This window comes from Chitinophaga sp. (assembly GCF_039596155.1).
Classification (GTDB): Bacteria; Bacteroidota; Bacteroidia; order Chitinophagales; family Chitinophagaceae; genus Chitinophaga.
Window position 1 is genome coordinate 1 of sequence record NZ_JBCNKF010000021.1, and the last position, 57,671, is coordinate 57,671.

A 57,671-nucleotide genomic window follows, 5' to 3' on the forward strand; every position below is an offset into this window, starting at 1 on the left:
TACGGATAAAGTTTTACCTCTTGCCATATTTAAATATAGGAAGAGTTAATAAAATATTGATTAACAATACATTTTTTTATACAAATAAAAGAGGGTGCCTCATTTATTTATGAGACACCCTCTTTTTTCTGAAAAGGTATTCATGCCTGTTGGCGAATTTCCGCTTTCATGTATGTTTTTACTGTGGTTTTATCTTATACGCACAGCGGCGTCCGCCTTTTACAATATGCTCTATTCTTTCAATAGAAGCTTTGTCTCCTAATACCGTTTGAAAAGTCTCCAGTTCTGATTTGCAAAAGCCCAGGCAAGCCTGTGCAGCGGCACAGATAGGGCAGTGATTCTCTACCAGTGTATAACCGTCGTCATCCCTGGAATAAGCCGCCATATAGCCCTCTTCATCCCTGATTCTGGCCAGTCCACTCACCCTGCCCTCCAGGTCTGTTACATTCGACAGTTCTTTCAGGTATTTTTCCTGTCCGTCTTTTCCATTCGCTTCAATGACTGCTAATAACGCCGCTTCGCCCAGGGTGTCCTGCATCTTCTTAATGAGGCGTACCGTCAGCTCCGCATGTGTATCCGGAAATCTTGCATGACCCGCCGGTGTGAGGGACCACACCTGCTGGGGACGCCCTTTGCCTTTTGACTCCGTATGGGTATCTACCAACCCTTCGTTCGAGAGTTTGATCAGCTGAAAACGGGCGCCTTCAGTACTTACATTCAGGTCTTTTGCCAGCGAAACCAGGGGTTGAGGACCTTTTGTCTTCAATAGCCATAACGCTCTCTCATTATCGGGCAAAGTCATTTTCATAATAAACAAAGTAATTATTAGGTATATCAAAGATAGCATAAATCCTCTATGAAACTATTTAACCAAATAAACATTTGGTTTATTAAGTTTATTGTATACCTTCGTATTGTTAAAAACGATCAGCATATGAGTACATACAAACTGGAACCGTTGCCATACGGTTATGACGCTTTAGCACCTGTTATTGACGCCCAGACAATGACCATTCACTATTCCAGACACCACCAGGCCTATGTCGATAATCTGAACAAGGGACTGGAGGGTAAACCTTACGCAGATCTTGGCCTGGAGCAATTGTTTGCAAAGATCAGTGAATTGCCACCGGTGATCCGTAATAACGGGGGCGGGCATTATAACCATACCTTCTTCTGGCCACAGTTCTCCGCACCGGCTGTATCAGAAAATAACACGATTGCTGAGCGGAAAGCGACAGGCGAACTGGCGACTGAAATCATCCATACTTTTGGATCATTCGAGGCATTTAAAACAAAATTTGCCGAAGCGGCAATGACCCGTTTCGGATCAGGCTGGGCATGGCTGGTATGGTCAAAAGATGAGCAGCAACTGAAGATCACTTCGACGGCGAACCAGGATAACCCATTGATGGAATTGCCTGAGATTGTAAAGGGAACGCCGATCCTGGGGTTAGATGTATGGGAGCATGCCTATTATCTGCATTATCAAAACAGGCGCGCAGCGTATGTAGACAATTTCTGGAATATTTTGAACTGGGATGTATTGAATGACCGCTTTGCAAAAGCAAAGTAAGCGCACATGGCCTGCACGAAATAAGTGGATGGTGAAAGTGAGTGGGCGTGTTGACAGGAGACCGTCACAAATCAACAATTTAAGGCTATTCTAAAACCAGCATAAAACCGCTGCAAGTCGCAGCTTTATACACAGAGGACCTATTGTAAAAGTTCATGCAACACACAGGTATATTCTTATACCTGTGTTTTTTATAACCCCGCATTATTGCCATCATTCAACGTGCCGGCATGGCAAGCTTTTACGAAGTAAAGGGCGGGCATGGAGCTGCCGTCATCTTTACAATTTCATCTCTTTTGCCCCTGGTTTATGTGACCTGCCTTGTTTTTATAGCGCTTCGTCCTTTAGATTCAATTTTTTACTACAATTATCGAGATGAATGATCGTCATCATAATCGCCGGTATGCTGAATGAATAACTTAGCTTCGCTCTTTATTTACAGCGTTCATGGAACACAGGCAGCTTAAATATTTTATCAAGGCACAGGAGCTACTTAGCTTTACTGAAGCGGCGCAGCAACTACATATCAGTCAGAGTACACTTTCCCAGCAGATCAAACAACTGGAAACGGAGCTTAACACACCGCTTTTTAATCGTATTGGCAGGCAGATTACGCTGACTGAAGCAGGAAAGTTGTTTACAGACTATGCAAAGCAGGCGGTAAAAAAAGCAGAAGACGGTCTGCAGATGATCAGGGACCTGAATAACCTGCATATTGGTACGGTAACGGTAGGAGTGGCTTATAGTCTGAAGAATTTTTTTACGAAAGCACTGATTCAGTTTGCCGCCCAGTTTCCACAGATCAACCTGAAAGTGGTGTACGACTCTTCATTAGGTTTATTTGACCGTCTGGAACAGTTTGAACTGGATTTCAGCCTCGCTTTTCATGAAGGAGTGGATGTGCCACATTTTAATTACCAGGAACTGTTTAGCAGTCCTATGGTAGTGGTGGCAAATAAAGGATCAAAAATAGCAAAGAAGAAGCTGCTTTCCCTGGAGGAGATCTGCCAGCTGCCCCTGGTCATCGCGACAAGGGGATACAGCAGCAGTCATATTATCAGCAAGACATTTACGAGATATGGATTGGAACCGAAATTCTCTATCGAGGTGAATGATATACCTACTGTACTTGACCTGGTGAAAACCGGCAAGTGGTATAGTATTGTTGTACAAACGAGTGTGATAGATAAGGAACTGGTAACGATCCCGATTGACGAGAAAACACTGGTGCGCAATACAAATATTATCTCACTGAAGGAGGCCTATGAAACCAAAGCGATCATAGCGTTCAAAAAGATCCTGCTTGCACTTAAACATGAGGGTGAGTGAGTACTTTCTCGTAGGCTTTTCTCGGCGCGCCGCGGAAGAAGACTTCTCCGCAGTAGACATACCCGCTTTTTTCGAAAGCGCCCATCATCCTTGCATTGTCGAAGTTGGTGTCCGCTTTTACACTGGTAATGCCGTGTTGCAAAGCAAAGTCATCGATGAAGTTCAGCATGACCTTTGAGAGTCCTTTGCCAATGTGTTTCTCAGAGATCGCCACCCGGTGGTATACTACAAAGTCTCCGTCTGTGAGCCATTTACCATCAATGTCTGCATAAGCTGGTTCGTCGTTGATCAGGATCGCTACATAACCCAGGATCTCATCACCTTCAGTCAGCACATAGCCGTGTCCATTTTCGATATCTGCTTTTACCACGGCCGGGTTGGGATAGCCATCCTGCCATTGTTTACTTCCATCTTCTTTTCTTCTTTGAATGGCCTGGGTGAGGATATCCCAGATGGCCGATTGTTCTTCCAGGCTAGCTTTTCTGAAAGTGTAATTCATACGATTTTATTTTCCAGATTAAAATGAGATTGATCAATAAGAGTGCGCACAACGAGCAAAGGTAAATAGTAGTACCGAATTGCTGTATCATGAATCCTCCTATAAAAGGCGCGGCAGCCTGCGCGATCAGGGGCATGCGTGCGAGCCTGCCGATGACAAGCGGGTAATGTTCAGGACCATAGATGGCCAGTGGTAAAGTACCTCTCAAAACAGAGCGCATGCCGTTTCCGACTCCAAAGGTAATTATACCGATGGTAGCAAGGCTGGGATGGAAGAAGAGCAGGCCGATCCCTAATAGCATGGCTATGGTAGAGATAAATGCCATCTCTACAGCACTTCTGTTGGCGACCAGGAGTTCCAGGGTTCTTGCGGCAGACTGGCTGGGACCAAGAAATGCTACGATCATTAAGATGGTAGACATATCAATCTTCCTGGCACTCAGAATATCTATCAGGTGCACTACGATGCCTGTAGTAATGATCGCACCGATGGTGAAATTGGCCAGAAGGAGGTAGAAGATTCTCGTGCGAAAGGAAATACTGCCTGTATTTGCCAGCTGCACAGTGGCAGCCACAGGAGGGAAGATATATCTGTGAATGGGATAAATGCTGATCATTAAAATTCCTGCCAGTGTAAAGCAGGTATGCCGCCAGCCTGATTGATGGAGCAGTAATGAAGTGAATGGCCATGATATGGATGGCGCCAGACTGGCAATGAGCGTGACCCATACAATCATTTTTTTAGCTTTCCTGCCGTATAGCTTTCCCAGGGAAGCAAAGAGGGCGTCGTAGAGCCCCATGCCCATGCCAACACCGATGACCCCCCAGCCCAGTACAAACAATGGGTAGGTAGTAGCCAGTCCTATGATGATCAGTCCTATGCCCATTACAATACCGGTGTAGTGAAGGATATAATTCCTTTCGGTATGCTGGATTACTTTTCCAATAGCAGGTAGCAGACACCCTGAGGTAAGAAGTCCTAAAGACAGGCAGCCGTATACCTGCTGGTAAGACCAGCCGGTTTCCTGCATAATGGAAGCTGATAATACTGATAGGAGGAAATAGGATCCACCCCAGAGCAGGATCTGTGAAAACCCTGTCAGCAACAGGACAGCATAGGGTGGTTTTGTATTTTCAATAAGCTGTTCCATAAATCTTTGCAAAGGTCTGAAGTTCTATGGATCGGCAAAATGTTATTTTTCTATGTAAAGCATCGATAAAACCGATGAATGAATGTTGTATCAATTTGATATACCATGCATAAAATAGAAAGTTCATTTAATAAAAGTGCGTGTACCGAAAAGATACACGCACTTTTATTTTATCTGCTGTGGGCACATCCGGCCATCAATCAAAAAGGTTACTTAGCGTTCAGCAGGTCCTTCACGCGACCGTTTTTAGGATCTAACTCCATCACTTTTTTGTAATTGATTTCCGCATTGGCTTTATCACCGATCTGCATATATGCATTACCCAAATATTCGTATGCAACAGCGGCAGCCGGGAACAGCTTTACATTCAGTTTGAACAATGCAATTCCGAATCCCGTTTGTTTGGCCTGCATGAAAATATCCCCATTCGCGTTTAAAAAATTTGCATCAAATTTCTTTCCATTTGATTCACACAGTTCACGTACATGTTGTTCTACATAAGGCATTCCATTGCTGGTTATCCACTTATACAAAGTCAGTTGGGTAGGTGGCGTAAATGGTGAATAGGTACCGTCTTTCATTACAGACAACACACGGGGTGCCAGGCGCTCTGCAGACTCTCCCATATTACAGAGGATCACGTAGCTATATCCATCTTCTGTGTATCCTATGGCCGACGTCCATGCAGGTAAGCTGCCTGTAAGCTCCATACTCAGGGGATAACTGTAATGGGAGGGAAGTTGTTGTTTGCGTTTGGCCTCTACAAATTTCAGCATATCGTCCAGGGTGGTATAGATCCCTTCATCCGGATGGCCGTTTTCAATATCGTCTACATTGGTTTTCGTTCCGTCAGGGTTAACGATCTGTCCATAAGCGCGGGTAGTCGCTGCCAGTTTCTCTGCCTTTGTGTAAGCAATATTCGTCATCCCCAGAGGTGTTGCAATTCTTGTACGTACGGCCTCTCCGAAAGACTGTCCCGTGATTTTTTCGATCACAGCTCCCAATACCACGTAGGCAGAATTGGAATAAGCCTCTCCCGTACCCGGATTAAATAATAAAGGTTGCCATGAGATAATCTGGAGCAGGTCATTCAGTTTGAAATCGGTCTTCCTGATCTTCGCATAGTCAGGACTATGTTCATAGTCACCCAAACCAGAGCGCATGGTCAGCAATTGCGCAACGGTAATTGCCTTTCCTGTTGAGGGTGGGAAAATGTTTACAAACTGGTCTACAGAAGACAATTCATCCAGTTTCCCTTCACTGATCAGCTGGCGGATAATTTCTTCGGTGAATTGTTTGGTAAGGTAGTTTGTATTGTAAAGGGTATTGGCAGTGAGTGGCCTTTTGGAGCTATTCTCGGAGAAGCCGTTTTGCTTACCATAAACGACCGCGCCATCTTTGAGAATCACGGCCTGTCCGGAGAACATGCCAGACTCTATTGCCTGCCGGAATAATTGCGTGAAGGGTTGCGCATAGGTTGGAATAGTCAGTATTATAGCCACCCCTAATAAATACATGGCCTTTTTCATAGGTTTTTTGGCCGTAAATGTACGTTATATTCAATATTCCAGTATTTCCTTTATGCAGGCGATGGCCTGTTCGCAGTCCTGGCGGGTGATGGCTGCTAATAATTCGACGTGCAGCTGCTGGGTGACGGTCATGATGGAGGTATCCCGCATGGTATCCAGCAGGTATCTTTTTACGTGTTTGGCCGTTGCCTTGTACAGGTCTTCCAGCACGGGGTTGCAGGTAGCATGGGCCATACAGCTGTGAAAAGCCAGGTCTTCGTCAATACTTTGTTCAATCTGGCCTGTTTTGCCAAAATGATCTCTACGCTGCAGCACTTCTGCCATGTTGCGGATATCAGCTTCCGTACGGTTCATGGCTGCTTTCTCCGCCATTTTGATCTCCAGCCAGGCGCGTACTTCGTCTATGTGTTTGGTATCCGCTTTACTTAAGCGCACATCGATAGGCTCGCGGGAGCTCACCAGTTCATTCACAAAAGATCCGACGCCATGGCGTACATCCAGAATGCCGATATTGGCCAGTAACTTAATGGCTTCCCTGATTGTCGACCGACCCACTCCAAAAGAAGTCATCATATCCGTTTCATTCGGCAGCTTTTCGCCTACCCGATAAGTCCCATTGACTATCAGGTCATTGATGCGATCCGCAACTTCTTCTGCAAGTGTTTTCCTATGTATTTTAGTCATAAGTGTTGTCGTGTCAACTATTGAATCGTTTCTATTTTTACCACGTGTCCCTTATCGAGTAGTATTCTTTTTTCCAGGCAGGAGGGAAGGGCCGATTCGTAGTGGCCTACGTATATTAATGTCGTACCGTTTGCGCAAAGTTTGTCGACAAACTTATTGAAGTATTGTGTCTGGTCATTGTCCAGTCCCTGACAAGGCTCATCCAGGATCAATAATTCCGGATTTTTGATAATCGCTCTTGCCAGCAGTGCCAGGCGTTGTTTGCCTAATGGCAGGGTGTTGAGCAGTTCATGCTGTACCTCTTTCAGGTTTAGGAAGGCTAGTATTTCCCGCACCTTCACCGTCTGGGAATAGGGGAGCTGTTTGAACAGGCCGATAGAATCATAAAACCCGGATGCAATACTGGAAAAGACTGTTGCGCTGGGATCAAAGTACCAGTGCAGTTCGGGACTGATCAAACCGATCTTTTCCTTGATATCCCAGATGCTCTCCCCACTACCACGTTGTTTACCAAAAAGATAAAGCCCATCTACGTATGACTGTGGATGATCCGCACAAACGAGGCTGAGTAAGGTAGACTTACCGGAACCATTGTGTCCCTGCAGCAGCCATTTCTCGCCGGCTTTTACTTCCCAGTTGATATTGCTCAGTACCTGTTTTTCACCATAATGAATATTCATGTCTACCATCTTCACAACCTGTTCTGCATGATACACGGGCTTCTCCGTAAGAAATGCAGGCAGCGGTTCCAGTTCGTGCAGGATTTCACTATTGTGGTTATTGTTAGGAGTGGCTACCAGTTTACCATCCATGATCTGCGCATACTGATGCACATTATTGGGAACGTTGGTGTCGTTGGTGATCAGAATATATTGAGACCCTAACCCGGAGAGTTCTTCCAGCAGGGTATTTAAGTTCTTTCTGGAGGCTACATCCAGGCCGGCATAAGGCTGGTCCAGGATCAGCAGTTGGGGTTTCAGCCAAAGCGCTTTGATTAATTGCAGCTTTTTATGTTCCCCGCTGGAGAGCTCTATGAGCTGTGAATCAAGTAGTTCTCTGTAGCCGAGTGCATCAATCAGTTTATCTGCATCGGCTATATCGAGTTGCTTTTCTTTGCCAAAGACTTTAAAATCGCCCAGAACGGTCAGGGTTTCTCGCGCCTGTTTACGATTGTAGCGCTGCTGGTAGTAGAAATTAGCATCGCCTTCTAAGTTCCTGAAATGGTACCAGTTAGATACATAGAGTACCTGTGGGGGAAGAGGGCTGTTCTTATCAAAGTTATATTCAATACTGCCGTCGATTCCTTTGGGTGTTTCTATCAGTTGGGCAAGGACTGTTTTTCCGCTCCCACTTATTCCGTTCAGCACCCAGTTTTGTCCACGAACTATATTCCAGCTTAAATTATCTAATACAATCTTGTCTTTAAACCTGACATTCAGATTTAAAACTTTAACAACGGACTCTGACATCTTATTCCAATTTCTGAATGAAGAGGTAGTATTGATAGCAATAACCTCCTTTGAAAGGCCTGCAGGCAGGTAAGGAGAGAGGCCGTATCATTTTTGATACAACCTCTCTTATCTTATATCTTAGGCAGTTTTGATTGCCTTCATTGCAGTCATTGCTTTACGCAGTTTTCTACCTACTACTTCAACCGGATGGTCGCGCAGGATAGCATTGATGTGTACCAGTTCAGCATTATCAACGGAACCGGATTTACCTTCATTGAAGTTTTTACCAACGAGGTCAGTATCAACAGTTTTCATGAAGTCAGCCAGCAATGGTTTACATGCCTGATCGAACAGGTAGCAGCCATATTCAGCGGTATCAGAGATGACACGGTTCATTTCGAACAGTTTCTTGCGCGCGATGGTATTTGCGATCAGTGGTGTTTCGTGCAGTGACTCATAGTATGCAGATTCAGCTTTGATACCTGCTTCCACCATTGTTTCGAAAGCCAGTTCCACACCAGCTCTGATGAATGCAACCATCAGGGTGTAGTTGTCAAAGTATTCCTGTTCGCCGATCTTAACGTCGCCGGCAGGGGTCTTTTCGAACGCAGTTTCTCCGGTTTCGGCTCTCCATTTCAGGAGGTTCGCATCACCGTTTGCCCAGTCTTTCATCATGGTGCTGCTGAATTCGCCGCTCATGATGTCATCCTGGTGTTTCTGGAACAGCGGACGCATGATGGTCTTCAGTTCTTCAGAGATTTTGAAAGCGGCTACTTTCGCAGGGTTGCTCAGGCGATCCATCATACCGCTTACGCCACCGTGTTTCAGGGCTTCGGTGATCACTTCAACGCCGTATTGTACGAGTTTGGAAGCGTAACCAGCGTCGATGCCTTTCTCGATCATTTTGTTAAAAGACAGGATAGAGCCGGTTTGCAGCAGACCACACAGGATGGTTTGCTCACCCATCAGGTCAGATTTTACTTCAGCTACGAAAGAAGAACGCAGTACACCAGCTCTGTGGCCACCTGTACCAACGCAATATGCTTTCGCCTGCTCCAGGCCTTTACCTTCAGGATCGTTCTCCGGGTGAACAGCGATCAGGGTAGGAACGCCAAACCCACGCAGGTATTCTGCTCTTACTTCAGAACCCGGGCATTTAGGCGCTACCATTATAACGGTGATGTCTTTGCGGATTTGCATACCTTCTTCTACAATGTTGAACCCGTGAGAGTACAGCAGGGTAGAATTCTTTTTCATCAAAGGCATTATCTTAGTTACCACAGCAGTATGTTGCTTATCAGGAGTGAGGTTCACTACCACATCAGCACCTGGAATCAGTTCTTCGAATGTGCCAACCTTAAAGTTGTTGTCAGTTGCATTTTTCCAGGAATCTCTTTTGTTGTCGATCGCTTCCTGACGCAGTGCGTAGGAAATGTCCAGACCACTATCTCTGAGGTTCAGACCCTGATTTAATCCCTGAGCACCTGCTCCAACGATAACTACTTTCTTACCTTTGAGGGCAGCTATGCCGTCAGCAAATTCTGCGACGTCCATGAACTCGCATACACCTAATTGGTTCAACTGCTCCCTGAGGGGTAAAGAATTAAAATAATTTGCCATTGCTTCTTAAAGTATTAATTAAAGTCTATATTTTACTTTCGATGTCGTGTCATCTGATGACAAAGTTATCAGGATTTTTATTATTGTCAATACCCATTTTATATTTCGGGAATTATTTCAAAGAGACCCTTGGTATTTTAGAATTTATTTAATTTAGTCGACTTTTGGCCCTGATTTTCGAATGCTTATGTATAGCCGAAATCTATGACGATCCCGATTCCAGTCATCCCATCAGGGGTAATCACTGCTCCTGGCCTCCCTGGCAGTCGATCAATCAACTACCCGTAATGGATGCAGTGGGCGACCGGCACCAGGCCTACAGATTCAGGATCATTTAACAATTCCTGCTATTGACTTATAAAGAATGGTATGGCACCGCTAACTGCCCTATACAGGGTGAAATCAATTCCAATGTGACCAATTTTCCAGTTCAGATACGTGTGGGGGCCTGCATTATCAGGGAAGCTATTGTGTCTTGGGGTAAGTCGCCCGGGAAGACAACAGTGATGGTGCCAGGGGAATGATTAAATATTGATGGATAAACTTTAACAAATTTTTGTCTACAAAAAGCGGTGTTTCATCTCGTGATTTTATCATTTAAGACAAGGGGTATAGGTTGAAAATTTCCTTCGGGCTATTTTTCCTCTATGAAATACACTTTTCATACTATACTGGTAGTTTTCATCGTCTGCCTGACCATATTTGTACCGTATCCCCCCAGGCATTTACTGACGCTAACGGCGAGGGAATTGTATTACTCTGTGATGCTGTACAATCTGATGGCAGCGGGAGGCTACTTTCTGAATTTCTACCTGTTTATACCTTTTTTTTATTACCGTCGAAGAATGCTTTATTTTCTTGCACTTATCCTGTATGCCCTCAGTGTGGTATACCTGCCGGTCGTACTTAGCCGCTTGTTTACAGGATTTGATTTTCTGGATCCCTTAAACTTGCCTTTACCACAATTAGTTTTGCTGGCAGCGGCGTTTATGTTATCATACATCGCCCGTAAACGCTATGAATGGAAACAATTGTCCGAAGAGAAAACAGCCTTCGAACTATCGGCACTGAAGCAACAGATGCAACCACATTTTTTCTTCAATACCCTGAATGGAATTTATGGATTGTCAATAAAGAAATCACCACAAACACCTGCCTACATTTTGAAACTGGCAAGCATGATGCGCTATGTATTGTACGACAGCAATGCGGACAAAGTTCCGCTCACTAAAGAGCTGGACCATATCAGGAACTACTGTGAGATGCAGCAGTTGCGGCTTGGGCACAATAACAAAGTGGAATTGCATATCACGGGAGAGGCAGATGGACAACAGATCGCACCATTTATTTTAATTCCTTTTATAGAAAATTGTTTCAAACATGGGATTTCTTCCAGCAGGGATACAATTGTGCTGATTGACATACATATCAATGCAGATACAGTCCAATTCAGCGCCGTCAATACAATTGTCATGACGTCTTCACATGATGGGGTTGGTATTAGTAATGTAAAACGCAGACTGGAATTGATATATCCAGGTCAATATGTGCTCACTATCCGTGAGCAGGCGCAGCAATTTATTGTTCAACTCAATGTAACTTTATGATTCCCTTACATGTTATTAGCATTGACGACGAGCCGATTGCTCATGAAATTCTCGCTCATTACAGCGACAAACTGAAAGGCATCAACCTGAAAGGGCAGTTTACAAATCCGGAGCAGGCATGGGAATATCTCATTACACATCCTGTTGATCTGATATTGCTGGATATTGAAATGGCAGATGTCAATGGGTTGTCTTTTTACCGGTCGTTGCCGCAGCTGCCGATGGTCATCTTTACCACTGCCCATCCGCAATATGCCGTAGAAGGCTTCAATGTCGCTGCTATCGACTACCTGCTCAAACCCTTTTCAGAAGAGCGTTTCGAACAGGCCATCCTGAAAGCAGCCATGCATAGGCAAGTCAAAGAGATGTCGCCCTCACTGACGATCAGGGTCGATTACCAGACGAAGACGGTACGGCTGTCAGATATCCTGTATATTGAAGGGTTGAACAATTATGTAAAGATATATACCATCACAGCAAAGTATCCCTTATTGTCGATGATGTCGCTCAAGGAAATGATGAGCAGACTGCCTGCCAATCAATTTATGCGCATTCACCGGTCATATATCGTGCCCCGTCACAAAGTGAGTTATGTCACCAGCAGATATGCAACTGTCGCTGGAAACAAGCTGCCGGTGGGAGATACCTACCGGAGTAATGTACTGACGATTCTCCAATAAAATTGTACGGTTTTCCCTGATTATTTTTTGGCAGATACAGGTGCGTATAGATTTGCCGGATGAAGTATTTATTGCCTGTTACGCTATTTGCTTTCATTCCTTTATTTGCCTGGTCTCAGCCTCCGGGACCTTCTATGCCAATGGAGCGCACACAGCGGGTGTTGCTTATTGAGAATACAATAACAGGGAATACCGATACGGTTAAACCGGGGAATTTTATCAGGTTATGGTTTTGGTCTGATAGAAAACTGAGGATGGAACAACCGATTACCCGTACTGATTTCAGAACTCATACTTACTATGTCGAATCCAACCTGATCAAGGCGACGGACAGCGCACTTATTTTTTTAAAGCGATCCCCTTTTATCCCGGTTCCGGCTATTCCCTTGCCCATTCCACTTCCTATTCGCCTGCCTAACAAAATACCCATGCATGAATTCGATACCATACAGCTAAGTCAGATCAAAGGTATCCGGAAGGTAGATATGGCGCTGGAAGGCGCGGCGATGGGCGCGACCATGGTTCCTGCAATGTCTGTCATGCCGGGTTACTTTACTACATGGCCCGGGATGATGTTTATGCAACCGGGTATGTCTGTTGTAAATACTTATCTGGGAGATATGATGTTTCCCCTGCACAAAGTGAACCGGGAACACGGGCCGGCTCATTTTAGGCTGAGTACTACAGAAATTGCAGCAGACACCCTGTTTTTTATCCGGAAGAGGAAGATGACCAGTGAAAATGATTATGAATGGGAAGTGGAAAGGCTGGAACGCTATGAAAAGATGTACGCCCACATGAAAAAAGAGTTGTCAGATCAGCTGCTCGACAGCTACCAGGGAAATTCCATTTTTAGTATACCTCTGGGCGTTACACTCATTCCGAACGTTTTCAGGAGTGGGGAGGACCAGAAAACGCATGTCAGCATCATAGAACGAAAGTTCTACTTTGGTTTCGCGACAGAGAATTACATTACCGACCGCCACCGTATGGGGACTGAGATGACCTTAAACAGAACGGAAAATTTTATGTCTATCACTGGTACCAACAGTATAGCCATCAATGCTTCGATGGGTATGATTCTTACGAACTTTACCTACTTAAAATGGGGCCTGAAAGGGTTGTATCCGGAGGGCTATAAGCGACGCCAGTGGGCGGCCATTCGTCAGCTGGACGAAGAGATCGCGAAGGAGGCGGACGAAATAGAGGCGGGCTTCCTGACATCAAAGCGGAATTTTTTCAGAGGGTTGCTGGCGGCAGAGCCAAAACCATATCTTTTACTGGGGGTAGGAGCGGTGAATACGACCCTGATCAGAATCAAGGGTAGCCAGGCAAGCGGCATGGGTTCTACCGACTACTCCCAGAAGAAGTTTGCGATAGAAGGAGGATTCGGCATGTTCACCCGTCAGGGCAAACGCCTTACTTATGACTTTTGTGCAAAATACGTCTGGACGCCAAGATATAGCCCGTATATCGGAGGACTGGAGCGTTATAGCGGCTTTCGTATACAGTTGAACATAGGTTATATGTCAGGTGTATCGTTTATGAGAATGAGACATATACTCAGGATGGCAAATAGAAACAGGGAGCCTAAGGAAGAAGATTTGCCGAAGTAAGTGGGATATTTGATAAATTTTTATAATTTACGGTCCCATATTTTTACTATCCTATGAGTATTGAAAAAATTGCATTTGACAAGGTGTATGAAGGCCCTGTTGACGCCCGGATCGACTGGGTAGCAGGCGGAAATTTTGACGGCTATATCTACAAAACCTCCCTGAGATTTACCGAAGAAAAGAGTGAAGTAGTCCTGACTACCAGGATCATAGATCAGTCCAGCTTTGATGGAATTGAGTTCGACGAAGACCTGATCGGCAAATTTGAATTCTCAGACAAGCGGGCTATTGTGTGTCAGTTTCCTAATTTCGACATGCGCGGCAGTTTGCTGGGCGAGAATAATGAGTTCATTGCCTTTTCCATCTGGCACAACAAGAACAGGGAAAAAACATATTCACGGGTCTACAAACTAAACGAGGACTAGCTTCATCACTCCGTAACAATAATTCTCTTAAAAGCTTTCAAAAGTGCCATTTTTTAAATGGCACAAATTTGCTTCGATTAAGCTGTATCAGATTAATCACGGGACATTATTGTGTTTAATGATGAAAGAATTACATCGGATTTTATTTGGCGAAGCGCCCGCTTCTTTTTTATTGGAAGTGCTCATCAGGACTGTCGTGATTGTCATCCTGCTTCAATTTATAGTCCGGCCGTTGGGCAAAAGAATGTCGGGGCAATTAACGATCACAGAACTGGCGATCGTCATCATGCTGGGTGCGATCATTGGTGCAATGGCTGAAATCCCTGATAAGGGATTAATGCAGGGAGCGCTCGCATTGTTGCTGATAGCCATTTTTCAACGTAGCATTACCTGGCTGGGCGTACATAACGAAAAGATAGAAAACCTGACGCAGGGGAAATTTTCCATTGTTGTAAAAGAAGGCGTGATTCAGTTACCTGCACTCAAAAAAGCGCTTATTACAAAGGAGCAGTTATTTACCATATTAAGGAGCCAGGAAATTTACCAGCTGGGGCAGGTAAAGCGAGTATACCTGGAAGCCTCCGGCGCATTCAGCATTTATAAAATGAAAACCCCGTCGCCCGGCCTGTCTACTTTACCCACAACGGACAATGAACTTCATGTTACCAGGGCTGAAGAGCCACTGAAAGCCTGTACTTCGTGCGGGAATTTACGTGCATCAGACCATGGCGCCTGTGATGTGTGTAAACAGGATGAATGGGCGCCCGCACAAATTAATATTTAGCTATGCAACCTCAGGATATACATTGGACAGATCTGCAAAGAATACTATTCGGAACATCTCCTGCGGGGTACTACCTGGAGATTATTTTAAGAGTTGCATTTGTGTACCTGCTGCTCGTATGCTGTATGCGGCTGATGGGCAAACGAATGGCTTCACATCTTACCCGGAATGAGTTGATTGCCCTGGCATCACTGGCCGCTGCGGTAGGCCTCCCCATATTAAGTTTTGATAAAGGCCTGATTCCGGCTATTGTAGTCGCTTTCATCGTCGTATCGGGACAACGGATCATCTCTGCTCTTTCCTGTCAGTTTCCCAGGTTTGAACGGGCTACACAGGGTAATATGGATTACCTGCTGAAAGATGGAGTGCTCAAACTTGACAAACTATCACGTACAAGGGTGTCGGAGGAACGGCTATTTTCTATGCTGAGAGAAAACGGCATTATTCACCTTGGAGAATTGAAGAGGATCTATTTCGAGGCGAATGGTACATTCAATTTAGTAAAGGAAACGGAAGTAAAGCTGGGCCTTTGTATATTACCAGTGACAGATGAGGCTTTCAGGAATGAATTAGATTTCAACAGGGGAAAATTGGTTTGTGGCCGGTGTGGGCATGAACATGTACCTGCGTATGTACAATGTACACAATGTAACAGTGTGGATTTTGTACATCCCGTCAATCCTTAATCTCAATTTGTATTATCTTACGGCGGAGATTGTTATATCCCATTAATTCATGCAGTATGGATGCCGCCGCTCAATATAACTCCCTTTTTAACTCCGAAAATGAAGGTTATTGCGTTTTTGAAGTCATTTTTAATCACACCGGACAACCAGAGGATCTGCTTTACCTGCAGGCCAGTCCTGCCTACGAACGGATGACGGGCTTTGGTAGTGTAGCAGGCCGGCGTATCACCGAAGTTGATCCGGGTATAAAAACTTCGCTCGTCTCTGTTTACGCAGGTGTGGTACTCACAGGTGTGCCTGTACGGGTTGAGCATTACATGCCGTCTGCCGATGGTTGGTTTCTTTCCTATGTAATGCCCAAACAGGGAGTACAAATTGCCGTCATCCTGAATAATATCACAGAGAGACGGTTTAAAAACGAAAAACAGCAATATCTTTTACAGTTAGGAGATCAGCTGCGTACAATGGCTGATCCTATCGCAATACAGCAAATGGCCTGCCGCCTGTTGGGTGAGTATACGGGTGCAGACAGGGTACTGTACGGGGATGTAACGGATGAGCGGATGATCAGGATCTGCCAGCACTTTGAGAACGGTGTACCCGCAATAAATGGTGTGTTTGATATCAAAGATTTTGGTGAAGGGATGGTTGATACTTTCAAAAGGAATGAGAAAATTATTATTGAAGATATACATACTACCCCTACCGGTCTTTCGGATTATCATGAGCGATATACAGCTATGCAGGTCAGCGCTTTTGCCTGTATCGGCCTTGTGAAAAATGGTCGTTGGGTGGCTATATTCGGAATGACTCACAGCACAGCCCGAAAATGGACACCGCTTGAAATTGCATTGATGGAAGAAACGGCGGAACGTACCTGGCGGCTGTAGAAAGAGCAAAAGCGCAGGATGCCCTGCGAAAAAGTGAAAGCCTGCTCGCCAGTGTATTTAAAGTACTGCCTGTAGGACTCGGGAGCATCGATACAAAAGGACAGTTTGTATTGGTCAATGAAGTGATGCGACGTTTCATGCCTACCGGGCTGATGCCTTCCATCGACGAAACAGGAGGAGATCGCTGGATGGCCTATAACCCTGACGGGAGTATCATGCCCCGCGAACAATACCCCGGTATCAGTGCCCTGAAAGGAGAACCTGTACTGCCGCATATGGAAATGATCTATATACAGGACGATGGCAGGCAAATCTGGACACGTGTTGCTGCACTGCCTTTGAAAGATGAGCAGGATGAGATCATTGGAGCGGTGGTTGTGATCACTGATATCAATGAATTGAAGACCTTGCTACAAAAGCGGGATGAGTTCATAGGCATTGCAGGCCATGAACTGAAAACACCCGTCACTGCTATGAAAGCCTATGCAGAAATTGCGCAGGAGCAACTGGAAGAACTTGGTAATACAGAAGAGAGTGCAATGCTGGGAGGTATCAATATCCAAATCGATAAATTAACAAAGCTCATTAATCATCTGCTGGATACCACCCGGATTACCGAAGGCAGGTTGCTGTTACAATTTACATCCTTCGATATCAACGAACTGCTGGCAGAGAGAATTGAGGAAATCAGGTATACAACCAATCACCAGTTCGTTTTTGCGCCTGCTATGCTGCCGCTTGTAAAGGCCGACAGGGAAAGGATTGCACAGGTCATCACTAATTTACTTTCCAACGCAGTAAAGTACTCACCAAAGAAATCCGTGATCACCATCAGCAGCGAAGTAGTGGATGAACAAATGGTGGTAACAGTAAAAGATCATGGAGATGGGATACCACCTGATGCACAGCATAATTTGTTTGAACCATTTTACCGGGTGACCGATGCCTATCCGGGGATGGGATTAGGATTGTATATCTCCGCACAGATCATTCAACGACATGGCGGCAGGATGGCTGTTGAAAGCAACATCATGCAGGGATCTACATTTTCATTTACCCTACCATTTGAAAAATAATAGGTTATGTGATTGATATTGTATACTTTTAAAAAATTCTTTTGAAGCCCAAGTAATAATCCTGTTGCCGCGTTCGGCAATGATCTGTAACCATATTAGACCCTCGCTTATGCAGAAGATAATTGTACTTGATGACAACGAAGACATCCTGGAAGCCGTATCTCTCGTATTAAGAAGGAAGCCGCTGGAGGTAGTTGCATTGAGAGACCCTGGAGAATTAATGGATAATATTCCTTCTCATGAACCGGCCTTATTGTTAATGGATATCTTCCTGGGAAAAGACGATGGACGTAGAATCTGTCGCGTTTTAAAAGACAACCCTACCTTTGATCAGCTAACGGTGGTATTGTTTTCCGCACAAGCGTATACGTCTGAATCTGTTGCGGAAAGCGGCGCCGATGCTATATTGGACAAGCCTTTTTCTGTTAAGAAGTTGTACAATGTGATCGATCAGCTGGCGGTATAGCCAAGGAGCGTAAAGTAAAAAGTAGATCCCTCTCCCGGAGTACTTACAAAAGTCTGATGATACCAGTTGGCAGATTTATAAAATTCCTGTTGTATAGTTTCACCGGTTTCAACAACGCGCCTGCATGTCTCGAAATCTTCCTGTCGACTTTGATGAAGCTTGTCTCCAAAAAAAAATTCAGCTGCCCGATTATTGAACACATATACGAAATCGGTAATCATACCCTGCTCATTACGTATCGCTTTCAGCACCTGAATCATGTCTATTGTACTGTCGAGTGTGGCTTTGAGCAGATGAATATAGTCAAGACCTGTTTTTTCCTGCATTGCTTGAAATTAATAAAAAACACTAATTTTGCGGCGCCCTAATAGCCGGGGGACGTACACTTATGTGCAAAGACCATATTACCATTCTGCTGGTGGACGATGACATAGAAGACCAGACACTACTTTCTGAAGCCATCTACAAAATAGCGCCAGCTATTTCTATTAAATTATTTAACAGCGGGTCAGAAGTTTTACAACACCTTTCATCCAGAGAGGATGATACACCTTGTCTTATTGTGTTGGACTACAATATGCCAGGTATCACAGGATTGCAGGTATTGGAACGCATCGGAGAGATTCACAGACTCATCAGCATTCCCAAAATAGTTTGGAGTACTTCCAATTCCCTTCACTTCAAAACACAATGTTTAAACGCGGGGGCACTCAAATACATTGTGAAGCCACAGAATCTTCATGACTTAAACCTGATCGCAGCAGATATCATCAATACCTGTAATCAGGCCGCTTAAGTATGGTCGAGTGAGATGTAAGCTATCCGTTAATGATCAGTTTGGCTGTAAAATGCGGAAAAGATTTTCTCTGCGGCCGCTTCCTTCTGCGGGCAGATCTGGTTGGTAATTATGCCCGCTATCCGGGCATCCTGAAAAGGGGGCATCGCCATCTGATTATCTTATTTTGGGCAGGACGTTGACTAACAAACAGGTCTGGATACAGGGCATCATAAAGAAAAATAACATCCGTAAAAAGGGTATCCCAAAGGTAATTTAGCAACTGCAGGAGTATTATATCCGGCAGGTATCCGCAAAAGTCGGATAAAAATTACGTTTGAGATACCCTTTTAATTATTTACCAGCTTTTTTCAGCAACTCATTGTTAAGATTAACATACTCCTGTATGTTCTCTTTTTTCGCCAGTTCCAGGCCTTCTTTAGCATTGGCAATTGCACCAGCTTTATCACCTGATTTCAACAAAATTTTAGCCTTCCAGTATTTAATATAGAATACATTCGGTTGTGCTTTGTCTGCTTCATTGATATATTCGACTGCTTTTTTGATGTCGATATTATTATCATAGTAATATTGTGCGGCCTGCATGTAAGGCTTCTTATCAGTTGCCATAGCAGAATCAAGGCTTGCGGTGATCTCAGCCTTCTGATCTACTGTGATGTGCAGCTGAACCTGTGTATGATCCCATTCAATGCTCAGTATTGCAGCAGCAGGAGTAACGTTGTCGAAAGACATGGTGTAGGTTTCAACAGCATAAGACAGGGTAGATGGTTTTACGGTAAAACGTAACAGGTCATCTGCCTGGCTGTAAGCGTAGGAACCCCACTGGTTTGATTTTTTGCTGATGATGATCGTCCATTTATCTTTTTCCGGGATAGCGAACAGGCCGTAGGTACCCGCTTCAATTTTGTGGCCTTCGATGCTTACTGCATCTTCGAAGGTGATGGCAGGAATCCCGTTTGCGCCAAGTCTCCATACGGAGCCGTAAGGTACCAGCTCTCCGAAGATCTTACGACCATTCATGTTCGGGCGGCTGTACTTTAATGTAACGTCATGAATACCTACTTTCTGGGTGATGGTGGTTCCACTGCTCGCAGCTGGAATTTTCAATTGTGCATATATCCCGGTTGATAGTGTGAGGGATATAAGGGTGGTAATTACAGTTTTCATGCCGCGAAGTTAGTGTATTATCCAATTCGTTGTTATAACAAATGAATGGCGTCTGCGATTCTGCAGGCGGCCATGGAGTTGTTGACGTGTAGCTTCTGCAGGATGTTTTGCCGGTGCCTGTTGACGGTATATACACTAATAGAAAACTCCGCTGCTATCTCTTTACTACTGCTACCTGTTTTGATCATGCGCAATACATCTTTTTCCCTTTCAGACAGTATTGTACTAACCTGTTGCTGATCCGGCAATAATATCTGCCCCGTCCTGGAATTCACGATCCTTCCAAAGTAGGCATTGCCTTCTAGCTGTTGTGGCGGAAAGTTATACAGGCATAATGCCATCCATACACTACCATTGTCCGCATTCCTGATATAAAACATGCGGTGCTGCACCTGCACATATTCATCCTGGGCATTCCGCATATGCAGGATACTATTTACATAATAATCGTATCGTTCATTATTGGGCAGGTCTTTCAGCATATGGAAAAATTGCAATTCCATCGCATGTTTCGATTGCAGGTCATCCTGCCTGATTCTCCTGAATAGGCCCTCTTCCCAGATAGAATCGATTTCATTTTCTATTTCCAGGCCCAATGCGGCACCCACACCGCCTGAGTATATATAACTCCGGTTAGCCTTCAGGTCACTCAGCACACAAACCGCATTTTCGATGCCAGCATAGACTTTGGCTACCAGCTGACATTGTGCCAGCGGGGAGTCCTGCTGCAAAAAAGGTTGTGTCAGCAGCGTATCATTCAGTATATTTTGGTTATTATTAACCATTGCACCTTGCATAAGCACCATTTACATTTGCAAAAGTAATAATTCAATATATATGAAAAAGATTCTCTGGACCGTAGTTTCACTCATTAGTTTGCAGACAGTATCAGCCCAGACGCTTGAGAAAATGCAGTGGTTTAACGAACCTGCCAAATGGAATATCAAGGATAAGGCACTGACTGTGTTCGTCACGCCGCAAACGGATTACTGGCGTATTTCTCACTATGGATTTACCGTAGATGATGCGCCGTTTTATTTTACCACTTACGGTGGAGAATTTGAGGTGAAGGTAAAACTTACCGGTAATTACAAGGCTCGTTTCGATCAGATGGGTTTAATGATCAGAACAGACCAGGAAAATTATATCAAGACCGGGGTGGAGTTTGTAGATGGAAAATTCAATGTGAGTACGGTCGTGACCCATCATACCAGCGACTGGAGTGTGACCACATTGGATAAGGTACCTCCCTTTATCTGGATTAAGGCAGTAAGAAGACTGGATGCCGTGGAGATCTTTTACTCCCTTGACGATACCAATTACGTGATGACCCGCAATTGCCCACTGCAGGACAATCGGCCGGTAATGGTAGGTATGATGGCCGCTTCTCCTGATGGACAGGGATTTGAGGCCAGGTTCGAAGACTTTACTGTAAAGCATTTACCCGATCAGCGTCGCCTGCAATGGTTAGAAAAGCACCAATAATTCAGATATACCGGATCACTTTTACAAACCTGCCCATGTAATACTTATCAAGTGTAGTCTCAGTTACACCATAAGCCTTACCAGAGGTGGAATGGATAAATACCACACTGTCACCAACCTGTGTAATAATACCCATATGGCCTACAGTACGATCTGTGCTGTCCGTGCCGGTAAACAGGATCAGGTCACCGGGTTGTGCCCCTGCCAGTGGAACGGGTGTCCCTTCATTGGTGAAACCAGCACTACTCCTGGGTACATCAATCCTGAAGTGATTGAAAACGTAGGTAATAAACCCGGAACAGTCAAAGCCAATAGCAGGATTGGCAGATCCGTATTTATAAGGGGTTCCTTTCAGTGTTTTGGCGAAGCTGAGCAGCCTGACAGTCAGTGTAGTATCCAGTGTAGTAGTAGCTACAGGCGCTGCCGTGAACGTAGAATCAATGCCCCGTTCTTTCGGTACATCACTACAGGATAGTATACAGGATAGTAATAAGGTATTCAACATAAGTATAACAGTATGGCGTACAGAGGATAGTCTCTGTACGCCATTGTTGTAAATATACTTATTTTTTATCATTCTTTTCTTCGTCCGCATCTTCTTCCCCGTTATCAGGTAAATCATTGTTGGAAGCCATTCCTTCCCCCACTTTACGTACAAGGGTAGAGATCGGTCCGTCCATATGTTCCTCAGGATGTCCGCCTGTGGTTTCAGGATCTGGTTGGATCAGTGGTTCTTCCTGTTTCTTTTTGGGATCTTGCTGTATCATATCACATCGTTTTGATTCAATGATAGCGATAACAAAATCATGCCTACATTTGTAACTATGAAAAACGTACTGGTATTTCTTCTGCTTCTCCAGCAGGTAGTAAGCGCACAACAAATAAAGAAGGATAGCATTCACACCTACAATAAGACCCTTCAACCCGGGGAAATGAAATCTGACCTCGACATCTTCCTTGGCATCCGTAAAACGGCTAATTCCGGCCTTTATCGCTATCGTACACCCAGGCAGATAGACAGCATTTACAAGTGGGCTTCCAGGGAGGTGAAAAAGCCTATGACCACACTGGATTTCTTCCATATTATCCTGCAACTGACGGATTTCGAAGGGAGTTGTCATAACTATACTGAACCCGGAGATGCACTGGTGGGTTATCTCAACAGGCAGAGGGCCTTTTTCCCCTACGCGATGAAGTATATAGAAGGCAAAATGGTATTCAATACGGTGGGAGCTGGCATACCTGTTGGTTCCGAAATTCTGCGTATCAATGGTGTACCTGAGCAACAACTGATGCAGTCTTTCTACAAATATTGCACTTCCGATGGGTTCAACATGACAGACAAACAATCGGGTAGCGTCGACAATAGTTATGGTATCAGGTACCTGTACGAATACGGGGTAAATGACAGCTTTAAGATAGAATACCGGGCGCCGGGTAGTGTGGAAAGTCAGACATTGACCGCTGCTGCGATTACCAATGATCAGCGAAGCGCCATATTCCGTTTAAGACATAGCGCACCGGTAGACAGCATCACAGATTGGCGCGTACAACCTGCCTATGGATTTAAGATGGTGACACCCAATACCGGCTTATTCAGTTTTCGCATTTTTAATATGGCCGACGATGAGACTGATCCACGATTCCCGGTTTACGTGAAATACATAGACAGCGTTTTTCAGTTGCTGGCGAAAAACGATGTGCCAAATCTCATCATAGACCTGCGGGGCAATCCAGGCGGTAGCGATCCTACCTTCGAACAACCTGTGATGTACCTGACGGATGCCAGCTTTAAAGAGAACGCAGTTGCGTATACCATCTTTGGAAAGCAGATCCCTTATGAGCAGTACTTCTGGGGTATTTCTACTGCTCACAAAATGGATAGCGCTGAAAAGGCAGCGGGAAAAGAAATGCTGTTGGATTATTTCCCCGAACTTGTCAACGGGAAAAACATGCAAAATCCAAAGTATAATCCTGTATATCATCCAAAGAGCCCGGGATACAAGGGGAAATTGTACATGCTGGTGGATGAGCGGGTGGCTTCTGCGGGATCGCACATGGCATCGCTGGTTAAGGCGTATGCCAGGAATGTGACCGTGGTCGGTGTAGAGACCACTGGTGGGTACTATTATCACAATGGCCATATGACTATGGTGTATGAATTACCGCATTCTAAAATAAAATCAAAGTTCTCAATTGTACATGTAGAACAGGATGCTGTCGTGAAACCTGATCAGCCGGAAGGAAGAGGAATTATTCCTGATTATACGGTTTGGCCTACTTTCAACGACTTTATGCAGAACCGGGATACCCAGATGGAATTTGTCTTAAAGTTAATCGGTCAATGAAGTATTTAATGCTCCTATGCTTAGGAGGGATGTTGCTGGTATATTGTAAGCGACCTGCCCCCCGCAGCAATCCTGTAGATTCCGTTAGCACCTTGCCAACCCACCCTCCTGAGGTAAAAACCGACTCCTTGCTGATCATTCCTGACACAGCAACTATTGAAGCCGGCATATTTAATAAGAAGGAAAACATGGAACCGGGTAAGGAGGAATATCTCTTCTGTGAAAAATGGAACCTGGATTCCAGTACAATTGTCGCAATTGTCAGAGGCTTTACACCCATTAATGGCTCTACCTGGCATTATGGTTATGACAATTTTGACTGTGAGCTGGTAGGCTATGTGAAGATAAGCGGGAAGCCCTATAAGATGTACCTCAATGCAGGATCTTATTTTTTCTTAACAACGCCCAATGAGCAGTATATATTTGGTGATGAAAAAAATGCGTTTAACAAGTATTTTCTGGAAGGAAATATATATGACGCTTACCTTGAGGACAGGTAAAATATTACAGGCGTACACCAACGCCTGTCGGATGGAGTACGCCCATTCAGCATCCCGGGAGACTATGCAATCCTGGGTAGTTTTACCGCCGTCAGCACAATACATCCCGCCTGTTTATTACCCTCCTTACACGCCTTATCCTGCACGATATCGCCCACTACAGCGCTGGATCCATAATGTGCCACTACACCACTTACCACACCTTCCATTAGTTCCATATTGGAATAGTTATAAAAAACAGGCTCTACTTTGATAATAGATCTGAATTCGTGTTCTAACTGAAACCGGATTTTCTTCTCCATATCCGGCAGATCCTGCTCATTACATCTGACTGCATTGATGATGACCTGTGTATCCCATACGATGCGCTCTCTTAACCAGCCATAGTAATTTTTACCGGAAGTGATAATTTGCTCTTGCTTAAAGTTGTGATCAGGGATCATTTTGTTGATCTCTTCAATGATGTGGCTTTTAGAGTAGTCCATTTTATAGTTGTTTTTAACGTCGGTCTTTTTCAAATGTGAGATTAAGACTCCCGGCGCGATTAATTCATGTTCACAGTTTCCCCATCAGGTGATCTTTGTCATTCATCACATGGGTCGAGGTATAGGCCGGGGTACCGCTACGACAATTTTCCTCAAAACAGGCCTTTGCACAATGTACCGTAGTCGAAAGAAGACACCTGGTACTATCTCTTCAGTAAGCGCAGATAAGCTATACCCAGTAATCCAAAGGTGATAAAAAAGTACACCAGCGTAGATCTGCCTAAATAACTCCAGTCATAACCGGCATACACCTTCGGTTGAAACCGGGGTATCCTGTCTGCATCCTGCCGGGTAAATGTACGGAAAGTAGTTTCCTCTGCCATTTTCGGAAAGTAAAATCGCTGGGTTACCTTTCTGAATGTATCTACATCTGTACTAAAAGCGTTGAACTGGTGCCAGTGCGTGCCGGCTAACGCATTCAACTGCTCCTGAAGCATCAAAGCCGGACTTGCCAGCTGAAAGCGCCTGATAGCTGCCTGTTGCTTTTCAATCTGACTATACAACTGCCTTTCCGCTACTTCCGCCGCCCCATCTTTGATTTCCTGGCTCTTGTATACTATCACGCCATAACCGTACACCATTCCCGGTGTGACAACAGACGCTTGCCTGATCATGGTCCTTGGGTTGTTAAAGACATCTTTTGTCAACTCCTGGCCGTCTTTCTCAAAATAACTGTTCAATGCCTTCCGTTCCTCGTTAACCATCATGATCCTGCTTGGAATGGGGTATACCTTATTCAATCCAATCTGGAGAATATTAGGTACAATGATACCTGTGAACAGCCAGATGAAGATCAGCGTCATTGCATTGACAGCAGACCCCATTGAGAAGCTGTTAACGAAAAGGGATAAAGTAAACCAGTACGCAAAGTAAAGTGATACACAGGCCACCATCCACCACCAGTTAGATGTACTGAAAAACTGCCCACCGATCAGTATCATCAGCACCATGGTCACAATCAGCCAGAAAAAGAATGTGAACAACACATACCTGATCCCAATCCGGAATGTGATCAGCCTGGCCAGAGACTGATTGCTGGTTTTCAACAATACCCAGGTACCCTGTTCCTTTTCTGATGAGAGTACATTATAGGTGAACACAATGATCAGGAGGGGAAACAGGTAGATGACTACAAACGAAAAATCGAAGTTCCCGATAAACTGTAAAAAGCTATTCTCAATCTCTCCATCATACGTAAGGTACTGCTTCCTGGTAATATTTACCTTGTAATAGAAGGGTTGAATATCACTCTGCCCCACACTTAACGCCTGCAAAGGGAAGGGTTGCTTTACTGCGAACTGTGGCCCCTCATTTCTCGCCGTATTATAGGCGAAAGTCGGGTCATCCCAGATAAAACCCGGATACACCATATGGTTCAACTCAATACGGGCTATGCGCTGCCGAAGGCTATCCGTGATCTCCGTATCATAATCTTTTATTTTCTGAATGGTGCTAAGTTGTTTATGATACATACTGCTGCCAATCCACAAAGATGATAGCAGCATAAAGAAGATAATGGTAAATAAATACACCAGTACCTTATTGCGCAATAGCAACCTGATCTCGTGTTTGATAATCGCCTGTAGCATCACACTGACAATTTGCGGTAAGAAAAGAACATTAATCCAATGGCGGCCAGGATCCAGCAACCGAGTATGGTCAGTGCACCACTGGCTGCCGTGACGCGGCGGGCAATGCCCGGCGGCTGGTAACTAAACTGCGGCACTGTTTTCCAGAAATCATTCGTCGCTTCTACATGATGCTGGTAAAAATCATCTACGATCACCCCCATTTTCCTTCTATGCATTTCTGCTTTTTCGGCGAAGTCATTATGCGTATTCATATCTGTCGCTGTCATGTGCATGGAAAAATCCCGGAATGCCAGGAAAGGGGAGAAGAGCGCCAGCATCCGGACCATGGCGTCCTGCTTTGCCTGGTTATTTTCTATAGCCGTGTAGGCACGATCCATTACTTTACCATCAGACTCTTCAAAATATTCAATCGTGATAGGAATAAAAAATACAGGAAGTTGCTGGATGCTGTCTACATGGTATTCCGCCAGTGTTCTTTGCAAAAGCTTCTCCCGGCGTTCGTCTTTATGCCCTTCCCCATTTACACCATACTGCATTTCCCGGAAGATGTTTTCCTCAAATTCAACCGAAGTGATTGCAGGATAGGCATGCCTTGAAATCTCCGCAGATAAGCGGGGTATAAGAAATACGCCCGTGAGCCAGAAACCTGAAAGTATTACCAGCGATAGTGTAGCGCTTCTGGTGATCAATGATACAGAGACAGCGATACTCGTCATGATGACCGCAAATATACATACACCTGCTGCGTATATAGTAAAGCCCGGGAGTATGGTACTGGTGCAGGCCACCATTAATATAAATGCGGCAAGTATGATAATACCAGCGATCATAAATATCACCGCCATACAGGCCAGGAGTTTGCCTGCATACAACTGGAATTTACCCGCTCCTGCCCCCAGCAGCATTTTGATGGTGCCATTTTCCCACTCTTTGGAGAAAATATTATGACAGATCAGGAATACAAATAAGGGAAAGATAAACTGAATCAGGTAGGCGATATTAAAAAATCCAAAGCTCTTCAGGCTTGTCGCATCCGTCACTTCCCTGAATTTAATGATCCCTCTTTTATGTGGTTCCAGGTAAAAAGAATTGCCGGTATAGTCTTCTATGCCGTTGTCGATCATAGCCAGATCGGCGGTTGGCTTGTAAGCATAGAAGCCGAAATGCGCTCCCAGGTGTGGATTCTTATTCCCCTGCGATATGAATTGCTGGTAGGTGGTGGCCTGCGATTCCTGCAGCAGCTGGCTATGTGTGGTGTAATAGGTGTAGCCGTTGTAGACAGACAGTGCTGTTAATACCAGCAAGCCTATGATCATCCACGACAGCTTTGCTGTACGAAAAATCTCTTTTAGTTCCTTCCTGAAAATAATCCTGATCATCAGATATCTGCTTTAACTACATCAATATACAACCGGGTCAGATCAGTATCCGATATCGCTGCAGCGTTCATCTCATGGCGCAGTTTGCCTTTGTGCATGATTCCGATCCGGTTACCCAGGTTCTTTGCCATGAGCAGGTCATGGGTAGCCATGAGTGTGCATACGCCCTGTGCGCTCAGTCTTTTGATAATCTCCGCAAATTCATTGCTGGCATGAGGATCCAGCCCGGAGGTCGGTTCGTCCAGGAACAGCACTTTCGCTTTTTTTACCAGCGCTATGGCTATTCCTACCTTCTGCCGCATGCCTTTGGAATAGGAGTTCACCCGCTTATCGAAAGCGCTGCTTTGCAAACCAGCCGTGTCCATGTAAGCTTTCAACTCCTGCCGGGTATATTTGAATCCGGAGAGCGCACTGAAATATTCCAGGTTTTCCATCCCGGTAAGGGTAGGATAGAGGTTGACTATCTCCGGAATATAAGCGACCATATTGCGGGTAGCAGTATTGTTCACAGCAACTTCCTGCCCGTCGATAAAAGCACGGCCACCCGAAGCGGGAATGAATCCTAAAAATATATTGATGGTAGTAGACTTACCGGCTCCGTTGGAGCCCAGGAGACAATATACTTCGCCTGCGTTGATCGCTAAATTGAGCCTGTCTAAAGCCGTATAATCCCCGTACTGTTTCGTTAAATTCTCTGCAATCAGCATATGGTTCAGAAATTGTAATTGATAGATAATCTGCCACTGGTACCTGCCTGCGGCACCCAGTAATACAGTCCGTTCCTGTACCAGGGCGTTGCAATCAGGTGTTTATCCAGCAGGTTATTTACCAGCAGGTATACTTTGATCTTTTTGTACTTATAACCAATACCGCCGTCTACACGGAAGTAATCCGGCGTTGCATGTGGAGTGGCAGTAGCATATCGCTCCCCGCGTTTCCCCTGGTATTGATAGCCCAGCGAGAAAGAAAGCGAACAGGGAAGCTCGTAGTTCAGCCATGTATTTTGTACATGTTTCACATACATGGGTGTGGGCTTACCAATCAGCGCTTTGTTGACATCATTATCAACTCTGGCATCGTTGTAAGCATAGTTGATGATCACATTCATGCCTTTGAACAACTGTCCCATGATGTCGATGTCCACCCCCCGGGAACTGGATCCCCCGATCTGCACCTTATAGCTGCTATTGTCAGGATCAATGCCGATAATGTTCCTGCGTGTTAGATCATAGTAGGCAATGGTAGTGTTCCATCGGCCATTCATCCAGTTCTTTTTCAGACCAGCTTCGATGGATCTTCCTTTCAGCGGTTGAATCGCCTCTCCTGTACTGGTCATGCCTGCCTGTGGTACGATGGTGCGGTCATAGAGTGTATAAGCTGTGAAACCTTCCAGGATACTGTAGCTGATCGCTAGGCGAGGTGTAAATACACGGTCTGCAGAAGAAGTGATTACACCACTCACCTGGTTATGTGTACTGATAGCGGTATACCTGCCGCCAATTGTAAACCGGAACTTTTGTACATGTATTTCATCCAGTGCATATAGAGAATAATAATCTATTGTCTGATCGGTATTGACAGCGTTGGAATGATAGCCGGGGATGGCTGTGCCATAGACAGGATTGCTGATGTCGAGCCTGTAATAGGTAGTGTCATATGCGAAATAACTATCTGCAATGAATTGCTTTTGGTTCACGTCAATGCCTGCCAGTATCTGATGGTTGCCCACCTTCCCGTTCACGAATGCCTGTTCAGAGAATACCTGCGTTTTTGCATTGTCATATTTAGGATTGCGCAACAATATCTTTGGATCTCCGTTATTCACACCCGTCACCCACATATAAATACCTTCTATTTTATTTTGCATCCATGCACCGCGTACTGTAAAGTGCCAGTTGTCATTAAAGGCATGTTGATAGGTGAGGAAGGCCGTGTGATCGGATACATGGTAGGGGGGAAGACTCTTTTCAGAAATAGTAAAGTCATTAGGCAGCGTACCGAAACCATCAGGCGACATAACGATAGGGCTCATCAGACCATAACGGAAAGATTGAAACATATATTCCGCCGTGATGGCACTTCGGTCGCTCAGCTTGTATTTTATAACCGGTGCAATCAGGTATCTTTTATTGAAATCATATTTTACAAACGATCGGGTGGTCATTGCCATGCCATTCACGCGATAATAGAGCCGCCTGGAGAGCTGGCCATCAAAATCGGCCGCTATACGGTAAAAGTCCCGGCTACCCAGCATTACGTCTACTGACTTCTTTGTTTGCCCGGTAGGTTGTTTTGTCATCACGTTGAACGTGCCTGCCGGATCACCAATATTGCTCATAAACAGGGATGGGCCTTTGATGAACTCCACCCTGTCGATAATCGCTACATCTTCTGGTACAGGCCCCCTGTAAATAGGGGTAAGGTCGATACCATTACGCAGGGTGGAAACCTGTCCTCCCCGCATAAACAAATAAGGGCCGAGATTATTCGAGACCTCCTGTCTGATCACACCGCTCACGTTGCGGGATACACCCTCCGTCATATTAAAGCTTGCCTGATCCCTGATCACCTCTGTGCTGATTTCCTGGATGTTCTGGGAGAGATTGATGAGCGGAGTTTGCAGGCGCAGGGCACTGGAAACAGTGTTGATCTGGTATTGTTTGTAATATTTGGAAGTGATACTGATCTCTTTGAGTTGTGAGCGGAACCCGATCGTAGAATCCTGTGCAGCAGCAAGGTTCCCGTACAGAAGGAGTATTGAAGTGAATATGGCCATTATTCGCATGCGCGCGAAGGTACGGGCTATTTGGTTGATTGACAAGTGATCGTGGGCAGTTTTAAACGATTCAGCCGCGGAGCCGGGTTATGCCTGGTGTTTCTTTTTATAGGTTCGGAAGGTAGTGGCAGTTCTTTTCTTGAAGTAATTGGAAAGGTGGCTTTCATCGGTAAAACCAAATTCATCAGCAATCTGCCGGAGCGTTAAACCTGCTGCTACACGGCCTTCAATCAGTTTGATCCGGTACTTGTCAATGTATTCCCTGAAGGGCAGTCCATAATTGTTTTTGAAGTATTTGCCGAAGTAATTTTGAGAGATATTGAAGGTGAGTGCAAGGTGCTTTACCTGTATTTTTTCAGGTTCGTAGATATGTTGGTGAATGAAGGAGATAAGGGCCTGTTTATCATCGTTCCAGGTATATGCGTTATTCATACCGCCCCATTGCTGTTGAAAGAGGGCGAATAGCGACAGTACCTGGTAGAAAGTAAAGGGGGAGGAGAGCATTTCCCTGCTTTCCCTCGAATCAACGAGGGTTTTAATGGTCCTATGCAGATTCATTTGAGAAAGACGATCCATGGTGAGGCGCATCTCTTTGAACGCCTTATTCCGCATCATCATTTCCGGCTGGAATTTGAGCAGCGAATCAGGCATAAGATGTTTGCGTTCGCTGAAATAACTATCCGTGAATTTGATGACCCCAAAATGCGTTTTACGCCTGATCTCCAGGTAGTGTGTATCCTCGGGGGAAATAAGGAACCAGTCATTTGCACGGTAATCGACAATACTGCTGTTCAGGTAGTGTTTACCACTTCCTGTAAAGATGTATACGATTTCATAATAGGTCTGAGAATGAGAAGGTTGGTGAAATTGTTCTTTTACAAACTCCTCAATGACCAGTGCGTCGAACTGCCGAAGTTTCTTCATGACCTAAAATTACATATTTATGGTGCTTTTTTGCAAGTTAATCCTGGTCGCTCTTTTCCAATTTTGCATTATAATTTTTGTTAAAGCAGAATGGACAATTTCATATTAATCGCTGTCTGCATGCTGGCAGGCATGGCGATGCAAAAGGCAAAATTATTGCCTGCGGATGCGCATAAAGGCATCAATATCTGGTTACTGTATCTGGCACTTCCTGCAGTATCGCTGAAATATATTCCGACAATAGAATGGTCGCTGAAGATGTTGTTCCCTCTTTTATCAACGGTGATTGTATGGGCAGGGAGTGCGTTGTTTATGGCCTGGTATGTAAGACGTAAGCGATATGGACAGCGGTCCCGGAGTACCCTGGAGTTATCGAGCGGATACAGTAATACCTCGTTTATCGGATTTCCTCTTATCATCGCATACTTTGGTGAAAAATACCTGAGTATAGCGATTATCTGTGACCAGGTAATGTTTATTCTTTTGTCAACCGCAGGCATCATTACTGCAATAAGGGGCGACCGTAAATCAGGGGTACAGGTAGAAGTTAAAATGATCCTCAGAAAACTGTTTACGTTCCCGCCATTTATTGGTTGTATCTCAGCGCTGACATTGCCGCATATCATTAATCTGGCGCCGATGGAACCACTGTTTGGGAAGCTGGCCGGCACCGTAGCGCCGTTGGCATTGTTTTCAATCGGGATGCAGTTACGGTTTAACGGTTGGGCAAAACAGCGGGGACAATTGTCCATGGTATTATTGTATAAATTGATACTAGCGCCGCTTTTGGTGTTGGGCGCTGCCATTGCAACAGGTGTGTGGGGAGATGTGGCAAAGATCAGCATCTTCGAGGCGAGTATGCCTACATTTATAACAGCAAGTGTGTTGGCAGAACAGTTTAACCTGAACTTCCGGCTGGTGAATTTAATCATCGGAATCGGGATCCTGGCAGGGTTGATGTCGACGTTTATGTGGGCGAATATCCTGCAGTATCTATATAGTTGATTTCTAATTGAATTCTAATATGCTGGTAGAGAGTAATGCACTAACTTGGCGCTTTATAAGAACGGGATGTGTATACTTTCTACCAGCTGTTTTTTGTAATGATTGTCTCTGTTTTTTGTTGAAAGTATGCCCCTTTTCATCCTATATCCCTGCACTGATCATAATATTAGTCATCGTTTATCAGCAGCAGTATTGCCGCTAAGATTGATAGTGGATATACATGGGCGCTTATTCTTATGAGCTCTTTAAGTTTATAGATTTTTTTGAGAAGAAAAAACTAAGTTCGCAAAGCAATGGCCTGGTATTCCTGCCAGGCCTTACAAAAATGACGAGTCAATTGCGATTGATTCCAAACGATGTTCATCAGAAAGTTCCCCTATGATTACGCTGACACCTTTTAATAAACTTGTTTGTCCTGCATCAGGTTCATTCTCGTTACGCTGGCGATTTCCTCGCTTATTATCAAAAAAAATTTACCCCGATAAGCATCCAGAAACATCCACGCAGATTGCTAAACTGGTTTCGCTCCATTTTCGCCGTTTTACCAATTTAGGAGAGTTCGATCAGATCTTCTAGAAATCACTGCAAATAGGGACTTCATTATTCAACTGATAATGAAGTGCTTTGAATAAAGTACTCATTATTTTTCTCTGGAAAATGCCAGGAATCAGCGCATTTCACCGCTCAAAAGCAATCCTATGCATATCCCATCTGCATCAGAAAAATCACAATCCCTAATCACGTATATATGAATTAGTTACTAGCTTTTAGTATATGGATGTGTAAAATATAACATATAAAAATTATTAAATACAACCTTTTCCTGTTAAATTTGAACGATTATCCAGCATTCCCTGCCTATGATTAAAAAATACACCGTTCCTGTTTTAGGAAGGAATAAAGACTTCTTCATCTTCCCGGATAATATTATCCCGGACCTATCCCAGAATATATAATGCGGCTGGCATTGTTGTGTTTTACTTAATTAATTGAAGATGAAAAGGTTTTTGTTTTTATTTGCTTGTCTGTGTGTGTTCTCTGAGATAGTCAGCGCACAAACTATTTACATGAACATCCCTGATACTGTCTGCATGTCCACTAACAATGGTACATCCGATCAGGCGAAGTTTACCAGTATCAATGCTTATCTCGCCACCGGGCAAACCGGTACTACCGTTTGGACGATCAAAACGCCAACCGGTACAGATGTAGATTACTCGATTCTGTATTCTTCCAGTGCTTCGTCCGATAAGACTGCCAGGCTTTCCTCCAACGCACTTACGCTCCAGTTTCTCACACCAGGTACCTATGTTTTTACGGCTAAGATGACGTACAGCAATGGTACTGTATACACTAAAAGTGATACCCTGGTGGCAATTGACTGTACCATGCCCACCTGTAATGGAGGTAATGCAGCTATGCCAGGTTTCTCTGAAGACTTTGGTACACTGGCCAGCAACGCCAGTAAGAAGGAATACTCGCCATCGTCTAATGTAAGTTACCTGTACGATGGTTCGGGTACTATTGGCATGGCGGCTAACTCGTACGCCATTTCCAACACTACGCACTGGGCATCTGACTGGATCACCGCATCTGATCATACCGGTAGTAACAGGGGAGGCATGCTGGTGGCCAATGCTGATGCAGACTCCCGCATCTTTTTCTCTAAAGAGATATCGGGCCTTTGTAAAAATTCCGTTTACAATTTCAGTGCATGGATCATCAATGTAGATAGCTCTATCACCCTTACCCAAAATTGTACTAATTATAAATATGCCGGCGTTACCTTCCAGATCCTGAATGCAGCTGATACCAGCCAGGTACTGGGTCAATATAAAACCTACGCTGTTTCTATGAACCTGGCCGGCAGACAATGGCAGCGATATGGTGGTACTTTTACTGTACCTTCCACGGTGTCTGATGTGGTGGTTCGGATTAAAAATAATGCAGCCGGTGGTTGTGGTAATAACATTGCGATCGACGATATTGAATTTACTTATTGTAGTCCCGTCATCTCTGCCTCCATCGAAGGCAATTCTGAAAGCCTGAGAGAAGTACTTTGCGAAGGCGCACCTACTATCCTGACCTCTGCTTATACACCTGCAGCCTATTATGCAAATGCAGAATACCAGTGGGAAATGTCCGATGACGGTGGCGTTACCTGGTTCAACGTACCATATGGTACTGCTAATAATGATACCCTCTTCATCGCGCAGGGTGAACTGACAGGTACGAAAGATGTTGCCGCCGATTATTACTTCCGTGTCCGGTTGTTTGAAAGCGGATCCTCTTCCGAAACCTGTGCGGCCCCTTCTGCATCTGTTAAACTCACCATTCTGCCTATGCCTCAACTGACGCTCACCAAAAGTCAGGTGTGTGCCGGTACTACCGTGAACCTCCAGGCCTCCGGTGGGTTTGATGAATTCAGATGGAGTGATACTTCTTACATAGGGCCCGATCGCTCTATTAAATTAATACGCGACACCTCTATTACCGTATACGGTTACGTATTTTATGGCGTAGATGGAGGCAAAACCTGTGTGGATTCAAACAGTGCTGCTATTAAGGTAGACGATGAGCCGGTCGTGCAGATTGGTGCTTCTGCCACTAATCTGTGTGTCGGTAACAGGGTTACCTTATTTATCAACGATATCCTGGGTACCACCGCCGATTCCATCCTCTGGTACAAAGGTGTACCGGGTTCCGGTCAATTGCTGCCTGACTTCACAGGACTGACGAACGTGACGTATACTACTGAGACGGCAGCAGACAACCAGTTCTACGTGAGAGTAAAACAAAGTAGTTGTGAGGTGACCTCGGACCCGATCACTTTAAACCTGACAGATATTCCAATTCCGCCTGCCGGAAAGAGCGTATTCGCTTGTGTTGCGGACAATTCAACCGGTCAGTTCCTGATGACCCGTTCCGCCATTGCAGGCACTAAAGGTAGCTGGCAGACCATCGGTCTCGAAGGGCCCGGTATCTCTGGTGCTACAGGCGACATTGACTTCGATTCTTATGTAGTTTATAATAAGAATAACCCGAAAGCACAGGTTACACTGACTAATGTAGGAACCACCGCTTACCTGCAATGGAAAGTGACCGGTACCTCCAATTCGGCATGTGTGGCTTATGCCTACGATACACTGACCTGGATCTCCGAAGCAACCCGTGCTTATGTTGATAGCGCCAGAACGCAGTGTGGTACTGAAAACGTATTTACCATGGCCGCCAATGAGCCGAACATAGACCTCACCGGCGAATTTGAAGAGAAAGGTACATGGACCCTTATCTCAGGTACCGCAACGATTGCTGATTCCACCGCCTACAATACCAAAGTAACTATTCCTCAGGGTAGTTACCAGGATGTGAAATTACAATGGAGTATTGCCAACAAAGCAGGCTGTGGCACCAGCTATGATACAATCATCTTACATTACAGAGATATTCCGAAGGCAACTTTCAACCCGATCGTTGTATGTGCGGCTGCTGGTACATTCGACTTAAATCCTGCCACTGTTACGGGTGCTCCTGCTTACTATGCAATCACCGGTACAATGACTGGCTTTACTGCAATCCCGACCACGCCGATTACAGCATGGCCTATTGCCGTAAACTTCCCGACAACCACTCCTGCCGGCACTTATACTTTCCAGCTGACTATCAATAATGATAGCCTGGGTTGTACAAATACAATTCCTTTTACCGTGAATGTGCAGTCTGGTTCAGTGGATCCTACCGGTGTTACCGTTAGTGCGCCGGTCATCTGCCAGAGCGGGACAACGACCCTGACTGTTCAGGGGGGAAGTCTGGCTAAAAATGCAGATGGTACCGATGCGGCAACCTGGGTATGGTATGAAGGTGCCTGTGGTACTGGTACTGCTATTGGTACAGGTCCTACCATCACTGTTCCTGTCACTGCTACCACCACTTATTATGTAAGAGCAGAAGGTACTGCTACCTGTGCCGGCTCTAATTGCGCCAGTGGTACAGTCACCGTATCTGACAAACCCGCCGATGCAGATGCTGGTGCTGATGCCAGCCATTGTAGTGATTCTGTGTTTGTCATGAACGCGAACGCACCATCCCTGGCTACTGCTAAGGGAGCATGGACTGTGGCCAGTGGTACAGCAAGGATTGCAGATACCACCAGCAATACTACTAACGTTTATATTCAACCGGGTACTTCAGCTACCCTGACCTGGACCATCACCAATGGTGCATGCGTGACCTCAGATAATGTCACTGTTGCTAACTACGCATTACCAGGAACTGTTAATAAAGGAGTTGACACCATCCGTCAATGTAATAATAGTTCATTCGTCATGTCAGCAACCGGTACCGGTAACTGGAGCTTCCTGCCTGGTTCTGCCGCTACCGTTAGTAATGCAACCAGTCCAACCGCTACTATCACACTGCCTGCAGGTGATACTGCTACCGTGATCTGGAACGCTACAAATGGTCTTTGTACCAGCAGTGACAGTACCTTCCTGCAAAACTATGCAATACCGGAAGATGCCAATGCAGGCCCTGCGCAAACGCATTGTAATGATTCGCTCTTCCACATGGCTGCGGCAACATCTGTTTACCAGGGTACATGGTCTGTCATCAGTGGTACGGCTACAATTGCTCCTGCTGACCTGCACAATCCAACCGCCGATGTAATTGTACTTGTAAATACAACTGCCACCTTGCAGTGGATACTGACAAACGGTTCCTGTACAGGTAATCCTGCAACTGTTACCCTGAAAAATATCGGAGGGGTACTGGGTAACACTATCTCGGCAGACCAGGTACTGTGTGCTGCCGACACGCCGGCGCCGCTGAGTGGCACCGCTACTGTAAGCGGTGGCGATGGTACCTACGGCTACCAGTGGCAGATGAGCACAACCAATGCTATCACCGGTTTCTTTAATGTAACGACTGGCTCAGGCGGCACCACCGCTACTTACACGCCCGCTCCACTCACCGCCGATACCGTATGGGTAAGAAGGGTAGTGACCTCCGGGTGTAGTGGTAGTGCTATCAGTAATGTCGTGAAACTGCAACGTATCAGTACACCTCCGGTAGTCGTATCCGTTCCTGCTTCACTGCATGCAAGTTGCCAGCCAGGGAAAGATTACACCACGCTCTTCGGCACACCGGTGTTTAGTCATGCACCTTATAAAAACGAAACGCTGACTGTCACCTATACAGATAATACCACGACCCCCGATGTTTGTACGACCATCATTATGCGTACATGGACGGCGCGGGATCGTTGTGGACTGACGGCTACCGCTCAGCAAACAATTACTGTTAAAGATACCACCGGCCCCGTGTTCACCACTGCTGCCCCTGCAAATGTGACTGTAAGCTGTGACAACGTTCCCGCAGCTGTTAGTCTCACTGCCAATGATGTATGCGCCGGTAGCCTGACTGTCACGCCAATTGAAGAAAGGGTAGATATGGCTGGTATGTGTACTAATAACTATTACCTGATCCGTAAATGGGTCGCCGTTGATAATTGTGGAAATCCGAGCGATACCCTGAAACAAATAGTGACGGTAAAAGATACAACTGGCCCTGTATTCAATATGACGCCACCTGCAAACGTGACGGTAGATTGCGATAAAGTGCCGGCTGCTGTTACCCTGACCGCTACAGACAACTGTACCGCAGGGACCATCACCGTTACACCTGTAGATACCAGACAGAATGTCTCCGGTAGCTCCTGTATAAATACATACCAGATCACACGTACCTGGACTGCTGCCGATGCCTGTGGAAACGTCTCCACCCTGAAACAGATTATTCACGTTGTCGATACGACGAAACCAGTATTCTCTGTTATACTGCGAGACACCACCGTAAACTGTGATCAGGTACCTGCTATCAATACAGTTACTGCTACAGACAATTGTACAGCGAATGTAACCGTATCTGTGAACCAGACAAAGGTGTTCCTGAGCAATGGCTGCACTAATAGCTATCTTCTGACACGTACCTGGACTGCTACAGATGGTTGCGGTAACACAGCCACAATGAAACAGCTCATCACTGTACAGGATACGACCAAACCAGTCTTTACCGTGGCCCCTCCGGCGGATACCACAGTAAACTGCGATGCGATACCTGCTGTACCATCTAATGTACTGGCTACTGATAACTGTGGCACTGTGAAGATCAGCTACACGCAATCCCGGCAAACCATAGCCGGTGCATGTGCCAGCAACTACCAGCTGATCAGAACATGGATCGCGAAAGACGAATGTGGTAATACAAATACATGGAAGCAAACCATCACTGTACAGGATACAACCAGACCTGTGATCGGCACTTCGCCTGCTGATGCTACAGTAAGCTGTGGAGGCACTATTCCGCTGGAAGCGACACTGTATGCTACTGATAACTGTGATCCCAATTTCCCTAAACGGGCTATCATGACGACAGATCCGTATACTGTAGATATATGTAACGGGTACACCATCACCAGAAGATGGAATGTAACCGATGCATGTGGAAATGCAGCGATCGAAAAAGTGCAGGTCATCACAGTATTGGCATGCCCGAAACCACAACTGGATACGGCACTGCCAGCGAACTGTTCCGACAATCCTAAATTTGCACTCCAGCTGGTGAGCAAAGTCAATAAACCAAAATTCACCTTACAAAGTGTATATCCATCCAGTGCTGTCACTGCGCCGCTCACACAAACCAGCAATGTGTTTGACCTGAATGGTGCCGTGCAGGCTACCTTTGTAGTAACAGACGGGGTAACGGGTTGTGTATCTGATCCGGTAACCTATAACCTGCGCTATGTAGACAAGCCGGTCCTGAACCTGGGGAATGATACAGCTATCTGTTCCGGCAATACCCTCACCCTCGATGCAGGACCGGATAACGCCAGCGCAGGTTATGACATTGTGTGGAGCACAGGATCCAACACCCAGCAGATTGCCGTAACTGCCGCCGGCACCTATAAAGTTACTGTTAGCAACAAGGGTTGTGTGGCTACCGATTCCATCAGGGTAACCGTACATGAACCACCAACGATAGCAATACCGGATACGACTATCTGCGAAGGCGACACTGTAAAACTCAATGCTTACATAAAAGGTGCAACTTACGCATGGAGTACCGGTGACACCGGGCCTTCCATCAAAGTCAGCGCAACGGGCACCTACAATGTGGAAGTGTCACTGAATGGATGTACTGTAAGTGACGACGCAACCGTCAATGTAGCAGCACCGCCTGCTATCACACTCACTCCTGATGTGGCAGCATGTCCGGGTCAGAACGTGCAGCTGGAAGTAGAACCTGATGGCGGTACTGTTGTATGGTCCGATGGTGCTGTGACGAATACGATCAGCGTAAGCAAACCAGGCGATTACTGGGTAACAGTAACGAAGAATGGTTGTGTGGTGAGAGACACCGTATCCGTTACGAACAAAGGTGATATTGGTCTTGACCTGGGTATCGATAAAGACATTTGTTCCGGTGGTTCCGTCATCCTGAATGCAACAAATGACGGCGCCATCTCTTACCTCTGGAATGATGGTACAACTAATCCGGTGAAGGAAGTAAACAAGCCGGGTAAATACACGGTAACAGTACTTGATAAATATTGTAATATCACTTCTTCAGATAGTATCAATGTAACAGTGGCGGGCATCCAGGCCTTCACCCTCGGTAAGGATACCACGATCTGTGAAGGTCAGGTACTGACACTGAATGTAGCACCTGGATCAGGGAACAGTATTAAATGGCAGGATGGTGCCACTACTTCCTGGTATGTGGTGACCAAAACCGGCTACTACACGGCAACTATTTCCAATGAGTGTGGGGCGATGACAGAAGGTGTTACTGTCACCTACAAGCACTGTGTAGAACAAACTACTATGGTAAATGCATTTACACCAAATGGAGACGGTAATAACGACTTCTTTAAGCCAGGTGTGAATGGTGCCATGATCGACTATGAGCTGAGCGTATTTAACCGTTGGGGTGTACTGATCTACAGTTCTAAGGAAGTAGGTACCGGATGGGATGGCAGATTCAAAGGAGCATTGGTAGACGAAGGTACTTATCTGTGGATAGTGAATTACCGAAAAGTAAGTGGAGGACAGAAATTGACCTTACGTGGAAATGTAACAGTTATTAAGTAAACAGACGAAAGAGGGTAGTAGTTAAAACTTCCTCTGGCAGATACCAGGTATCCGCATAAAAAACAGCGGTTGTCTGAAAAGTAATTTACCCGATAGTATGCGGGTAATTGACGGCACCTTTATTTCGTGTAAACGATTTTAAAGTGATAGGGTAGGATAGCTTTCGAACACTTTTACTGCGTCGGCAGCGAGGTGTCAAAAGGAATAATACCCTATCAGCGCGGTCAGGTTACTTTTCCGGCAATCGCTGTTTTAGTTCGGAATAATAATTGATGTGGAGATAAATATGAAAACGAATATCATTTTAGCCTTGTTCTTGCTGGCAGCATGCCAGTCAAAGCCCTCAGGTACAGTCTCAGATGCAGATTCTACCGTAGCTGTCCCGGCCGCGCCTGCACCAACTGCGGTTCCTGTTCCTTCACAGGAACCGGTAGCGCCTGACAATGCTTACCTGATCGTACCTGGCAAAGCAATAGGGAATACCCGCATTGATGAAAATATAGATGATGTGATCAGGTTGCTGGGTAAACCGGACGACAGCGATGCGGCGATGCAGAAGTCCGTTTCTTTCTATTATAAAGGTGCGTACTCGACGGCTATATTATCCGCGCGGGATACGGAAGGGGATCACCCTGCAGCAAAAGTGAAACAGATCAGGGTAACATCACCAGCTTTTAAAACGGAAGATAGTCTACATGTAGGTTCCACACTGGATGAACTGCAGGCAAAATACCAGTTGAAAAAAGCAACCACTTACAAGGGAGAGGGAGGTGAATGCACGGTATGGGATGCAGGGCATGGTATTGCCTTTGAAACGAATCCTGCGAAAAGTGTGATTGCGGTGATTGTGTATGCGCCGGAAGAACCTTATAAAGGTGCTTACCTGAATATACGGCCTACCCGGAAATCCTGATGCATAAGTACATCGACGGTCTTTAGCCGGTCGGTCTGAATATTCTTCAATATAAAAAGGCGATCTGTAATCAGATCGCCTTTTTATATTTAGAACGTAATTGTATCTCTAATTGCCGGGACGTAGTGTTGCGCTCGCGGTTCAGGAATATATCCTGAATGATCACTTCTGTTATCTGCACATAGATCGCCATTTTATATTTAGAACGTAATTGTATCTCTGATTGCCGGGACGTAGTGTTGCGCTCGCGGTTCAGGAATATATCCTGAATGATCACTTCTGTTATCTGCATGTAGATCGCCTTCCAACTGCGTATGTATTCGTATCTCTAATTGCCTGGAACATAGTCTTGCGCTTCCAGTTCAGCAATAATGCGTTTCTTCATGGTGGTATGAATGTAGTCCTTTACTTCGGCATAAGAGATCCCATACCTTCTGTCCAGGTCCTGCAGGTGAGCAGGGAAAGGAGACAACATCTTATCATAATATGCATCCAGGTCCTCATCAGAAGGTAAATCATACTTGATTCTTAACTGGAACCTGCGCAGGATAGCCGGATCGATCATCTCATAGTGATTGGTGGCACATATCAGCAGGCACTCCCCGGGGAGATAATCTATTTGCTGAATGAGTGCATTCACCAGCCGGCGCATCTCACCCACATCATTATCTTCATTATTATCGCGGGTTTTACCCATCAGATCGAACTCGTCGAGGAAGAGGACAGACTTTTGTCTGGCAGAAAGGTCGAACAGGGATTGCAGGTTTTTGGATGTTTCGCCGATACGTGCAGATACAAGATTACTCAGGTTCACGATGGTGATTTTCTTTTTCAGCGCTGTGGCGATAGCTTTGGCAGTAGTGGTTTTGCCGCAGCCCGACTGCCCATGTAAAAGAATTTTATTGTCAATCTGCAAACCATATTTCTTCAGCTCATCGAGATATTTGTACTCTTTGATCACCTGGCTGAGGGCAGCTTTGTTCTCAGGTGTAAAAAAGATCTCCTCAAAATCAACATTTACCGTTTCCTGTATGGAAAGGTCGTATACACTCATGATATAATTTCGTTTTCATTCCAGATTTCCTTGCCTGAAAAGCGGTTGCCAAAGATGGAAGTGCCCACACGGACGATGTTTGAGCCTTCGGCAATGGCAGGTTCCAAGTCTTGCGACATGCCCATGGAAAGTTGTAGATGATTCATTCCCAGCCGTTCCCTGATTACGCTCAGGAGTTTTAAAGATGGACGCATTTTCTCCACTTCCACATCCAGTAGTCCGATCGTCATTAAGCCTTTGATACGCAGTGTGTCGTACGACTGAACGGTTTCAACCAGGGCTTCGACATCTTCAGGCCTTACACCAAATTTACTTTCTTCGTAGGAGGTATTCACCTGTATAAAGACGTCGAGATGGCGGCCTTCCCGCTGCAGGTGCCTGTCCAGCTCCTGTGCGAGTGGAGCCCTGTCCAGCGATTGAATGCAACTTACATATTTTAGCACATCTTTGACCTTATTGGTTTGCAAATGTCCGATAAAATGACGTTCAACGCGCAGGTCTTTCAGGGCTTCGTGCTTGTCGCGGAACTCCTGTACTTTGTTTTCACCGATCAGATTTTCGCCTGCTTCGATGGCAATCCTTATTTTCTCAGGGGGTACTGTTTTGGTAGCCAGCAGGAGTTGTACGTCCTGCACATCCCTGCCTGCAAGGTCGCAGGCTGCTTTGATCCGCTTGTGAACGGCCTGTATATTACTGATGATTGTTTCTTTCATATCCTGCCATGATTTTGTTGCAACAAGTAACACGTTTACTATTCAAGCCCCCGGTGGCTCCCTGCGCTGGTCCAGGGGAGTTATGCATGAATGCTTCGAAACCACCTGAAAAGTCGTGTAGAAAAAGTAAAAATGAGCTGTAAGGCGTTAATGTAAAAGGTGTACATGCTTCATCAGCGCGGCTGCGCTCAGTTCTTTTTCATTGACAGACTGAACGTAGGAGAGTGTATGATGGATAAAGTTCATGGCAATGCGGATGGCATCCTCCAGGCTTTTCTGCAGCGTAAGCTGGGACGTAACGATGGCGGTGAACAAGTCGCCGGTGCCGGTGGTTTCCAGGGCAATTTTAGGCCCGTTAAAGCGGGTGAAGGTGTTTTGCCTGATCAGAACCACTTCCATGACATCAGGCGGCGTATCGGTCAGGTTTGCGCTTGTAAGGATGATTGTTTTATCGGTCAGCAGGTCGTTTTGTTCAATGGCAGCCCTCAGTTCATCGATCGTTTGAAATTTCTTTTTCAGGATAAATTCCAGTTCCCAGTGGTTAGGCGTCAGTATGCGGGCATATGGCAGGAGTCTGTTGACGGAGTAATGCGCGATGGCTTCTTCGAAATAGAGACCGCCGCAATGAAAGTCCCCGAATACGGGATCGTATACGAATTTCAGGTGTGGGTACTGCAGGACGGCATTGGCGATGATGTCGATATTTTCTGGCAGGTTACAGAACCCGCTGATGAGGTAATCGGCATCTGCAGGGATGTTGATAGCGCCGATCCCTTTTACCAGATCGGATAATAAGGCAGGCGAGATCGCTTCTCCGAAGATAACCGGGTGCCCGGTGTGCGCGGAAAGGAAAACGGTAGGCAGTAAAGTAAGGTCGATGCCATGCAGCTGGATGGCGAACCCTGCAATGTTGTTGCCCACGTAGCCGCTGGCTACCTGGCTTTGAATACTGATAATGTTCTTTGGCATACGCAAATGTAAGACGTTGCCGGATTAGTACGGTAGGCCATAAGTGATAAAAGTGTGTAGTCCAGCAAAGGGGGAAATGTAAGGCCCTGTACTATTTCTTTCTTAAGAGCTCCGTCATCTCCGTTTGCAGGTCGTGACCCTTGTTTGCATTGTACCATTTCTGGAGTTCCATTTTCACCGTGTCATAATCCGCTTTTTCTGCCGTCAGCCGCATATACAATGCCTGGCAATCTTTCGGTCTGGGCCCCCAGGTTGCCAGGTCATATCCCTCTGCATTCCTGATGATCAGTTTAGGGATAGACTTTCCGTTATTGGTCAGGTATTGATTGATCCTGAAAGGCTCGGTGTCACGTAATTCATACGTCACTTTGATCAGTGGGTTCAGATGGCTAGCCATTTCCAGGAAGGGAATGATATGCGCTGCATCACCACACCAGGGTTCAGTAATGATGATCCAGTGCTGGTATGCGTCTATATGTTGTATAGCAGCAGTAAATTCAGGTGTAAGTTTGCCTGTCTTAAACCATCGGTTCATCCTGGTCCAGTTTAGTTTAGTATAATCCAGGTAGTGAGGATTGTCGTACGGCGCTTGTTGTTCCTCGTTTTTTCTGTTGAGTATCAGCTCAAATTGATCACAGTAATCCTTGAAAGTCATACTGCAAAAGTAGGTATTATTCGTCCAACAACCATTCTCTCATCGTTTCATTGTCCGGAAGGTTCTACCTGGATGGTTAGGATCCGACGTTCATATATGGTAGGCAAGGTGACTTTTGAAAATGCAGGGAAGTGTGGTAGTGGTCAGATAATATACTTTTGCAGATAAATAAAAAAAGCGATCAGGCATTATACCCAATCGCTTTCCTATCATGACTAGCAATATTTTACCATGGTCTGGCAGCTACTACATAAGCATGCGGTCTGACTTCTCTGTAGCATACATTCCCGCTGTAATAGTATCTGACACCTTTGTGCACATGTACGCGGTAACCTCTGGGTATATAATCCACGGCAATGCCTGCTGGTGGCGTAGCTAATCTTTCATATCCGCCATAGACAGGGCGGTAATACCTGCCGTCAGCATAATGATAATTGACACCCTGGTAAGCTATTACTCTTGAATGTCCGGGAACAGTTTTTATAACTGTTACATTTTCTCTGTAACGGCGCTGAGCTGAAGCCTGCATAGCAATACCGCCAAAAACAATCATCAGGATTAAAACTATTTTCGCTTTCATAATTGTAAATTTTAGTTACGATTGTTATAAGGCCAGTATCGTGCCAGTTGGGTACATTGTATAGTTAAATAATGTTAATGATGATACTGACACTTAAGTGGTATGCTGTAAATGAAAGAAAGGCGTTCTTATAAAACACAGGAGCGATTGTTCGGCGGTCATCCCGAAGAACTTTACCGCTTTGAAAGGCTGGCAGTTATAAAAGATACATTCAATAAACAAGTGCTGGAATTATACAGACGCAAAGGGTGCCTTGCTGGTAAGGCACGCTGTCTGCGGTAAATGATGATTGTCTGCTTTGTGCAACAGGTGACGATTGCCGGACAAGATGTTTGATAAATAGGGGTAAAATAATTTCCGATACAGCGTTGAATGACTAAGCGGAGATTTGTTATTAGTGACTTCTCTTCTGTGTAGTAATGATCATCCATTCAAGAGAATAGTTGGAAGGGCAAATAGCAGGATTTTTTAGCCCGGCAATACGCCTATAAATAAAATATATATCTATCAAGATGAAAAACGCCTAATTTTGCGCCCTGATCGTCTTTATTGCATCGCCAACCATATGAAAAAGAGTTTAATGCCCCTTCTTTTGGGCGGATTAGGAATAGGAACAACTGAATTTGTAATGATGGGTTTATTGCAGGATATTGCCAGGGACCTGCAGATCACCATCCCCGAAGCCGGCCATCTCATCTCTGCTTATGCATTAGGCGTAGTCGTAGGTGCTCCTTTACTCGTCATGATGAGTGTGAAACATCCTCCTAAGAAGATCTTACTCTCTTTAATGCTGATTTTCACCGTGTTCAATGCCTTATCTGCATTTTCACCCGGCCCGATGACACTGCTTATCGCGAGGTTCTTTGCAGGGTTGCCCCATGGCGCATTTTTCGGTGTGGGCGCTGTGGTTGCCAGCCGTCTGGCAGATAAGGGGAAACAGGCACAAGCGATTGCCGTGATGTTTTCCGGGCTCACCATCGCCAATCTGGTAATGGTTCCTATTGGTACCTGGATTGGTCACCATCTGTTATGGAGGTATACCTTTGGACTGGTTGCATTGATTGGTGTAATCACCCTGTTTGCCCTTAAGTTATGGTTACCTGCATTGCCTGCCAACGATAATGCAGATCCCGGAAAGGAGCTGGAAGTATTGAAGAATCCACAGGCCTGGCTGGTCATTGCCATCACTGCGGTAGGTACAGGTGGTATGTTTGCCTGGATCAGTTATATCTCCCCGTTAATGACAGAAATATCCCATTTCTCACAGGATAATGTATCCTGGATCATGGTATTGGCTGGTTTCGGTATGATTGTAGGTAACCTGATCGGTGGCAAACTTGCAGACCGTTTTCAGCCCGTGTACACGTGTGCCGGCCTGCTGCTCTGTATGGCTGTCAACCTGCTGGCTATCCACTATTTCTCTGGTAACCAGTTTGTATCCCTCTTCCTGACATTTATGACAGGTGCCTTGTCTATGATGATAGCTGCGCCTATCCAGATCCTGATGATCAATACATCCGGTGATGCTGAAATGCTGGGGGCAGCACTGATACAGGCGGCATTTAATATCGGAAATTCCCTCGGTGCTTTCCTGGGTGGATTACCAATTGTGATGGGCTACGGATTTACCTATCCTGTTGTTGTAGGCGCATGTATGGCTGTTGTAGGCGTGGGTTTTGCCATCCGCCTGATTAAAATGCAACAGCCTCCTGTAAATATGAACGCAGGGGAGCAGGGGCTGGCAGCATAGCGAGCGCCTGCGAGTTATTTACTCCTGGAGAAGCGTTTGTGACGCTTTTGTTGGAGGCTGTACACTTGCTGATAGGTATTTTATTCTTACCAGATTGCCGGGATTGTTGGGGTCTTTACACTTGCTGATAGGTGTTTTATTCTTATCAGGTTGCCGGTATTGTTAGGGTCTGTACACCTGCTGATAAGGATTTAATCATACCAGATTGCTGGGATTGTTAGCAGGTCTGCACACTTGCTGATAAGCATTTTAATCATAACAGATTGTCGCATCAATGGCGGGTGTATCCACTCGCTCATGCTATTCATACCAGATTGCCGGGATTGTTTGCAGGTCTGTACACTTGCTGATAAGCATTTTAATCATACCTGATTGTCGCATCAATGGCGGGTGTACCCACTCGCTCATGCTATTCATACCAGATTGCCGGGATTGTTAGCAGGTCTGCACATTTGCTGATAAGCATTTTATTCATACCTGATCGTCGCATCAATGGCGGGTGTACCTAATCGCTCATGCTATTCATACCTGAGTGCTTCAATCGGGTCCAGCCGCGACGCTTTCTGTGCAGGATAATATCCAAAGAACACCCCTATAAATGAACAAACAGTAAACGATAATATAATAGAACGCTGACTGACTACAGGCGGCCAACCCAGGATATGTACTACCAGTAGCGAAATACTTTCGCCTAAAACTATCCCTATGATACCACCGGCAAGACTGATGAGAATAGCTTCTGTTAAAAATTGCTGAAGAATATCGACACCCCTCGCTCCGATACTCATGCGTAAACCAATCTCCCGCGTACGCTCCGTTACGGAAACATACATGATGTTCATAATACCAATACCACCAATCAGCAATGAAATACCTGCAATGGCTGTCAGCAGTATCGTTAACAGCCCCGTCACATTGCCCACCGTTTGAATCAACTCTGCCTGCGTCCTGATCACAAAATCATTTTCTGCATTTTTCCCGAGCCGGTGTGCGGTCCTCAATATATTCGTCAGCTCTGCGGCAGCCGGAAATGAAAGTGCTTCGGATTTCGCAGAGGCGAAAATGCTGCCGAAATAATTGGTGGCGGTGATCCGTTTCTGAACTGTCGTATACGGTGCAATAATCACATCATCCTGATCCTGCCCAAAGGTATTCTGGCCTTTCCTGGCTATCACACCTATTACTTTGAAAGGAATTTTATTGAAACGAATGGTTTTACCAATAGGATTAGTTCCTTTGGGAAAGATATTATCAACCACAGTTTGCCCCAGCAGGCAAACCTTTGCATACGTACGTACGTCTCTCTCCGAAAATGGGATCCCTTCTTTGATATGCATATTTTTAATATTCAGGAATTGCTCATTCACGCCTTCGATATTAGCAAGCCAGTTAAGGGAGCCGTTAATTGCCTGGCCACGGGCTTGTACATCCGGAGAAATACCCGTTATCAGCGTAGCTTCCTGCTGCATCACCTCAATATCTTTGTTGGTCAATGTAGCAATATTGGCTCCCTGTAGCCGCGCTCCCCCGGCGTCCGCACTATTGGGCAGAATGATGATGAGATGTGAACCGAGTGAAGATAGCGACTGATGAATATTGATCCTGGAAGCTTCTCCCAGTGCACCGATAGTAATAACTGCTGCCACCCCGATTATCACGCCCAGCATAGTTAACAGGGAGCGGAGTTTGTTTCTTCTTAAGGCTTTGAGGGCTAATTTTAGCATATTGGAAAAGTTTAATAGTCTGCTGTTACGGGCAATGCATGCAGCATGTCTTTTGCACGCTGAATTTTTGAGTTGATTGTGTCTGTCATCACCTTCCCATCCCGCAATATGATTGTCCTGCTGCTAAACGCGGCTATATCCGGCTCGTGTGTCACAAACACAATCGTTTTTTTCTGCGTCTGATTCAAATCCTGCATCAACGACATGATCTCGTAAGAAGTCCTGGAATCCAGGTTGCCCGTCGCTTCATCCGCCAGTATCATCACCGGTTCATTGACCAGTGCCCTTGCTATGGCCACCCTTTGTTGTTGCCCGCCAGATAATTCACTGGGCATATGATGCAACCTGTTTCCCAGCTTTACAGCTTCTAAAGCTGCTACAGCCCGTTCTTTCCGCTCCGATGCAGGAACTTTTTTGTTGTAAAACAACGGAAGTGCTACGTTTTCGAGGGCAGAGGTGCGTGGCAACAGATTATACGCCTGGAATACAAAGCCTATTTTTTCATTCCGTAATCCAGCCAGTTCATTGCGATTCAATGAAGCGATATTGACGGCATCCAGCAAGTAATCACCGGAGCTGGGTTTGTCAAGACACCCCAGTGTATTTAATAACGTCGTCTTCCCGGAGCCACTACTACCCATGATCGTGACAAATTCTCCTTCCTGTACAGTAAAGGAGATACCTTTCAGTGCCCGCACCGTTTCAGTGCCCATTTGAAACTCCCGCTTCAGATCCCGTAAATCAAGTATCGTTTTCATCACTTAGTAATAATTGAATCTTTAGTACTGATGCCTGCAATTACCTGCACGTGGCTATTGTCATCCAATCCTGTCTTTACCTTAGTCTCGATCAGCGAATCGCCCCGCTGGATCCAGACATACCTTGCCTTATCTGTATGTACCTGTGGTTTTAATTTGTATTGCGTGGCAGTCAGTGAATCCGGATAGTAGTTCAAAGCCCGGGCGCTGATCAGCAATACATGGGATGATTCCCGGGTATAAATGGTAATGTTCGCCGTCATACCTGGTTTGAGTTTCAATTCATCATTCGGTGCATAGATGATCGTGGTATAGGTCACCACATTCGCACTTACTTTGGGTTGCAACCGCACATCAGATATCGTACCTTTGAATACGTCGTCTGCGTATGCATCCACAGTAAATGAAACCCGTTCTCCTTTCTGAATATCTCCAATGTCCGCCTCATCTACGTCTGCCTGTACCTGCATTTTCTTAATATCCCGGGCTAGTACAAACAAAGTAGGCGTTGTAAAGGAAGATGCAACGGTCTGACCAATACTTACATTCCTGCTCAATACCACCCCATCAATAGGCGCCAGGATATCTCCATAAGAAAGATTCTTCCGGGCTGACCGTAACTGTGCCTCCGCATTAGCCACACCCGCTACCGCTGCATTGTAATTGTTCAGGGCAATATCATAATCCGCTTTACTGATAGAGCCGGTGTTGTACAGGATCTCCTGCCTATGAAAATTACTTTTATTATAGGCCAGCGTACTTTGCTGGGTAGCAAGTGCTGCCATCTGCTGATCTACAGTTGCCTGTAATAATGACTTATCCAGCTGCGCCAGTAATTGACCTTTATGTACAGTAGCATTAAAATCGGCGTTGACCAGACTGATGATGCCCGATACCTGTGTGCCGACGGATACTGTATCCAGTGGCGCGATGGTGCCTGTAGCCGTCACCGACTGCGAGATATTCCCATAGGTCGCTTTCTCTACCGGCAGTACAATGCGGGCTGGTTTACGATTGATCAGCAATGCAGTACAGGCAATTGCTACTATGAGTATAGTTGTTAGTATGAGTGTCTTTTTCATTGTTGATTATAATAGAATTCATAAATTTTTATCGTCAGCGCTGCATTGTATTTTGCCTGAATGAATTGTTGCAGCGCCTGTATATACAGCGCTTTTTGCTGCAGGTATTCGACCATGTTGGATACCCCCAGGGCCAGTTCCTGATTAGCGATATTATACACTTCCTCATTGTATTTAAATGCCTGTTCGGCGGCGGTAAACTGGCTCTGCGCTGTGATCGTGTTCAGGTAGTATTTTTCAATATCTGCGGCCAGGGTTGTCTTTGTATTATTCAAATTGATCTCTGCCTGCCCTATGTTGATCTTCGCAGTTTCTACATTTGACTTGTTTTGCCTTTTTGAGTAAATAGGAACTGATAAAGTGATGCCGCCCTGCTGATAAAAACCATTGCCTAATCCCGAGAGGTCGTTGAAATAACTACTCCCCATTGCACCACTTACACTCAGGGTAGGGAGGTACCCTGCCTTTGCTTTTGCCAGTCCTGCATTGGCCACCTGTATCTGTAACTGGTTTACCTTTATCTCCGGCCGGTTATTCATGGCATATTCCAGTACTGTCGCCAGTGAAGGCACCTCATGATGGGAGATAACAGTATCTGGGGTGGCGATATCAAACTGTAGGTCAGGGGAGAGTTGTAGCAATTGTTTTAAAGACAACAGGTCCTGTTTAATGGTATTCTCTGCTGAGATCAGACTGTATTCGTCATTGGCTAATTGCGACCGGAGCTGTGTGACATCTTTTCTGGCCACACTGCCCACTGCCAGCTTTTGTTCACCCTGTGCCAACTGTGCCTTCGACGTATTTACTACATTTTGCTGGTATACGGCGGTCTCTTTGTCCAATAATATATTCAGATAATATTGTATGATATTGAGGGAGATATCATTCTCAGCTACCAACACACTTTGATTGGCAGCTTCCAGGGATAGCTGTTGCCGGAGCTTGTCCTTTTGCAAATAGCCGCCCTGGTAGATCGTCAGGCCTGCATTGAGGGTGTAAGACCCGATGGTGAGATGCCGCTGGAAATATTCACTGGCAGACCCGGATATATTGGGTAACTGTGCCGCTCTGGAAAGATAGTAATTTTGCTGTGCCGCCTGACGATCGTATCGCCGCGTATTGACCTGTATATTGTTCTTTTTGGCAAATGCGATGCAGGTAGCGAGGTCCCACCTGACTTGTGCGGGGGCACCTGAACTTATCAGTAAGCAAAATATAAGGATAGCATTTCTGATCATGCTCCAAAGAAAGGAAGGAGCACTGGTCTAAAAAAGCAGGTTCGATACGACAAGGCCGGTAACCGACGGCAAAGGGCTAAAAATCGATGGAAGCTATACCCATTTACTTAAAAAATCCTGAAATACGAGCCGGTATTGTTCTGTGATCGGTATGGTTAACTGCTGGATCTGCACCGAGGTTTTAGTGGTTGCCTTTACTTTATCGAGATTGATGATGTAAGACCTGTGCAGGCGTAAAAAACGGCTGGGAGGGAGTTTGTCTTCCAGTGCCTTCAGGCTTGTCAGGGTCATTAACTGTTTGTCTTCATTGTCCAGGTAAACCTTGACATAGTCCTTTAGTCCTTCAATATAAAGTATGTCATCCAGTAGTACTTTTACCAGCTGGTATTCTACTTTGAAATAGATGTGTTGTTTTTCGGCGGCAGTTACCACCTCTGTAACAGCAGACGGGCCACTACTCATGCCAAAATACTCCAATGCCCTTGTCACCGCCCTCGAGAAATCAGTATAATTAAACGGTTTCACGAGATAATCCAGGGCAGCAACTTTATAACTTTCCAGTGCATATTCGTCAAAAGCCGTGGTGAAGATAATCCTTGTATGCCGGCGTTGTTCCGATTGGGCAACGATCCTGGCCATGTCCATGCCACTCAGGTCGGCCATCCGAATATCCAGGAAGACCAGTTGTATATCAGGCTGCGTATGTAATATGCGCATAGCTTCCACTGCACTGTGACATTTGGCTACCAGGTGCAGAGAGGGGGTCATGCCAATGTACTTTGTGAGCATATCAAGTGCGATGGGTTCATCATCTACTGCGATGCAGTTGAGTATCATGCGATTGCCGGTTTTAAATGAATATTGAATCCTTTATTGGCGTTTTGTGCTATGAACAAAGTGAGTCTGCGAGAATATCGCTTATCCTACGTTTTCTTCATTCTTCATCATACAGTTGATTATCATGCGATTGCCGGTTTTAAATGAATACTGAATTCTTTATTGGCGTTTTGTGCTATGAACAAAGTGAGTCTGCGAGAATATCGCTTATCCTACGTTTTCATCATCCGTCATCATACAGTTGATTATCATGCGATTGCCAGTTTTAAATGAATATTGAATTCTTTATTGGCGTTTTGTGCTATGAACAAAGTGAGTCTGCTAGAATATCGCTTATCCCATGTTTTCATCATTCTTCATCATACAGTTGATTATCATGCGATTGCCGATTTTAAATGAATATTGAATTCTTTATTGGCGTTTTGTGCTATGAACAAAGTGAGTCTGCGAGAATATCGCTTATCCTACGTTTTCATCATCCGTTATCATACAGTTGATTATCATGCGATTGCCAGTTTTAAGTGAATACTGAATTCTTTATTGGCCTTATCGTCGTCTACGATCAGGGTATGTTTACCAGGGTACAATAGATTTAAACGTCTTCGCGTATTACTGAGCCCTATCCCGGAACTTTCTTCCAGCGCACCTGTCTTCTCTCCGAACGAAGAATTCCGCACCTCTATTTCGATCAAATCCTTTGTCTGGCTGACACTCATATAAATGAAACTGGGATGTATACTGCTAATTCCGTGCTTATAAGCGTTTTCGATAAAAGGAAGAATGATCATAGGTGCAATAGGTACTTCATTCACAAGTGCAGGTTTTTCAAAAATGATCTGGACATCGGCCGGGATCCTGAGTCGCATCAGTTTGTGATAGCTTTCTACAAATTCCAGTTCTTTCCCCAATGTCGTCATCCCGCCATGGTACAATACATATCGCATCATGTGAGAAAGCGTATAGATGGCGTCTTTGGCCTTTTCGGTGTTTTGATCAGTGAGTCCGTAAATAGTGTGTAAGACATTAAAAAAGAAGTGCGGGTTGATCTGGGTTTTCAGGAAGGCAAGTTCGCTGCCGATCTTTTGTAACTGGTCCTGCTGGATTTTTTGGGTGACCACAATGATCACTCCAATGCCGCAAACCAACAGTGTCATCAATACAGCTCCCATATCGCCGGTGGGAGAGGTGTTGCCGGTATTATTAATCGGGAGGTTCTTTTCTACAACTTCTGTAAAACGGATCGCTTCGTCAATCCGGTTATTTAATACAGAAGCACCGAACAATATTGCCAGGAGGATCAGTGCAAACAAAGCGCCTTTATTCCGATATAGCAACCTGGGGAGCAGTACTTTTACTACCAGGAAATACGCGCCTGTCCAATAGAGAAATAAAGAGAGCTGTTTTAGCCAGACCTCAATGGGAAAAGTATGAGAAAGGGTGTAAAAGGGCAGGAAGGTGAAAACTACCAGCCCTAACAGCACCATGAAATGGGCGGAGAGGAATATTTTCTGAATGGTCACTTTGAGCGTTCTATTTCTCTAAGAGACAAAAAAAATCCCAGAAGTCCAAATCATGATTTTGGGCGTGAGATGGATCATTGCCTGGTAACAGGTTCGATATGCATGGTGAGTTGGTTACTGCCCGGCAACGGGTTCCATCTGCATAGTGAGGTAATTGTTGCCTCGCTGCGGGTTCGATATGCAAGATAAGTTGGTTATTACCCGGTAGCAGGCCTATTGTTATCCAAAGGAGCCGTTCATATTATTGCGCTGCCAGCCAACTATTCAAATCCGCCAGTACCTGCTGGTTGATCTGGTGCCCCATTGCATATTCATGATAACTGAGTTGTACCTGCATCCCTTCCAGGTATTCCTTTGCCTCTCTTGCATAATGAATACCTAGTGTGCCATCCTGTGTGCCATGAGATACAAACACCCGCAATTCAGGCGCCTGTTTTACCAATTGCGGCTTCACTTCTTCCAGTATCCGGCTGCTCAGAATAATAATTCCTTTTACCAGCGTAGGATCACTTAACCCCACTGTATAACTCATAATGCCTCCCTGGCTAAACCCTCCCAGATAAACTTCATCCAGGTGATACTTCGCCTTCATCTCTACCACAAACTGCCTGATCAGTTTCCTGCTTTCCTCTTCCTGCTGTAAGCTATATACAGGTTTACCCGTAGAGAAATCTACATTATACCACGCATACCTGCCTCCTCCCAATGAAAAATGTCCCTGTGGGCAGATAACATAGTAATCCCGGGGCAGGTGGTCTACCAGGCCAAACAGGTCCTTTTCATTACTGCCTACGCCATGTAAAAGAATTAATGCTTTCTTTTTTTCTGTCTTTACACTTGGCTCATGAATCAGGTATTCCATGCTGTTCGCTTGTTTAAAAAATGGTAAAAGGGCAATCAAAAAATAGTAGAGTGGCATATTACCCGAATTTTACGGACGTCATGGTCAATGAACCTCCTACTGCTTTGTCATTGAAGAAAGAGATATTATCCTTATTAGACTGAAGCCCGAGTGTATACATTAACGGAAGATAGTGGTCAGGCGTCGGTATAGCCAGCAATGCACTCTTACCCAGTTGGGTATAGTTGATCAGTGGTTTGTGCTCGCGGCTGCTGATCAGGTGTTTGAACTGGTTATTGATATCCAGTGCCCAGTCATAACCATATTCGTTGTCATCCAGACGATCCCAGGCCACCATTCTCAGGTTATGCACCAGGTTTCCGCTACCGATGATCAACACACCTTTCCTGCGCAGGGCAAAAAGCTCTTTTGCCAGGTCGTAGTGATATTGCGGCCCTTTTGAATAGTCAATACTTAATTGCAGTACCGGAATATTTGCCTTTGGATACATATGTCTTACCACTGTCCAGGTACCGTGGTCCAGACCCCAGTCGTGATCCAGGGAGGCGTGGATCAGGGAAGCCGTTTCCCTGGCGAGATCAGGGTTTCCCGGTGCCGGGTACTGAACGGCAAAAAGTTCCTTCGGAAAGCCGCCAAAATCATGGATAGTTTTAGGATGTTCCATAGCCGTGATCTTTGTGCCCTGTGTATACCAGTGTGCGGAGATCACCAATACAGCCTTAGGGGTAGGGATTTCCTTTCCCATCTGTGCCCATCTTCTGCTAAATTCAGTGTCTTCAATACCGTTCATGGGGGAACCGTGACCAATGAATAATACGGGCATCAGGTGGTCGTCTTCCTGTAATGAATCAGTGAAGTTTCTGAATGCTGATAGCGTTGTCATACCAAATACTCCTGTTAATATCGATTGAATGAATTGATTGCGTTTCATGTGCTACAAAATTAGCACTTACAGGTGGTCGGCTCCAATGATTTGAATCAAGAAATTTAGTAGATGTACAGGTAAAATAACGATGTGACAGACCCAATATGGGCGTTTGGACTCGAAGTTTTGAATCAGGAAATCCACCGGAATCGCCGTGAAGAAACAGGGGCAGCTCAACATTTGCAGCAGGTAAGTTCACAGGTCTATATCAGGATATTGGCAAAATGTGCCTACGAAAAAGCCTCACATATCCCATACCGGCGTTCAAACCCGGTGCTTTGAATCAGGAAATCCACCAGAAGCGCCGACAATCCGCTATAACACTGCCATTTGCGGTAATTCCACCCAATAATTTAAACCATAACAACTGAAAACATCCCGCAAACCGTAGCAAATTAACGCTGATGACTGATCCTGCTCTTAATCCTGCTCAGCGTCTCCGGCGTCAACCCCAGATATGATGCAATCATATGCTGTGGCACCCGCAAAACAATATTTGGGTACACACTTACAAAAGCTTTATACTGCTCATCCGGACTCAGGCTGATCATATCCCGGGTCCTTTTCTGCAAAGCTATATACGCCTCTGTCATCAGTATCCGGTGATACGTCTCATACTTTGGCATTGTCTGCAGCAAAGCTTCATGCGCCGGGCGACTGATCAAACACAAATCGCAGTCTTCCAACGCCTCAATATTTTGTGTCGCAGGTTCTTCCCGGAAAAAACTACACAGGTCTCCCAGCGACCATCCCTCCAGCGCAAAAGCCGTAATATGCTCATGTCCTTCAGGATCAGTTACATACGTTCTAAGCGCTCCTTTCTCTACCAGCGCAATGTAGCGGCAAATATCTCCTTCCTTCAGAAAAAACTGCCGTTTACGCAGTGTTTTGTGGGTCAGCTGTGCTACTATTTCTGCTTCTTCCTGTTTCGTAAGGGACACTTTTTCATTGACTTTGCTGAGAAATACTTCGTACATGGCTGCAAAATATATAAATTCCCAGTCTAAATGAATTTACAATGTTTAGGTCTTTAATAATTCCACTCGCGTTTGTAGCCTGCTTTTCAAATGCCTATGCTACCTTAAAACCCGTTAGCCTGTTTAGTGATCACATGGTACTGCAAAAAGGTGTCGCCGTCCCTGTATGGGGTACTGCAGATGAGGGCACGCTGGTAACCGTGCAATTCAACGGGCAGTCAGTATCTGCTAAAACCCTGCAGGGTAAATGGATGGTAAGTTTACGGCCATTGCCCTACGTCTCAAAAGGACAGGAAATGAAGATCTTTGCCGGATCTGATACGGTAAAGATCCAGGATGTACTGGTAGGAGAGGTCTGGCTTTGCAGCGGTCAGTCCAACAT

53 protein-coding genes (1 of these 53 running past the window's edge) are annotated in these 57,671 nt (G+C 45.3%); 20 read left to right on the top strand and 33 right to left on the bottom strand.

Annotation, left to right across the window (positions count from 1 at the left end):
* Positions 1 to 178: 178 nt before the first annotated feature.
* Positions 179 to 808 (bottom strand): MarR family transcriptional regulator, encoded by a 630-nt coding sequence (locus ABDW33_RS19720; protein WP_343691811.1) that lies wholly within the window; start codon positions 806 to 808, stop codon positions 179 to 181.
* 126 nt (positions 809 to 934) lie between these two features.
* On the opposite strand from ABDW33_RS19720, the gene ABDW33_RS19725 reads away from it, so the two are divergent.
* Entirely contained in the window at positions 935 to 1,576 is a 642-nt protein-coding gene (locus tag ABDW33_RS19725; RefSeq protein WP_343691812.1) for a superoxide dismutase, read from the top strand.
* Between the two features lie 447 nt (positions 1,577 to 2,023).
* Positions 2,024 to 2,905 carry a LysR family transcriptional regulator gene (locus ABDW33_RS19730; protein ID WP_343691813.1) on the top strand — a complete coding sequence of 294 codons (882 nt, stop codon included), beginning with the start codon at positions 2,024 to 2,026 and terminating at the stop codon, positions 2,903 to 2,905.
* Here ABDW33_RS19730 and ABDW33_RS19735 read toward each other — a convergent pair.
* The 6 genes from ABDW33_RS19735 to ilvC all read right to left on the bottom strand — a co-directional run bounded on the left by ABDW33_RS19735 (position 2,886) and on the right by ilvC (position 9,838).
* Positions 2,886 to 3,404 carry a GNAT family N-acetyltransferase gene (locus ABDW33_RS19735; RefSeq protein ID WP_343691814.1) on the bottom strand — a complete coding sequence of 173 codons (519 nt, stop codon included), beginning with the start codon at positions 3,402 to 3,404 and terminating at the stop codon, positions 2,886 to 2,888. The genes ABDW33_RS19730 and ABDW33_RS19735 overlap by 20 nt on opposite strands.
* The gene (locus tag ABDW33_RS19740; RefSeq protein ID WP_343691815.1) at positions 3,379 to 4,554 is read right to left on the bottom strand and encodes an MFS transporter; all 1,176 of its coding nucleotides are present in this window, start codon (positions 4,552 to 4,554) and stop codon (positions 3,379 to 3,381) included. The genes ABDW33_RS19735 and ABDW33_RS19740 overlap by 26 nt, the downstream gene beginning before the upstream one ends.
* A gap of 209 nt (positions 4,555 to 4,763) precedes the next feature.
* On the bottom strand, positions 4,764 to 6,083 hold the full coding sequence (locus ABDW33_RS19745; RefSeq protein WP_343691816.1) for a serine hydrolase: 1,320 nt from the start codon (positions 6,081 to 6,083) through the stop codon (positions 4,764 to 4,766).
* A gap of 30 nt (positions 6,084 to 6,113) precedes the next feature.
* A complete protein-coding gene (locus ABDW33_RS19750) occupies positions 6,114 to 6,767 on the bottom strand; it encodes a FadR/GntR family transcriptional regulator (protein WP_343691817.1) in 654 nt (217 codons plus the stop codon).
* 17 nt (positions 6,768 to 6,784) lie between these two features.
* Positions 6,785 to 8,236: an ATP-binding cassette domain-containing protein gene (locus tag ABDW33_RS19755; RefSeq protein ID WP_343691818.1), complete on the bottom strand. Its 1,452-nt coding sequence runs from the start codon at positions 8,234 to 8,236 to the stop codon at positions 6,785 to 6,787.
* A gap of 120 nt (positions 8,237 to 8,356) precedes the next feature.
* Positions 8,357 to 9,838, bottom strand: a complete 1,482-nt coding sequence (gene ilvC, locus ABDW33_RS19760) for a ketol-acid reductoisomerase (RefSeq protein WP_343691819.1) — start codon at positions 9,836 to 9,838, stop codon at positions 8,357 to 8,359.
* Between the two features lie 647 nt (positions 9,839 to 10,485).
* On the opposite strand from ilvC, the gene ABDW33_RS19765 reads away from it, so the two are divergent.
* The 9 genes from ABDW33_RS19765 to ABDW33_RS19805 all read left to right on the top strand — a co-directional run bounded on the left by ABDW33_RS19765 (position 10,486) and on the right by ABDW33_RS19805 (position 18,068).
* The gene (locus ABDW33_RS19765; RefSeq protein WP_343691820.1) at positions 10,486 to 11,445 is read left to right on the top strand and encodes a sensor histidine kinase; all 960 of its coding nucleotides are present in this window, start codon (positions 10,486 to 10,488) and stop codon (positions 11,443 to 11,445) included.
* Positions 11,442 to 12,125 (top strand): LytTR family DNA-binding domain-containing protein, encoded by a 684-nt coding sequence (locus tag ABDW33_RS19770; protein WP_343691821.1) that lies wholly within the window; start codon positions 11,442 to 11,444, stop codon positions 12,123 to 12,125. The genes ABDW33_RS19765 and ABDW33_RS19770 overlap by 4 nt, the downstream gene beginning before the upstream one ends.
* A 59-nt stretch (positions 12,126 to 12,184) precedes the next feature.
* Positions 12,185 to 13,741: a hypothetical protein gene (locus tag ABDW33_RS19775; RefSeq protein WP_343691822.1), complete on the top strand. Its 1,557-nt coding sequence runs from the start codon at positions 12,185 to 12,187 to the stop codon at positions 13,739 to 13,741.
* Between the two features lie 53 nt (positions 13,742 to 13,794).
* Positions 13,795 to 14,166 (top strand): hypothetical protein, encoded by a 372-nt coding sequence (locus ABDW33_RS19780; RefSeq protein ID WP_343691823.1) that lies wholly within the window; start codon positions 13,795 to 13,797, stop codon positions 14,164 to 14,166.
* Positions 14,167 to 14,284: 118 nt separating this feature from the next.
* On the top strand, positions 14,285 to 14,950 hold the full coding sequence (locus ABDW33_RS19785) for a YetF domain-containing protein (protein WP_343691824.1): 666 nt from the start codon (positions 14,285 to 14,287) through the stop codon (positions 14,948 to 14,950).
* Between the two features lie 2 nt (positions 14,951 to 14,952).
* Positions 14,953 to 15,636 carry a YetF domain-containing protein gene (locus ABDW33_RS19790; protein WP_343691825.1) on the top strand — a complete coding sequence of 228 codons (684 nt, stop codon included), beginning with the start codon at positions 14,953 to 14,955 and terminating at the stop codon, positions 15,634 to 15,636.
* A gap of 56 nt (positions 15,637 to 15,692) precedes the next feature.
* Positions 15,693 to 16,526, top strand: coding sequence for a GAF domain-containing protein (locus ABDW33_RS19795; RefSeq protein ID WP_343691826.1), 834 nt, complete (start codon positions 15,693 to 15,695; stop codon positions 16,524 to 16,526).
* 23 nt (positions 16,527 to 16,549) lie between these two features.
* A complete protein-coding gene (locus ABDW33_RS19800) occupies positions 16,550 to 17,602 on the top strand; it encodes a PAS domain-containing sensor histidine kinase (protein WP_343691940.1) in 1,053 nt (350 codons plus the stop codon).
* Positions 17,603 to 17,711: 109 nt separating this feature from the next.
* Positions 17,712 to 18,068 carry a response regulator gene (locus tag ABDW33_RS19805; RefSeq protein WP_343691827.1) on the top strand — a complete coding sequence of 119 codons (357 nt, stop codon included), beginning with the start codon at positions 17,712 to 17,714 and terminating at the stop codon, positions 18,066 to 18,068.
* Here the strand turns inward: ABDW33_RS19805 and ABDW33_RS19810 are convergent.
* Positions 18,053 to 18,394: a hypothetical protein gene (locus ABDW33_RS19810; protein WP_343691828.1), complete on the bottom strand. Its 342-nt coding sequence runs from the start codon at positions 18,392 to 18,394 to the stop codon at positions 18,053 to 18,055. The genes ABDW33_RS19805 and ABDW33_RS19810 overlap by 16 nt on opposite strands.
* A 62-nt stretch (positions 18,395 to 18,456) precedes the next feature.
* Between ABDW33_RS19810 and ABDW33_RS19815 the strand changes: the two genes are divergently transcribed.
* The gene (locus tag ABDW33_RS19815; RefSeq protein ID WP_343691829.1) at positions 18,457 to 18,864 is read left to right on the top strand and encodes a response regulator; all 408 of its coding nucleotides are present in this window, start codon (positions 18,457 to 18,459) and stop codon (positions 18,862 to 18,864) included.
* A gap of 333 nt (positions 18,865 to 19,197) precedes the next feature.
* On the opposite strand, the gene ABDW33_RS19820 is transcribed toward ABDW33_RS19815, so the two are convergent.
* On the bottom strand, positions 19,198 to 20,031 hold the full coding sequence (locus ABDW33_RS19820; RefSeq protein ID WP_343691830.1) for a DUF2911 domain-containing protein: 834 nt from the start codon (positions 20,029 to 20,031) through the stop codon (positions 19,198 to 19,200).
* 32 nt (positions 20,032 to 20,063) lie between these two features.
* Positions 20,064 to 20,828, bottom strand: a complete 765-nt coding sequence (locus tag ABDW33_RS19825) for a LuxR C-terminal-related transcriptional regulator (protein ID WP_343691831.1) — start codon at positions 20,826 to 20,828, stop codon at positions 20,064 to 20,066.
* 40 nt (positions 20,829 to 20,868) lie between these two features.
* Here ABDW33_RS19825 and ABDW33_RS19830 point away from each other — a divergent pair, with 40 nt between their 5' ends.
* On the top strand, positions 20,869 to 21,516 hold the full coding sequence (locus tag ABDW33_RS19830) for a DUF1349 domain-containing protein (protein WP_343691832.1): 648 nt from the start codon (positions 20,869 to 20,871) through the stop codon (positions 21,514 to 21,516).
* 1 nt (position 21,517) lies between these two features.
* Here the strand turns inward: ABDW33_RS19830 and ABDW33_RS19835 are convergent, their stop codons facing one another.
* Both ABDW33_RS19835 and ABDW33_RS19840 read right to left on the bottom strand, forming a co-directional pair.
* On the bottom strand, positions 21,518 to 22,021 hold the full coding sequence (locus tag ABDW33_RS19835; RefSeq protein WP_343691833.1) for a C40 family peptidase: 504 nt from the start codon (positions 22,019 to 22,021) through the stop codon (positions 21,518 to 21,520).
* A 58-nt stretch (positions 22,022 to 22,079) separates the two neighbouring features.
* Positions 22,080 to 22,283, bottom strand: coding sequence for a hypothetical protein (locus tag ABDW33_RS19840; protein WP_343691834.1), 204 nt, complete (start codon positions 22,281 to 22,283; stop codon positions 22,080 to 22,082).
* Between the two features lie 57 nt (positions 22,284 to 22,340).
* Between ABDW33_RS19840 and ABDW33_RS19845 the strand changes: the two genes are divergently transcribed.
* Both ABDW33_RS19845 and ABDW33_RS19850 read left to right on the top strand, forming a co-directional pair.
* On the top strand, positions 22,341 to 23,864 hold the full coding sequence (locus ABDW33_RS19845) for a S41 family peptidase (RefSeq protein ID WP_343691835.1): 1,524 nt from the start codon (positions 22,341 to 22,343) through the stop codon (positions 23,862 to 23,864).
* The gene (locus tag ABDW33_RS19850; RefSeq protein ID WP_343691836.1) at positions 23,861 to 24,364 is read left to right on the top strand and encodes a hypothetical protein; all 504 of its coding nucleotides are present in this window, start codon (positions 23,861 to 23,863) and stop codon (positions 24,362 to 24,364) included. Before ABDW33_RS19845 ends, ABDW33_RS19850 begins: the two co-directional genes overlap by 4 nt.
* Positions 24,365 to 24,426: 62 nt before the next feature.
* Here the strand turns inward: ABDW33_RS19850 and ABDW33_RS19855 are convergent, their stop codons facing one another.
* The 6 genes from ABDW33_RS19855 to ABDW33_RS19880 all read right to left on the bottom strand — a co-directional run bounded on the left by ABDW33_RS19855 (position 24,427) and on the right by ABDW33_RS19880 (position 31,580).
* Entirely contained in the window at positions 24,427 to 24,849 is a 423-nt protein-coding gene (locus ABDW33_RS19855) for a hypothetical protein (RefSeq protein ID WP_343691837.1), read from the bottom strand.
* A gap of 203 nt (positions 24,850 to 25,052) precedes the next feature.
* Positions 25,053 to 26,498, bottom strand: a complete 1,446-nt coding sequence (locus ABDW33_RS19860) for a DUF3526 domain-containing protein (RefSeq protein WP_343691838.1) — start codon at positions 26,496 to 26,498, stop codon at positions 25,053 to 25,055.
* Positions 26,498 to 27,880: a DUF3526 domain-containing protein gene (locus ABDW33_RS19865; protein WP_343691839.1), complete on the bottom strand. Its 1,383-nt coding sequence runs from the start codon at positions 27,878 to 27,880 to the stop codon at positions 26,498 to 26,500. Before ABDW33_RS19865 ends, ABDW33_RS19860 begins: the two co-directional genes overlap by 1 nt.
* Entirely contained in the window at positions 27,880 to 28,587 is a 708-nt protein-coding gene (locus ABDW33_RS19870) for an ABC transporter ATP-binding protein (protein WP_343691840.1), read from the bottom strand. Before ABDW33_RS19870 ends, ABDW33_RS19865 begins: the two co-directional genes overlap by 1 nt.
* Positions 28,588 to 28,592: 5 nt before the next feature.
* Entirely contained in the window at positions 28,593 to 30,701 is a 2,109-nt protein-coding gene (locus ABDW33_RS19875) for a TonB-dependent receptor (RefSeq protein ID WP_343691841.1), read from the bottom strand.
* 42 nt (positions 30,702 to 30,743) lie between these two features.
* On the bottom strand, positions 30,744 to 31,580 hold the full coding sequence (locus ABDW33_RS19880; protein ID WP_343691842.1) for a helix-turn-helix transcriptional regulator: 837 nt from the start codon (positions 31,578 to 31,580) through the stop codon (positions 30,744 to 30,746).
* Positions 31,581 to 31,670: 90 nt separating this feature from the next.
* On the opposite strand from ABDW33_RS19880, the gene ABDW33_RS19885 reads away from it, so the two are divergent.
* The 3 genes from ABDW33_RS19885 to ABDW33_RS19895 all read left to right on the top strand — a co-directional run bounded on the left by ABDW33_RS19885 (position 31,671) and on the right by ABDW33_RS19895 (position 41,645).
* Positions 31,671 to 32,585, top strand: coding sequence for an AEC family transporter (locus tag ABDW33_RS19885; RefSeq protein WP_343691843.1), 915 nt, complete (start codon positions 31,671 to 31,673; stop codon positions 32,583 to 32,585).
* 995 nt (positions 32,586 to 33,580) lie between these two features.
* Positions 33,581 to 40,732 carry a gliding motility-associated C-terminal domain-containing protein gene (locus tag ABDW33_RS19890; protein WP_343691844.1) on the top strand — a complete coding sequence of 2,384 codons (7,152 nt, stop codon included), beginning with the start codon at positions 33,581 to 33,583 and terminating at the stop codon, positions 40,730 to 40,732.
* Positions 40,733 to 41,018: 286 nt separating this feature from the next.
* Positions 41,019 to 41,645: a hypothetical protein gene (locus tag ABDW33_RS19895; RefSeq protein WP_343691845.1), complete on the top strand. Its 627-nt coding sequence runs from the start codon at positions 41,019 to 41,021 to the stop codon at positions 41,643 to 41,645.
* 70 nt (positions 41,646 to 41,715) lie between these two features.
* Here the strand turns inward: ABDW33_RS19895 and ABDW33_RS19900 are convergent, their stop codons facing one another.
* From ABDW33_RS19900 to ABDW33_RS19925, 6 genes are all read right to left on the bottom strand, one after another.
* A complete protein-coding gene (locus ABDW33_RS19900) occupies positions 41,716 to 41,937 on the bottom strand; it encodes a hypothetical protein (RefSeq protein ID WP_343691846.1) in 222 nt (73 codons plus the stop codon).
* A 36-nt stretch (positions 41,938 to 41,973) separates the two neighbouring features.
* Positions 41,974 to 42,699, bottom strand: coding sequence for an ATP-binding protein (locus tag ABDW33_RS19905; protein WP_343691847.1), 726 nt, complete (start codon positions 42,697 to 42,699; stop codon positions 41,974 to 41,976).
* Positions 42,696 to 43,412, bottom strand: coding sequence for a YggS family pyridoxal phosphate-dependent enzyme (locus ABDW33_RS19910; protein WP_343691848.1), 717 nt, complete (start codon positions 43,410 to 43,412; stop codon positions 42,696 to 42,698). The genes ABDW33_RS19905 and ABDW33_RS19910 overlap by 4 nt, the downstream gene beginning before the upstream one ends.
* Before the next feature lie 147 nt (positions 43,413 to 43,559).
* Positions 43,560 to 44,381, bottom strand: a complete 822-nt coding sequence (locus ABDW33_RS19915) for a pyridoxal kinase (protein WP_343691849.1) — start codon at positions 44,379 to 44,381, stop codon at positions 43,560 to 43,562.
* A 91-nt stretch (positions 44,382 to 44,472) separates the two neighbouring features.
* A complete protein-coding gene (locus tag ABDW33_RS19920; RefSeq protein WP_343691850.1) occupies positions 44,473 to 45,036 on the bottom strand; it encodes a thioredoxin family protein in 564 nt (187 codons plus the stop codon).
* A gap of 226 nt (positions 45,037 to 45,262) precedes the next feature.
* Positions 45,263 to 45,616, bottom strand: coding sequence for a DUF6515 family protein (locus tag ABDW33_RS19925; protein WP_343691851.1), 354 nt, complete (start codon positions 45,614 to 45,616; stop codon positions 45,263 to 45,265).
* Positions 45,617 to 46,181: 565 nt separating this feature from the next.
* On the opposite strand from ABDW33_RS19925, the gene ABDW33_RS19930 reads away from it, so the two are divergent.
* Positions 46,182 to 47,366: an MFS transporter gene (locus ABDW33_RS19930; RefSeq protein ID WP_343691852.1), complete on the top strand. Its 1,185-nt coding sequence runs from the start codon at positions 46,182 to 46,184 to the stop codon at positions 47,364 to 47,366.
* Between the two features lie 518 nt (positions 47,367 to 47,884).
* Here the strand turns inward: ABDW33_RS19930 and ABDW33_RS19935 are convergent.
* From ABDW33_RS19935 to ABDW33_RS19975, 9 genes are all read right to left on the bottom strand, one after another.
* Positions 47,885 to 49,090: an ABC transporter permease gene (locus ABDW33_RS19935; protein ID WP_343691853.1), complete on the bottom strand. Its 1,206-nt coding sequence runs from the start codon at positions 49,088 to 49,090 to the stop codon at positions 47,885 to 47,887.
* 11 nt (positions 49,091 to 49,101) lie between these two features.
* Positions 49,102 to 49,851, bottom strand: a complete 750-nt coding sequence (locus ABDW33_RS19940; RefSeq protein WP_343691854.1) for an ABC transporter ATP-binding protein — start codon at positions 49,849 to 49,851, stop codon at positions 49,102 to 49,104.
* Positions 49,848 to 50,930, bottom strand: a complete 1,083-nt coding sequence (locus tag ABDW33_RS19945; RefSeq protein ID WP_343691855.1) for an efflux RND transporter periplasmic adaptor subunit — start codon at positions 50,928 to 50,930, stop codon at positions 49,848 to 49,850. The genes ABDW33_RS19940 and ABDW33_RS19945 overlap by 4 nt, the downstream gene beginning before the upstream one ends.
* Positions 50,927 to 52,168, bottom strand: coding sequence for a TolC family protein (locus ABDW33_RS19950; protein ID WP_343691856.1), 1,242 nt, complete (start codon positions 52,166 to 52,168; stop codon positions 50,927 to 50,929). Before ABDW33_RS19950 ends, ABDW33_RS19945 begins: the two co-directional genes overlap by 4 nt.
* A 93-nt stretch (positions 52,169 to 52,261) precedes the next feature.
* Positions 52,262 to 53,005, bottom strand: a complete 744-nt coding sequence (locus ABDW33_RS19955; RefSeq protein WP_343691857.1) for a LytTR family DNA-binding domain-containing protein — start codon at positions 53,003 to 53,005, stop codon at positions 52,262 to 52,264.
* 500 nt (positions 53,006 to 53,505) lie between these two features.
* The gene (locus ABDW33_RS19960; protein ID WP_343691858.1) at positions 53,506 to 54,525 is read right to left on the bottom strand and encodes a sensor histidine kinase; all 1,020 of its coding nucleotides are present in this window, start codon (positions 54,523 to 54,525) and stop codon (positions 53,506 to 53,508) included.
* A 241-nt stretch (positions 54,526 to 54,766) separates the two neighbouring features.
* Positions 54,767 to 55,387, bottom strand: coding sequence for a hypothetical protein (locus ABDW33_RS19965; protein WP_343691859.1), 621 nt, complete (start codon positions 55,385 to 55,387; stop codon positions 54,767 to 54,769).
* 58 nt (positions 55,388 to 55,445) lie between these two features.
* Complete coding sequence (gene ygiD / locus ABDW33_RS19970; RefSeq protein WP_343691860.1) at positions 55,446 to 56,318, bottom strand: 4,5-DOPA dioxygenase extradiol; 873 nt, start codon at positions 56,316 to 56,318, stop codon at positions 55,446 to 55,448.
* 389 nt (positions 56,319 to 56,707) lie between these two features.
* Positions 56,708 to 57,289, bottom strand: coding sequence for a Crp/Fnr family transcriptional regulator (locus ABDW33_RS19975; protein WP_343691861.1), 582 nt, complete (start codon positions 57,287 to 57,289; stop codon positions 56,708 to 56,710).
* A gap of 41 nt (positions 57,290 to 57,330) precedes the next feature.
* Here ABDW33_RS19975 and ABDW33_RS19980 point away from each other — a divergent pair, with 41 nt between their 5' ends.
* A protein-coding gene (locus ABDW33_RS19980) for a sialate O-acetylesterase (RefSeq protein ID WP_343691862.1) crosses the window boundary here: on the top strand, positions 57,331 to 57,671 show its beginning. 1,054 nt of this gene lie beyond the right edge of the window; the window shows 341 of its 1,395 coding nt (coding positions 1-341); its start codon is at positions 57,331 to 57,333; its stop codon lies beyond the right edge, outside the window.

Coding starts and splice junctions, on each gene's coding strand:
- ABDW33_RS19865 (WP_343691839.1), bottom strand. CDS start 27,880: ATGATCAGGATTATTTTCAGGAAGGAACTAAAAGAGATTTTTCGTACA.
- ABDW33_RS19880 (WP_343691842.1), bottom strand. CDS start 31,580: ATGAAGAAACTTCGGCAGTTCGACGCACTGGTCATTGAGGAGTTTGTA.
- ABDW33_RS19790 (WP_343691825.1), top strand. CDS start 14,953: ATGCAACCTCAGGATATACATTGGACAGATCTGCAAAGAATACTATTC.
- ABDW33_RS19845 (WP_343691835.1), top strand. CDS start 22,341: ATGAAAAACGTACTGGTATTTCTTCTGCTTCTCCAGCAGGTAGTAAGC.
- ABDW33_RS19950 (WP_343691856.1), bottom strand. CDS start 52,168: ATGATCAGAAATGCTATCCTTATATTTTGCTTACTGATAAGTTCAGGT.
- ABDW33_RS19770 (WP_343691821.1), top strand. CDS start 11,442: ATGATTCCCTTACATGTTATTAGCATTGACGACGAGCCGATTGCTCAT.
- ABDW33_RS19720 (WP_343691811.1), bottom strand. CDS start 808: ATGAAAATGACTTTGCCCGATAATGAGAGAGCGTTATGGCTATTGAAG.
- ABDW33_RS19810 (WP_343691828.1), bottom strand. CDS start 18,394: ATGCAGGAAAAAACAGGTCTTGACTATATTCATCTGCTCAAAGCCACA.
- ABDW33_RS19730 (WP_343691813.1), top strand. CDS start 2,024: ATGGAACACAGGCAGCTTAAATATTTTATCAAGGCACAGGAGCTACTT.
- ABDW33_RS19795 (WP_343691826.1), top strand. CDS start 15,693: ATGGATGCCGCCGCTCAATATAACTCCCTTTTTAACTCCGAAAATGAA.
- ABDW33_RS19925 (WP_343691851.1), bottom strand. CDS start 45,616: ATGAAAGCGAAAATAGTTTTAATCCTGATGATTGTTTTTGGCGGTATT.
- ABDW33_RS19755 (WP_343691818.1), bottom strand. CDS start 8,236: ATGTCAGAGTCCGTTGTTAAAGTTTTAAATCTGAATGTCAGGTTTAAA.
- ABDW33_RS19930 (WP_343691852.1), top strand. CDS start 46,182: ATGAAAAAGAGTTTAATGCCCCTTCTTTTGGGCGGATTAGGAATAGGA.
- ABDW33_RS19765 (WP_343691820.1), top strand. CDS start 10,486: ATGAAATACACTTTTCATACTATACTGGTAGTTTTCATCGTCTGCCTG.
- ABDW33_RS19965 (WP_343691859.1), bottom strand. CDS start 55,387: ATGGAATACCTGATTCATGAGCCAAGTGTAAAGACAGAAAAAAAGAAA.
- ABDW33_RS19945 (WP_343691855.1), bottom strand. CDS start 50,930: ATGAAAAAGACACTCATACTAACAACTATACTCATAGTAGCAATTGCC.
- ABDW33_RS19725 (WP_343691812.1), top strand. CDS start 935: ATGAGTACATACAAACTGGAACCGTTGCCATACGGTTATGACGCTTTA.
- ABDW33_RS19860 (WP_343691838.1), bottom strand. CDS start 26,498: ATGCTACAGGCGATTATCAAACACGAGATCAGGTTGCTATTGCGCAAT.
- ABDW33_RS19780 (WP_343691823.1), top strand. CDS start 13,795: ATGAGTATTGAAAAAATTGCATTTGACAAGGTGTATGAAGGCCCTGTT.
- ABDW33_RS19825 (WP_343691831.1), bottom strand. CDS start 20,828: ATGCAAGGTGCAATGGTTAATAATAACCAAAATATACTGAATGATACG.
- ABDW33_RS19745 (WP_343691816.1), bottom strand. CDS start 6,083: ATGAAAAAGGCCATGTATTTATTAGGGGTGGCTATAATACTGACTATT.
- ABDW33_RS19975 (WP_343691861.1), bottom strand. CDS start 57,289: ATGTACGAAGTATTTCTCAGCAAAGTCAATGAAAAAGTGTCCCTTACG.
- ABDW33_RS19805 (WP_343691827.1), top strand. CDS start 17,712: ATGCAGAAGATAATTGTACTTGATGACAACGAAGACATCCTGGAAGCC.
- ABDW33_RS19815 (WP_343691829.1), top strand. CDS start 18,457: ATGTGCAAAGACCATATTACCATTCTGCTGGTGGACGATGACATAGAA.
- ygiD (WP_343691860.1), bottom strand. CDS start 56,318: ATGAAACGCAATCAATTCATTCAATCGATATTAACAGGAGTATTTGGT.
- ABDW33_RS19955 (WP_343691857.1), bottom strand. CDS start 53,005: ATGATACTCAACTGCATCGCAGTAGATGATGAACCCATCGCACTTGAT.
- ilvC (WP_343691819.1), bottom strand. CDS start 9,838: ATGGCAAATTATTTTAATTCTTTACCCCTCAGGGAGCAGTTGAACCAA.
- ABDW33_RS19935 (WP_343691853.1), bottom strand. CDS start 49,090: ATGCTAAAATTAGCCCTCAAAGCCTTAAGAAGAAACAAACTCCGCTCC.
- ABDW33_RS19850 (WP_343691836.1), top strand. CDS start 23,861: ATGAAGTATTTAATGCTCCTATGCTTAGGAGGGATGTTGCTGGTATAT.
- ABDW33_RS19740 (WP_343691815.1), bottom strand. CDS start 4,554: ATGGAACAGCTTATTGAAAATACAAAACCACCCTATGCTGTCCTGTTG.
- ABDW33_RS19855 (WP_343691837.1), bottom strand. CDS start 24,849: ATGGACTACTCTAAAAGCCACATCATTGAAGAGATCAACAAAATGATC.
- ABDW33_RS19835 (WP_343691833.1), bottom strand. CDS start 22,021: ATGTTGAATACCTTATTACTATCCTGTATACTATCCTGTAGTGATGTA.
- ABDW33_RS19735 (WP_343691814.1), bottom strand. CDS start 3,404: ATGAATTACACTTTCAGAAAAGCTAGCCTGGAAGAACAATCGGCCATC.
- ABDW33_RS19750 (WP_343691817.1), bottom strand. CDS start 6,767: ATGACTAAAATACATAGGAAAACACTTGCAGAAGAAGTTGCGGATCGC.
- ABDW33_RS19900 (WP_343691846.1), bottom strand. CDS start 41,937: ATGCAGATAACAGAAGTGATCATTCAGGATATATTCCTGAACCGCGAG.
- ABDW33_RS19895 (WP_343691845.1), top strand. CDS start 41,019: ATGAAAACGAATATCATTTTAGCCTTGTTCTTGCTGGCAGCATGCCAG.
- ABDW33_RS19820 (WP_343691830.1), bottom strand. CDS start 20,031: ATGAAAACTGTAATTACCACCCTTATATCCCTCACACTATCAACCGGG.
- ABDW33_RS19890 (WP_343691844.1), top strand. CDS start 33,581: ATGAAAAGGTTTTTGTTTTTATTTGCTTGTCTGTGTGTGTTCTCTGAG.
- ABDW33_RS19775 (WP_343691822.1), top strand. CDS start 12,185: ATGAAGTATTTATTGCCTGTTACGCTATTTGCTTTCATTCCTTTATTT.
- ABDW33_RS19910 (WP_343691848.1), bottom strand. CDS start 43,412: ATGAAAGAAACAATCATCAGTAATATACAGGCCGTTCACAAGCGGATC.
- ABDW33_RS19885 (WP_343691843.1), top strand. CDS start 31,671: ATGGACAATTTCATATTAATCGCTGTCTGCATGCTGGCAGGCATGGCG.
- ABDW33_RS19920 (WP_343691850.1), bottom strand. CDS start 45,036: ATGACTTTCAAGGATTACTGTGATCAATTTGAGCTGATACTCAACAGA.
- ABDW33_RS19830 (WP_343691832.1), top strand. CDS start 20,869: ATGAAAAAGATTCTCTGGACCGTAGTTTCACTCATTAGTTTGCAGACA.
- ABDW33_RS19785 (WP_343691824.1), top strand. CDS start 14,285: ATGATGAAAGAATTACATCGGATTTTATTTGGCGAAGCGCCCGCTTCT.
- ABDW33_RS19915 (WP_343691849.1), bottom strand. CDS start 44,381: ATGCCAAAGAACATTATCAGTATTCAAAGCCAGGTAGCCAGCGGCTAC.
- ABDW33_RS19870 (WP_343691840.1), bottom strand. CDS start 28,587: ATGCTGATTGCAGAGAATTTAACGAAACAGTACGGGGATTATACGGCT.
- ABDW33_RS19905 (WP_343691847.1), bottom strand. CDS start 42,699: ATGAGTGTATACGACCTTTCCATACAGGAAACGGTAAATGTTGATTTT.
- ABDW33_RS19840 (WP_343691834.1), bottom strand. CDS start 22,283: ATGATACAGCAAGATCCCAAAAAGAAACAGGAAGAACCACTGATCCAA.